Genomic DNA, 43416 nt, shown 5'->3' on the forward strand with positions numbered 1-43416 from the left:
CGGCAGGTATTGGATCATCTCTGCGTGCTTTTCCTCCGGCGTCATCTCCTCGAACCGGATGTCGCGACCGATCTGGTCCGCGATGGTGCGTACCTGCTCGACCTGGGTGATCGCCTCCGGCCCGGTGATGGTGTACCGGCCGCCGGCGTGCCCGTCCTCCAGCAGGGCGGTGACGGCGACGGCGGCGATGTCCGCTTCGTGGACAAGGGCCTGCGCCGCATTCGGATACGCGGCCCTGACCACCCCCTCGGTCGTGATGGAATGCGCCCAGAACAACGTGTTACTCGCGAACGCGACGGGTCGCAGGAACGTCCATTCGACGTCGCTCTCCGCCACGGCGTTCTCCACCGCCAGGTGGTCGTCGATGCTGTCTCCGGCGATCTCGTACCGCGTGTTGACCGCGTCGGAAGACAGCACGACGATCCTCCGTACCCCGGCACGCACCGCGATGTCGACGCACTCCTTGGCAGTGTCGGGCACCGGGAACAGATACATCCGGTCCACGCCGGTCAGTGCGGGCCGCAGCGAGTCCGGCCTCAGCAGATCACCGTTGACCACCTCGACGTCGGCCGGAAGACTGGCTGCGGGATTCCGGGACAGCGCCCGGACATTCGCGCCTCTGGCCAGCAACTGGTCGACGACGTGCCGGCCAACCGTTCCGGTCGCCCCGGTCACCAGGATCGTCACTTCATGCCCTCCTCGGAAGTGGCCGGCGGGTACATCCATGTCATCGGATGGATGTCACGGGGAATCCAGGCTGCAGAGGCCTGCTCGGCGTTCACGCTCTTCTCGACGAAGGCGATGTTGTGGTAGAAGTGCAGGCCGCCGATCATCCTGTCCTTTGCGGATGAGGTGCCGCCGGTGTACTCCTGGTGATGCAGCGAGTCCACCAGCGTCTTGAGGAATCCCAGCGACGTGCCGGGATCGTCGAGGTCGGTGGTGCCGCCGTTCCAGCCCGGCCAGTACGAGGTCTGCAGGTCTTCGATCACGTACAGGCCCCCGGGACGCAACAGCGGGAACAGGGTCTGAAAGGAGAGGATCACGTCGGCGCTGAGGTGGCTGCCGTCGTCGATGACGATGTCGAGTGGGCCGATCCGGCCGGCGAGCTCGGTGAGGAACCCCGCGTCCGCCTGGGATCCCTTGATCGTCCGTAATCGCGGCTCGTCAAGGCTCGACTTGTCGAAGAGGTCGAGGCCGTGGATCAGGCCACGGCGGAAGTAGTACTTCCACATCCGCAGCGACTCGCCGCCCTGGTCCGGGGCGTCGTACCCGCCGACACCGATTTCAAGCAGCCGTACCCTGCGGTTTCGGTACTGCTCGAAATGCCGGCCGTAGTGCGGGGTGTACCAGTGATCGGCCCACTTGTCCGACCCAAAGCGCAGGGCCAACGTGTCCAGGTCTAGCCGTTCCGGCGAGCACGCCTTGAGCATTTGGTGCAGGGCCACGGCCGCTGCCCGCCGCTCCGCCAGCACGGCACCCGGGTCGATGGTCTGCGGCGCTGGGCCTTCCATCAGCTCGACCTCACGGGTGGCGTGTTCACCGCCGTCCGGTCCGAACACGGCCCTGACGAGCTCGCTGAGTTCCTGACGTACCGTGGCGGGAGGGTCCGGTAACCACCCTGGTTCCACTGTGGGAATGCCGGGGCCGAGGGTGACCAGGTAGCCGAGCCGCTCGTCCGCCATTCCGAGGTCGAACTGGACGGTGACCGGGGAGTCCGGACCGTCGAACAGCGCAGCTCGCGACACCACCTCGGTCAGCACGGACAGGGCGTCCGCGGCGCTGACCGCAGCCCTCGTGTCCTCCTCGACCCCGTCCGCGAACCTCAGCAGCTTCTCCACCGTTCTCCCCTCCGAGGTCGTACGGCCGATGTTTGCCGGGTTGACTCGGAAACCATTTGAGAACCGGTAGGTGCGGCTGTTGCGAGCGGGATTCGATCCGGGCGGAGAAGGGTGGGGTGCCGACGGTGTTCGACCAGTGGCAAGCAATCAGGAGGAAAAATGACGATCTTGGTGACCGGTGCGACCGGGAGCGTCGGCCGCAAGGTAATCGACCAGCTGATGGCGGCGAACGAACACGTGCGGGCTTCCAGCCGTAACCCCGCCACCGCGGGACTGCCTGCCGGCGTCGAGGTGATTGCGGGTGATCTCGGCCGGCTGGAGACGTTGCCCGCCCTGTTCGACGGCGTCGAGAAGATGTACCTGATCTCGATCAACGGTGACCGCGTGCTGGACGCTCCCGATGAGGTGATCGACCTCGCCAAGCAGGCAGGGGTGCGGCGGGTCGTGTCGCTGTCGTCCTCCGGCCGGCCGTACTTTTCGGTGGAGCAGGCGATCGAGGCATCCGGTCTGGAGTGGACCCATGTGCGGCCCGGTGAGTTCGCCACGACAAAGATCGACGTGTGGGCGCCGACCATTCGTGCGGAAGGCGTTGCGCGCAGTGCCTACCTCGACGTGCCCACCGTCCCCATCCACGAGGCGGACATCGCCAGCGTGGTGGTCACCTCGCTGATCGAGGACGGCCACGCCGGCCGGATCTACGAGCTGACGGGCCCGGTGCAGATCACGCAGCGCGAACAGATCCAGGCCATCGGCGAGGCGATTGGCAAGCGGATTGTCATCGAGGAGCTCAGCCCGGCCGAGGCCCGAGCGAACATGATCCGGGAAGGCTGGCCGGAGATTATCGCTGACCACATCCTCGGCTACTTCGTCGAGTGGGAGCTGGAGCCACCGGTGGCCACCACGACCGTCCTCGACGTCACCGGCAGGCCGGGCCGCACGTTCGCCGAGTGGGCGGTCGACCACGCGGACGACTTCCGCTGATCTTGTTTTTTCGTCAGCAGTCGATCACGGGACGGCGTGTCTTTGATCGTCCGGGTGATGGTTTCGGGTGGCGAGCATGATGATGTCCCGACGCGTTGGTCGGGGTCCACAGCAGCCCGGCGACGCCCCAACCATCAGCAGTGGTATCGATCTTCGGACGTGACCCGGTGGCCTTCACCCTGAAAAGTGCCCTCCGTGACGGGATGGAACAGGACCCTCGACAAGTCCTACCTTCCCAGACCAGAGGGCACATTCACGTTCTCGGCGCGCCGCCTCCAGTCACCCTTCAAGAAGGCGCGAGGCCAACAAGCTCGGCAAGGACCTCTTCGGGACGCCGGCAAACGGTCCTACAATCGAATTCGACCGGGCAAGGCGAATGTCGCTGTCGCTGACATTCGATGCAGCGATCCCAGTTCCGACCTCGTACGCAGACCATTCGACCGGGTCTACCGGCATACGCACAGGATGCCTCTGACCTGCATGTATACCGAGGTCCTGATAGTATTTTTCCGGCGTTGTCAAGCCCATCCCCACATAAATTTCTATGTGCGAGCCGCTAAGGTTCCGGTGTACGGTGTAGGCACTTTGAGCCCTTGCCGAATATTCGGATCCCGGGCCAGGGAGACCCGCTGGTAGCCGCCACGCTGGCAGCTGCCCGGATATTCGAGTTGACGACCACCTTTATGAGGAGTGAACGTGGAATCGCAGTCAGCTTTGGCAATAGAGACCGAAGAGCTGACCAAGCTCTTCGGCAAGGTCCGCGCGGTGGACGGGGTGAACCTGGCCGTGCCGCCCGGCATGGTCTACGGCTTCCTCGGCCCCAACGGCGCCGGCAAGACCACCACGATCCGCACCCTCGCCACCCTGCTCAAGCCGGACGGCGGTAGGGCACGGGTGTTCGGGCGCGACGTGATGAAGGAGGCCGAGGAAGTTCGTAAGCTGATCAGCCTGACCGGCCAGTTCGCCTCGGTCGACGACGCACTTACCGGCGCCGAGAACCTCGTGATGGTGGCCCGCCTACTCGGCCACTCATGGTCGGGGTCCCGCAAGCGGGCAGCCGAGCTACTCGAGGCATTCGGGATCGAGTACGCCGCCGACCGGCTGGTGAAGACATATTCAGGCGGCATGCGGCGCCGGCTGGACATCGCGGCGAGCATCATCGTCTCACCCAAGCTGCTGTTCCTCGACGAACCGAGCGCAGGGCTCGATCCCCACGCACGCAACCAGGTCTGGGAGGCCGTCCGGGCGCTGGTGACGGTCGGCACCACGGTCCTGCTGACCACGCAGCAGCTGGATGAGGCCGACTCGCTAGCCGACCGGATCGCGGTCATCGACCACGGCAAGATCATCGCTGAGGGCAGCCCGAGCGAGCTGAAGGCCTCGGTCGGCAACGGCGCGGTGCACGTGCGGTTGTTCGACGCCGAAGAACGGACCCGCGCCGGCGAACTGCTCGGCAAGGCGTTCGACGCGCCGGTCGAGTTCGACCGCGACCCGGTGGTTCTTTCGGTCCGGGCGAACGACCCGGAGCAGGTCGCACATGCGCTGATCGGTCTGTCGAGGGCCGGCATCCGGATCACCGAGTACTCACTCGGCCAGCCGAGCCTCGACGAGGTTTTCCTGGCCCTCACCGGCCACAAGGTCGACGCCGACCACAGCCCGGCCGCTGACCCAACCTCGTCCGAGGACGGCAAGGAGAAGGAGCACGTCGGATGAGTGCTCCCGCCAAGCACAGCGCAGCCAGCACGTTCAGCCCGTCCGAGGACGGCAGAAAGAAAGGGTACCTAGCATGAGCGCCGCCACGGACGAAACCATCACCGAGCCCCGGCCCATCGCCGAGAATGTTCTGCGTGGGGCACTGGCGGTCCAGCGCAGGCCGTCGCGTCCCGGCCCGCTGTCCGCCTCTCTCACCTTCCTGTGGCGGGCTGCCGCCACCTTCCGGCACCATCCGGCGCAGCTGGTCGACATGATCCTGTTCCCGTTCATCTTCCTGCTGGTGTTCACCAACCTGTTCGGCGGCGCGATCGGCGGCTCGACCAGGGACTACCTGCAGTTCTTCCTGCCGGGCATCCTGGTCCAGACCGTGGTGATGATGTCGGTGTACACGGGGACCGCCCTGAACACCGACATCACCAAGGGAATCTTCGACCGGTTCCGCACCCTGCCGTTCTGGCAGCCGGCCACCATCGTCGGCAGCCTGCTGGCGGACATGGGGCGCTACCTCGTCGCGCTGACCCTGACGATCACGTGCGGCGTCCTGCTGGGCTTCCGGCCGGAGAGCGTGCTCGGCTCGATTGCGGCGGTGGGGATGCTGATCGTCTTCGCCTTCGGCGTAAGCTGGATCTTCACTACCATCGGCGTGGTTGCCAAGGCGCCGGAAACGGTCGCCTCGACCAGCATGATCGTGGTGTACCCCTTGGTCTTCGCCAGCAACATCTTCGTGCCGACCGAGTCGATGCCGGGCTGGATGCAGGCGGTCGCGAATGCCAACCCGATGAGCCACGCGGCCACCGCCGCCCGCGGCCTGATGCACGGCACCGTCACCGCTGAGCAGCTCGCCTGGGCATTCGGGCTCTCCGCGGCGCTGATCGCGATCTTCGCTCCACTGACCATGCTGGCCTACCGCAAGCGCAAGGACCGCTAAAACACGGCTTCGCCGCATCGATGAGGGCATCGGTACGGCGAGAGTCCGTTCAGCCCCCTACCGGGCGCTGTCCTTGTAGATGACGTTGGTCAAAACCTTCTTCAACAGGTCCCAGATACGGGTTGACGTGCTTGAAAGCCAGCATGCCCTGAGAGGCGCGCTTGGGTCACTGGATGTCCCAAGCGCGCCTTTTCAGCGGAACGCGGGCAAGCCGGTGACCGCGTGGCCGATGCTGAGCGTGTGAACCTCCTCGGTGCCCTCGACGGTGGTAACAGCCTCCAGGTTGGCCATGTGCCGCATCACCGGGTAGTCGAGAGTGATCCCGTTGGCGCCAAGCATGCCGCGTGCGATGCGGGCGACCTCGATCGCCGACCGCGCGTTGGCGAGCTTGCCGAGGCTGATCTGCACAGGCGTCAGTCGTCCCGCCTGCTTGAGGCTGGTCAGCCGCAGCGCCGTCATCCCGGCGTGGGTGACCGCGACCGCCATATCCGCGAGCTTGCGCTGGGAGAGCTGGTAGGAGGCCAGCGGCCGGCCGAACTGCTCGCGACCGCCCACGTAGTCGAGCGCGCTGGCGTAGCAGGAGCGGGCGGCGCCGACCACGCCCCACACGATGCCGAAGCGGGCCTCGTTCAGGCACGACAGCACACTTTTCAGTCCGCGTGCTCCGGGAAGCAGCGCGGAGGACGGCACCCGGACGTCGTCGAGCACGATGGTAGCCGTGTTCGAGGCACGCAACGACAGCTTGCCGGTGATCTCGCGTGCGGTGAACCCCGGCGCGTCGGTGGGCACCAGGAACCCGAGGATGCCCTCCTCCGCACGCGCCCAGATCACCGCGACGTCGGCGATGGCACCGTTGTTGATCCACGTCTTGGTGCCGGACAGCACCCAGTCGACGCCGTCGCGGCGGGCGGACGTGCGCATCGACCCCGGGTCGGAGCCGGCTTCCGGCTCGGTGAGGCCGAAACACCCGAGCACCTCGCCCGTGGCCATCGCCGGCAGCCATGCCTGCCGCTGCTCTTCGCTACCGTAGCGGTGGATCGCGAACATGGCGAGGCAGCCCTGGACCGACACGAAGCTGCGCAGCCCCGAGTCCACCGCCTCGAGCTCGCGGCAGGCGACGCCGTAGGCGCCTGCCGAGAGCCCGGGGCACCCGTACCCGTTCAGTTGCATGCCGAACAGGCCGAGCGCGCCGAGCCCCTTCGCCACGTCGCGGGGCAGCGTCCCGCGTTCGTACCAGTCGGCGATCCGCGGTCCCAGTTCGGTCGTGGCATAGGCGCGCACGGTGTCACGCGTGTTCCGTGCCTCGTCGCCCAACTCGTCGTCGAGATCGAGCAGATCGTGCTTTTCGAACCTCGCCCCTGTGTTCGCCATTGAAGTCATCTCACGATCACCACTCCATGCATGGGTTCTCTCGGTCGGCCGTCGGCCAGGTCCCGTGCTCGTGTGCCCCGGCAGCCTCCGCCCACCGGCTCGCCAACTGCACGTGGTCCGGCGCCCCGCACTCGTCGTGCATCGCCCGCCTGGCGGTCTCGAGTCCGGACAGACGGGTTCCCCCGATGACTTGGCCTAGCACCGCGTCACGCCGCGGTGCTGGGCCGTCAGGTGTTCCAGCTTCTCGACGGTCTCAACCGGGCTTGGGGTACTCGCCATCGCATCTCGCAGGTTGGCCGCTCCCGTGGCGAACGACGGCTCGGTCAGGACGCGCACGAGTTTCTCCCGCAAGCCTGCCACCGTCAGCTGGAACGACGGGATGTGCAGTCCCGCGCCCAGTTCCTCGAGCCGCTGGGCGCGGTAGATGGCGTCCCACATCCAACCCATCGCGACCTGGGGGACGCCGTAGGCCGCCGCTGTCGCCCACGTTCCCGCGCCGCCGTGGTGGACGATCGCCGAGCAGCTCGGCATGAGCGCGGCCAGGGGGACCCGGTCCACGACCCTGGTGTTGTCCGGGATCTTCCGGACGCCGTCGAGTTCCTTCTCGCCGAGCAGGGCCACCACCTCGATGTCGAGGTCCTCGATTGCGTCGAACAGGTCAGCCACCTTCACCGCGTTGGGGAACTCCGTCTGGCGAATCGTCTCTCCCAGGGTGAAGCACACCCTGGGTCGGTCAGGTGCCTGCCACAGCCATTCGGGGACCACTGCTGGTGTCGGACCGTTGTAGGGCAGATAACGCATCTCGACCGTGGGCAGGCCGAGGGGCAGCCGCACGCCGGCGGGCATCTGGTCGATGGTCCACTGGCCGGTCACGACCTCCTCGTCGAACTCGCAGCCGTGCTGCTCCAGCACGAGCGTCAGCCATTCCGCGAGCGAGTCGTCGTGGCGATCTGGTGACTTCGTCAGATGTTCCAGGAACACCTTGCGCACGCCGTAAAAAATGTCCGGAAAGGACAGGATACGGGCGTGTGCGGCACCGGTCACCCTGGCCGCGACCGCGCCGGCGAAGGTGAACAGCTCCCAGATGACCAGGTCCGGCTTCCAGTGCCTGGCGTATTCCACCAGGTCGTCCACCATGGACTCGTTGTTGATCTGCATGTAGTAGGTCGCGTTCAGCATCGAGTTGGACGCGATGTGGAAGTCGAGGTTCAGCAGCTCCGGTCGGTGTTCGAGGAAGTCGGGGTTGGAATGGAGTGCGTACATGGCGGGGCCCACGTTCTGCAGGACCTCGCGCATCATGGGGTTCGTACCGACCGGTACCGCGGTCAGGCCAGCCGAGGTGATGCTGTTGGTCAAGGCCGGCTGACTCGCCACCCGCACGTCGTGCCCGGCAGTCCGCAGTGCCCAGGCAAGTGGCACCACACCATTGAAATGTGCGTCCATCGCGAAGCATGTGACCAGGACTCGCATTGCCTTCCCCCTCTACCGGTTCGCGACCGGGAACCGCAGGACCCCACGCGTGACCGGGGAACGCATCCGGCGCAGCATTCGTTCGCGTTGCCGCAGGGCCGGCAGGCGGGACGCCAGCGCCTCCACCGCGACCCGGGCCTGCGCCACGGCCATCGGTGCCACGAACGTGTCATAGAGACCACCGGACAGGGCGAGTTGGTCTGCGTCGGACTTCCGCGTGATGTCGAAACGATCCGGGTCCGGGAAGGCCGAGGGATCCCGGTTCGCCGCACCGACGGCCACGACCAGTTGGGTGTCCGCGGGGATCTGGTGCCCGGCAATCTCGACGTCCGTCGTGGCGATCCGGTTCTCCAACTGGATCGGCGGGTCGAACCGGAGAGTCTCCTCGATCGCGCCGCCGGCGAGCCCCGCTTCCCCACGCAACGCCTGCCACTGGTCCGGATGCGCCAGCAGTGCCGCCACCGCGTTGCACGTCAAGGTCACCGCCACCTCGACCCCGGCGACCGCGATCAGCACGGCGGCCGCGAGAACGTCATCCGGGCCGGCGGCCGGCCGGCGGTCGCCGAAGAGCCCTGGTGTACCAAGCAGTTCGCGGACCTCGGCCACTCCGGTCAGCAACGCACGAGCCGTTTTGTACTGCGGCGGGCACAACCCCGCGTCCAGCGCAACCCCAAGACCGGCAACCACACCGGCAAACCGGTCGCGGGTGGCCTCCGCGAGGCCGAGGAGATCGGCGGCCACCGCCACCGCGACTGGCCGGGCGAAGTCCGCCACCAGGTCGAACTCGTCGGGCAGACCGGAGATGACCCGGTGGACAGTCCCCTCTACGGCCAGGTCGCCCAGCACCGGCTGGAACAGGGTGCCGAGCCGCTCATAGTCCGCACGCGGCAGGTTGAGAAAGGCGCCGTCGAGCGGGACGATATGGCATATCTTCGGGTTGTCCCAGATGTCCTGGAACATGTGCTGCTGCGAGGACTCGTCGCCGTTGTGGCGCAACGAGAGTCGCGGGTCGCGGAGGATCTCCCCTGCGAGCGCGTGATGCCCAGTCACCCACGCGCCGGCTTCGCTTCTGTACAGCGGGCCACGGTCGCGCACCTGGGCGCCCAGCACCGCGGGGTCGTCGGTGCCCGCTCGCAGAAGCATCGCGTATGGGTCGCCCTGCGCGCCGAAGACGAACTGGAAACCCCGAACGGTCAGCAGGTGGCGGCCAAAATCACTGTTGGAGACGGTTTTCGCCCCGTTCCCGGGCGCGCCTGCGGTCAGCGTGTACACGGTGTCGGTCGTCGCGGCGGCGTCTGTCCTCGTGGACATTGGTTTCCCTCCCCCTCAGGCGGTGAGTGTGTGCGCGATGATCAGTTCAGCAAGTGGCCCATGCACAGAGGAGGGCAGCGCGTGGCCCATGCCGGGAATCTCCGCGAGCCGGGCACCCGGGATCAGGTCCGCGAGATGCCTGCCGTGCGGCGGTGGTGCGGCCGGGTCGTACGGCGCCTGGATCACCAGGGTCGGCACCTTGACGTCACGCAGTTCCGCGCCGCGACTCAGCGGCGGCAGCCCGACCTGGTAGTGCGTGACCGGTTCCTCCCACGTCCCGGCGTGGTCCATAGCGCGCTCCTCCCAGCGCCGGTACTCCTGCTCGTCGAAGGGAATCCCGTCGCCATTGAGCAGGCGCCACTTGCCGACCTGCTTGGCCAGCATCGACTCCCGGTCCTTTGCTGGTTGCTGCACTGCGGCCAGCATCTCCAGGAAACGTGGCGTCGGCACAGGCAGGCCGTTCACGAGCGGCTCGCCACGGAACGCGGCCTCGATTGCGGCGTCGAAGTCGGTGTCCAGTGCTCCGCCCAGCATCAACGTCAGGCTGCGGACACGGTCGGGGTGGTTGAGCACCATCACCTGCGCCAGCGACATGCCCATCGACATACCGACGACATGCGCGGCCGCGATATCCCAGCCGTCGAGCACCGCGGTCGCGTCGGCGGCCATGTCGTCGTAGGTGTAGGGATACTTCTGATAGTCCCGGCAGGTGGACCGACCGGTGTCCCGGTGGTCGTACCGGATCACGAACAGACCAGCTGCGGCCAACCGCTGAACGAACTCGTCCGGCCAGCCGTACGCGGACAGGTTGCCGCCCGCGATCATCAACAGTGCGGGGTCGGCCGGGTCACCGAAGCCCTGGCTCCACAGCTTCACATCGCCTGCGGAAATGACGCGTTCGGTCATGACTGTTCCGCCTCTGAGGTGCGGTTGAGGAACCCGTGGCTTGACTTCGATCCCGAGGTCGACGCAGGGAATGTCATGTCGTTGCTCCGGTGGGCACGAGAACCAGCAGGGACAGGTCGAACGGAACCGAAGGCGAGGCCACCTTCAGGGCCGACTCGACGGTGAAGCCGGCGGAAGCGGCGAACGTCGCCCACTCCTCCCTGGTGCGCAACCGGCCGCCGAGGAAGACGAGCATTCGCAGGTCCAGCAAGGTGAACTGCTCGTTGGACGCGTCCTGCGCCAGGTCGTCCCGCTCGAGCACAACGACCCGTCCACCGGGTGTCAAGGCTTCGGCGCAGCGAGCCAGAATCCGCCGTGCGTCGTCGTCCGACCAGTTGAGCAGCACGAACGACAGCGTGATCACATCCGCCTTGACCGGCAGCGGCTGGAAGAAGTCACCGGCCACCGCGTCCAGCCGGTCGTCGAGCCCGGCCGTCTTGAACTGCGCGCGTCCCCGTTCTGCGGGGAGCGGAAGCTCCAGCAGCGTCCCTCGAACGTGTGGCGCGGCCTTAGCGATGGCGGTGAGGAACCCGCCGATGCCACCGCCGACGTCCATCACATGCCTGGCGCGGCTCCAGTCGTACGCTGCGGCCGGGGCCTCGTAGACCACGTCCTGGTCGCAGGCCATCAACGCGTCGAACGACTCGGCGAGCCGAGGGTTCGCGGTCAGGTCATCGTAGAAGGGCTTGCCGTACACCGACTCGTAGGACGGCCGGCCCGTCCGGACGGCCTCCAGCAACTGGAAGAACGCGAGATCCGCGCGGGAGACGGCGTTGTTCAGGTCGAACCAGGCACGCTGCTGGGCCGGATGATCGTCGGCCAGCAGCATGCCGGTCGCGGTTGGCGTCAACCGGTTCGGCTCGGTCTCGGCCAGTACGCCGACCGCCACGAGGTGCCGGATCACACGCAGCAGTGCGTTCGCGTTCGTGCCGGTCACCTTCGCCAGCTCCGCCGGGTTGGTCGTCCCCCCGATGATGTGGTCGACAAGTCTCAGCGTGGCGGCCACTCGCACCGCCATCGGGGTGTGCAGGCTGCCGAGCCGCAGCAGGACGTTCAGTTCGCGCATTTCCTGCTCGGCAGGATCCTCACTTTCCATCGACGAAGCTCCTTCAACGTAGTGACGGGAAATATCAGGGACGCCAGCCTTCGCCCTGCGGCCACGGCTCGGCGAGCTGCCGGTAGGTGCCGATGAAGTCGGGCCAGTCCCGGTGGTCGCGAATTTTGCCGTCAACGATCCGGATAAGGTGGATCTGCTCGCCGGAGAATCGCCGGCCGGTCGCGGGCATACTCAGCATGTCGCCCACCTGGCGGCCATAGAGAACCAACTTGGCACGCACCCAGTCGCCATTCTCCTCGTAGCCGATCTCCTCGAGGTAAACCTCCTCGGAGAACGTCGCCTTCAGCCATTTCACGGCCATGACGAAGGTCTGCGGCCCGATCTGGTCCTTGAAATGTTCCATGGCACCCGGATTGAGGTACTCCGGATGGATGAATTCCTCGACGTCGTCGGTGTTCCCCGTGTTGTAGGCATTCACCATACGCTTGACGAGGTCGATGTTCTTGCTCATGAGAACTCCCCTGTTGACTCGGCCGACTGCGGCGGACCCCGCAAGTATTGGCCGATCCCCGGCACGGGAACAAGTGGCCAACAGCCCGCTCCGATTATTTTCCTAGTCAGCTCAGAGCGCCAGATTCGCCGTATAGCGAAATGCGAGGTCACTGGTGAAAACTCGGTACCACCATTCGTGGGAAGAGGGGAAAGAACGTGGACCCGGCGGCTTACAAGGCAACTGTGACCGCGGCCTTCGACCGTGCCGCGGCTTCATATGACCAGCTCGGCGTCGAGTTCTTCACACCGATGGGCAGGCGGCTGGTCGAACATGCCGCCCCCGGAGAAGGACACCGCGTGCTCGACATCGGGTGCGGCCGGGGAGCCAGCCTTTTCCCATCCGCGGAACTCGTCGGTCCGACCGGTCATGTACTGGGAATCGACATCGCACCGGCGATGGTCGACGCGGCCCGCGCGGAGGCCGAGCGGCAGGGTGCCAAGAACGTCGAGATCCGTGTGCTGGACGGGGAGAACCCCGACCTGCCGGCCCGGTCGTTCGACCTCATCACCGGCAGCTACAGCGTGATCTTCATTCCGGACGCCCCATCGGCGATGGCCCGGTACGCGCGACTGCTCACCGAGCACGGGCGAATCGCCTTCACCAGCCCCGTGTTCACCGACGACACCTTCCCGTTCCTGCCACCGATGTTCACCGAACTGATCCCGAGGTCCCTGCTGCGCAACCTGCCGGCCGAATGGCAGCCGGAAGCGTTGCAGCACCGGTTCAACAGCTGGCTCGGTAGGGTGGATGACCTTGAGAAAACCATGCGGACGGCCGGTTTCCAGGATGTGGTGGTGGTCGACGAGCCGGTGCACGTGGTCGTCCAGTCCGGGGAGGCCTGGGTTGACTGGTCGCACACTCAGGGTATGCGCCTGCTGTGGCAGCACCTTACCGCGGCCGACTCACAACAGTTGCGCACCCGCCTGATCACCGCACTGGACGACCTGCGTGACGGCGACGGTCCGCTGTTCCTCGATGTCCCGGTCCGCTATGTCACCGCGACCGTCGCAGGGCGGTAACAGCTCGCGGGTCCGCAGTGAGGCTCTGCGCAACAGCACCGCCACCGTGCAGTGCGCCAAGGCGTACGCGAAACCCGCTGCGGTGTGCGCGGGCCACCCGGGGTGAACCTGGAGGCCCGCCCGGCACTCAGGTGATGGACAGTGCGCCGTCCACCGCGAGCACGGTGCCGTTGACGTACCTAGCCTCCGGCCGTGCGAGCTGCACGATCCACCACGCTACGTCCTCGGGTGTACCGACACGACGCGGATGCCCCGTGGCGCGAGCTCAACGGCCCAGGATCGTGTCAGGAAGTCGAGTGCCGCCTTGCTGGCACCGTAGATGGCGTTGTCGGCCCACGGCCGCAATCCCAGCGAACCCGCCGTGCCGACGTTCACCACCGTTGCGCTGCTCTCCGCCAGGGCGTCCAGCGCGCGTTGGGTGAGGAAGACCGGTGCCAGCAGGTTGGTGTCGATCTGCGCGCCGACCATCGCGGGTCCGACATCGGCCAGCCCACCGAACTCGCCCACCGCGGCGTTGTTGACCAGGACGTCCACCCGGCCGAACGCACCGAGCGCAGTGTCGACTACAGAATTCGGTGCGTTCGGTCTGGTGATGTCGACGGCCAGGGTCACGATGGTGTCGTGGCCGGCCGCGGTCTGGGCAAGGGTCTCCTCGGACCGGCCGACCACCAGCACCCCGGCCCCGTGCTCGCGAACGCGTGCGCGGCCGCCCGGCCGGTCCCGGTCCCGCCACCGGTGATGATCACCGCCTGTGCTGTGCTCATGGGAAGAGCTCCCATCGGGCCGGGCGTCATGGTCGGTCGTCGCGGGTGACCCGGCGCTCCCGGACCCTGAGCTCACCGTCCTGCCGCACCAGGATGTCCACACACACGCACATCATGTGCAGCCGTGGCTGGCCGTCGCGCGGAGTGGCGATCACCTGCGTGTAGCTCCGCGCGTAGATCGTGCCGTCGTCGCGACGTCTGAGGTAGGTCATGAGCATGCAGTGCCGGTGCACCTCGCCGGCTTCGGCCAGTGCCGCCGCGGCCCTGCGCACTCCGGCGACGATGACGTCCCGGCCACGAGCCGGCTCCGGCATCGACGGTGAGAAGAAGGATCCGTCCTCGGTGAACGTGTCCGCCCACCCCTCCGCGTTGCCCGCGTCGAGAAGCTGCATGTGGCGGGCATAGAAATTCTGGACCTCCGGGTACAACAGATCCAGGTCCGCTTCGGTCCCCACTGTCACGGCGTTCTCCTTGTCGATCGGCGGTTTCTCATCACTCATCCTTCAGTGGCGACTTTGATGCGTCCTCGAGCGAGGCTCCAGGAATCCTCGGAAAGCATCGGAAGCCCCGAACCCGGAGACCCGACGTACGGCCCCGCGCCGGCGGAGGTCTACGAGACCGCAACCGCAGCCGAGGCAGGGACTGGGCCGCGGACGCGCGCGGCACAGCAGCTGCCCGGTGTGCCCGTGCACGACGGCGACATGCGCAGGTCGATCTCGGCCGCACCTGTGTCAGCTCCGGTGCGCGGCCGTGAGCTGCTCGAGTATGGGCACGACCTCGTTGGGACTCGGCATGGCGATCATTTCCTGCCGCAGCCGGTTGGCGTTCGCCGAGTAGGACAGGTCCGTCAGCAGCAGCTCCAGGTTGGCGCGCAACGACGTCACGGTCGACTCCGGCATGCATATACCGGCACCACGGCTCGCCAGCCGCCGGGCCTTGTCGGCCGAGTCCCAGATCTTCGACGGCAGGATCAGCTGTGGCACACCGTGTACCAGTGCGGTGGCCATCGTGCCGGATCCGCCGTGGCTGATGATCGCTGAGCAGGTCGGCAGCAACGCGTTGAGCGGCACGAAGTCCACCACGCGTACGTTGTCCGGGACGGAGGGCAGCGCCTTGATCTGGCTGGCATCCAGGGTCGCGATCACCTCGATGTCCAGGTCCGCCACCGACTCCAGCACGTCCCCGATCGACACCTCGTCGCCCCCCTGCACCTCCCGATGCGAAAGACCGAGTGTCAGGCACACCCGCTTGCGCTTCGGCGGTTCACGCAACCACTCGGGCATCTTCGCCGGCCCGTTGTAGGGGATGTACCGCATCGGCACGTACGGCAGGTCCAGGGGAAAACGCATCCAGGCGGGCGTCGGGTCGACGGTCCACTGCCCGAGCATCATCTCCTCGGTGAACCCCCCAGGGCAGTCGTACCGTTCCAGCAGCCTGCTCAGCCAGTCCTCAAGCGGGTCGTCGCGCAACTCGGGTGGCAGCTGGGACAGCTGGTCCACGAGGACACCACGCATTCTGGCCACGTGGTCCATGCCGAACAGCAAACGGGCATGTGCCGCACCGCAGGCACGCGCGGCCACCGGGCCCGCAAACGTCATGGTGTCCCACACCACCAGGTCCGGCCGCCACGAACGAGCAAACGCCACCAGGTCATCGGTCATCGACTCGGGACACTGGTTTTGGAACACGAAGGACGTCATTGCGGTGAACATGCCCAGCATGTACTCCGGCGTCAGACGATCCGTACGGGTCTCGGTGATATCCATGCCGCCGTCATCCGAGTCCGGTGCTTCCTCGTCTCCCGCGAGGTTCTCCTCGGTTTCCCTGATGCCCTCCTCGAGGTTGAGCGCCTCGCCGACCGCGACCGCGGGCAGACCGGTCTTGGTGACCTCGTCGACCAGGTCGGGCTGGGTGGCGATCCGGACCTCGTGTCCGCCGGTGTGCAGTGCCCACGCCAACGGCACCTGAGAGTACATGTGCACCTTCGCGGCAAAAGTGGTGAACAGGATCTTCATCGGACCCTCCGGTACTCGGCGGCCAGTTTCTCCAGCACCGGGACGAGATCGTTCGGACCAGGCGTGCCGACCATCTCCCGTCGCAGCCTGGCAGCGTTGTGCCGGACGGACGGTTCGGTCAGCAGCCGAACCAGCCGAGTGCGCAGTTCGTCGCCGGAGAGCCGCTCGATGTCCCGGACGTAGTCCCCCGCCCCGTAGTCCGCGAGGCGACGGGCTGTGTTGATCGAGTCCCAGACCATGTGCGGCACGATCAACTGGGGGACACCGTGCAGCATGGCCGTGGTCAGCGTGCCGGAGCCACCATGGTGGATGACCGCGTCACAGGTGGGCAGCAACACGTTGAGCGGCACGAATTCCACCACCCGCACGTTGCCAGGCAGCGACGGCAGTGACTCGGTCTGGCGGGCGTTCAGGGTGGCCACCACCTCGACGTCCAGGTCCGCGAGCGACGCCAGGATGTCGCCGATCGAAGCCCGGTCGCCGCCTCGCTCGTCTCGGTGTGACAACCCAAGCGTGAGACAGACCCGTTTCGGCTTTGGCCGGTCGTGGAGCCAGTCGGGCACCAGGGCAGGACCGTTGTAGGGCGTGTACCGCACGGGCACGGTGGGCACGTCGAGAGGAAACCGCATCGACTGGGGGAACTGGTCGATACTGAAGTCGCCGACCACCATGTCCTCGCCGAACCCGGTGTCGCAGCCGTACCGCTCTAGGGAGAAGCCCAGCCACTCGGCCATCGGGTCGTCACGTAACTCAACCGGCAGTCCGGCGAGGTGCCGGTTGAACGCGGCACGGGTGTTGCCGACGAGGTCGAGGCCGTACAGCAGGCGGGCATGCGCCGCGCCGCAGGCGCGCGCGGCCACCGCACCGGCAAAGGTCATGGTGTCCCACACCACCAGGTCCGGCTGCCACGAACGAGCAAACGCCACCAGGTCGTCCATCATGGGCTCTGAGCTTGCGTTCTGGAAGACCATCGAGGTCATCGCCGTGAAGATCGTCAGGGTGCGATCCCAGGTGAGCTTCGCCGGATCCTCCTCGCTCATGTCCAGGCCGACGTCCGACTCCTCCACGGTTCTGTTCGCGTCGTCACCGACGTTTTCGTTGACCACCTCGAACTGCGCTTCCAGGTTCAGCGGATCCCCGACGGGCACAGCGGTCAACCCGGTGCGCGAGATCAGGTCGGCCAGGTCCGGTTGGCTGGCGAGATAGACCTCGTGCCCCGCGGTGTGCAGTGCCCACGCCATCGGCACCTGCGCGAACATGTGGGTCTTCGCGGCGAACGTGGTGAACAGGACACGCATCAGCTTCTCCCCCGGTGCTCGGCGGTCAGCCTCTCCAGTACGGGGACCGCGTCGTTTGGGCTCGGCATGCCGAGCATCTCGCGGCGGACTCGCGTGGCTCCGGCCGTGAACGATGGCTCGTCGAGCAGCCGGGCCAGTTGGCTACGCAGCTCCCCGCCGGACAACCGGTCAACGTCACGGATGTAGAGCCCGGCTCCGCTCGCCTCCAGCGCCTGTGCCTTGTCCATGCTGTCCCACATCAGGTTCGGCACGATCAGCTGTGGGACACCGTGCGCGAGCGCGGTCGCGAACGTCCCGGACCCGCTGTGGTGCACCACGGCGGAGCACGTGGGAAGCAACGAGTTCAGCGGCACGAAATCCACTACCCGGACGTTGTCGGGCACGACCGGCAGTGACTTCAGCTGACCTTCGTCGAGCGTGGCGACGATCTCGACGTCGAGATCGGCCACCGCGTCGAGCATGTCACCGATCGACGCCTGGTCGCCGAGCGCCACCTCCCGGAATGACGCGCCGAGCGTGAGGCAGACCCGTTTGCGTCCCGGTGGTTCACGCAGCCAGTCCGGGACCACAGCCGGGCCGTTGTAGGGCACGTAACGGACTGGGACGTACTGCGCGTCAACGGCGAGGCGCATGGAGGGCGGCAGCTGGTCGATCGTCCACTGGCCGAGCACCATGTCCTCGGTGAATCCCGTCGCGCACCCCAGCCGATCGAGTGTCCACCCCAGCCACTCGGCGAGCGGGTCGTCACGCAGCTCCGCCGGCAGCCGGCCGGCCAGGTCGAGAAAGGTGGCCCGCATCCGGCCGACGAGATCGGGTCCGAACAGCATGCGGGCGTGCGCAGCACCGCACGCTCTGGCCACAGCCGGCCCGGCGAACGTCAGTGGGTCCCACAGGACCAAATCCGGCCGCCAGTCCATGGCGAACGCGGCCAGGTCGTCGACCATGTCGGCCGGGCAGTGGTTCTGGAAGGTCACCGGCGTCATCGCGCTGAATACGTGGAGCACGTACTCCCAGGTCAGCTTCTCCGGCCTCGCCTCGCTCATGTCCAGGCCGACCTGCGCTCCGGTCAACCGTCCGCTCGCGACGTCGCCGAGAATCCCGTCCAGCGTCTGCATCCCGGTCTCGAGGTCGAACACCTCACCGACGGGCACCGCGGTCAGGCCGGTACTGGTGATGTCGGCAACGAGATCCGGCTGGCTGGCGACCACGACGTCGTGCCCTGCTGTGCGCAACGCCCACGCCATCGGCACCTGGGTGTAGAGATGAGCCTTCGCGGCAAAAGTGGTCAACAGGACTCGCATCAGACCCTCCCGCGATGCTCGGCGGTCAACTGCTCGATGAGCGGTACGACCGCGTTCGGCGGCGGCTGGGCGAGCACCTCATCGCGCAACCGGGCGGCCGCCATGGCGAATGACGGCTCGGTCAGTACTCGAACGAGTCTTTCCCGCAACGCGGCACTGGTGAGCTCTTCGATCGGCATCCACAGGCCCGCGCCAAACTCCTCGATTCCCTCGCCCATCACTGCGGTGTCCATTCCGAACGCGAGGATCACCTGCGGCACGCCGTGCAGCTCCGCGTTGGCCTTGGTGCCGATGCCGCCGTGGTGGACCACAGCGGCGCACGTCGGCATGAGATCGTTGAGCGGGACGAACTCCATCAGCCTCACGTTCGCCGGGACGTCGGTGACCGACGCGCGTTGGGCTTCGGTCAGCGTCGCGACGATCTCGATGTCGAGGTCCGCCAAGGTACGCAAAAGATCGGTGAGCACGGTGCCGCTGAGAAACTCGGCGACCCACTCCGACAGGCCGAAAGTCAGGCACACTCTCGGCCGGCTGACCGGTACCCGCAGCCAGTCGGGCACCACGGCAGGCCCGTTGTGCGGCACGTGCCGCACACTGACTGCTTCCCCATCAGGGTCCAGTCGGGTACTCGCGGCTGTCGAGTCGATCGTCCACTGGCCGGTCACCATGTCCTCGGTGAAGCCGCCGTCTACGCTCAGCCTCTCGAGTGTCCACTCCAGCCACTCGGCAGTTGGGTCTTCCTGGTGCTCCGGCGGCTGTTTCTCCTTCAGTCGCAGGAACTCCTTGCGGACCCGCATCCCGACGTCGGGTCCCGCGACGAACCGGGCGTGGGCGGCGCCGACCGCTCGGGCGACGATCGCCCCCGCGATCGTGTACGTCTCCCACACCACGAGATCGGGCCGCCAGTCGCGGGCGAAGGTGACCAGTCGGTCGATCATCCGATCGTTGTTCATCACCGAGTCGTGCGACGGCACGAGGATGTTCTGCAGACCGAGCAGGTGCTCCCAGGTCCACTTGGCATGGTCGTGTCCGGCGAAGTCGAAGTCACGCAGGTAGACGAACCCGTCCTCGTGGAACTGTTTGAGCAACTGGAGATCCGTAGGGTCGTCGATGGACCACTCCGGCGCGTCCACCGGGACCGAGGTCAGGCCGGTCTGGGTGATGTCGCGGGTCAACGCCGGCTCGCTGGCCACCCTGACCTCGTGCCCAGCGCCACGCAGTGCCCACGCCAGTGGGACGAGCGGGTAGAAGTGCGTGCGGTGAGCAAGTGTGGTGAACAGAACCTTCATCGCGCCTCATCTCGGACGTCGGTGCTCGCCGGGAGTCGTAGCAGTGCTCTGGTGACCGGCGCCCTGCGCTTGCGCAGCGCGGGCCTCGTGCGACGGAGCGAGGAGAACCTCTCGGTCAGCACGGACAGCGCGGTCTCGGTGACCACACGAGCGAACGGGAACACCGCGGCGTAAGGCGGGCCAAGCAGCAGCGGCATCCCTGCCCCGTCCCGGTTGACAGCGCCGACGAGAACAACGACCTGATCACCGGCCCTCACCCTGGTGCCGCCGAAGTCGAGATCGGATCGTGCGATCAGGGGGTGCAGGTGCACCGGCGGCTGGAGACTCAGGGTTTCATCGACCACCCGCGGCGCCCGGGACGGCTCCTCGAGCAACACGTCGAGCGCGTTCCCGAGCAGGGTGGTGGCCAGTTGGGCGCCCACGACGGTGAGCAGAACCGCCCCTGGGTCGCCGAGCCGGTCGCGCAGGTCGTCGAGAGCGGAGAGCATCCGGCGTGTGACCGCGAGAGGCTGCGGGCACAGGGCGGCGTCGAAGGCGACACCGGTACTCGCGATCCGCTCGGCGAGCCAGGGCAGCGGCACGTCGAAGGTCTCTGCCAGCGCCTCGGCGCAGATCCGGGCGACGAACCCGCTGACAAGGTCGACCTCACCGGTCAGGCTCTCGACGACCCTGGTAACCGGCTCGACCAGGGCAGCGGTCGGGTGAGGTGCGGCGTGGACGATGTCCTCGTCGAGCGGCACGACGTTGTACGGCGCGTACGGACTGCTCGCAGTCATCGGACCGAATCCTGGGTGGGCCATGACCTCGGTCGCCAGCCCTCGGCTGGCGGTGACCCAGACGCCGGCCCTGCTCGACACCATGGGGCCGGCGCGACCGAGCCGTTCGTACAACGGATACGGGTCGTCGTCGAATCCGCGAAGGACCCGGGCGTAGGGATCATCGTTGATCGCGGAAAGCCACTGCGTGCCCTGAATGAGCTGGAGTCGCCTACCGAGCTCTGCTGGCGCACGTTGACTCCAGTAGCGTTGCGTAATCACGGCATCGATGCTATCGATCTCGCCCCGTATTTCCTTCGAAGACCGCTAGGAGGAAATCCCGGCCACCTGTTTTCGACGGAGTTCGCGTCATATACGGCACGTCAGTAGGGTCTAGCATTTCCCCACACGGACGTACGCACGATATCGCCGAGCGGCCGATCGATACGTAAATGCTCTTGGACGTTGTCCTCGGCGTTCAGAATCGCCTGATGCAACCGCTGGACCGGTGGCCCCGGCTCCAGCCCCAGCTCACGGACCAGACTGGTCCGCAACCCGTGGAACACCTCGAGCGCCTGCGCGCGACGACCGCTGAGGTACAACGCACGCATATACTGTCCCTGCATACCTTCGTGCAGCGGGTTTTCCACGGTGAGCGCGGCCAGCTCGGTGAGCACCTCGCGGTACATCCCCAGCCGCAGCTTCGCGTCGACGAGATAGTCCAGCACCACGAGCCTGGATTCCTCGTACTGCCTGCGCTTCGACTCCAACACCGGCCCGACCTGCACGTCCACAAGTGCTGGTCCACGCCACAGCCGGAGCGCGTCGGTCATCCGGCGGACCCCGATCCCGTCATGGCCGTCCGAGAGCGCCTCCCGGCCACTGCCGACCAGCGCGTGGTACCGGCGCACGTCAAGCGCGTCGACACCGGTGTGTAGGACGTAACCACCCGACTTGGTCACCAGCACTTCCCTCGACACCTCGGCTGGTGTCAGGCCAGTGACCTCACTCAGCAGCTTGCGCACGTTCAGCACGTAGGTCTGCAATGTCGGCAATCCGCTGATCGGCAGATCTTCGTTCCACAACTCCCGCATCATGGCCGACACAGGAACGACCTGACCGGAACACACCATCAAAATAGCGAGAATGCTCCGTAGTTTTGGCGCACTTGGCGCTCCGTTGATCCCCTTCGTAGTCGTGATTGACAGCGGCCCCAATACACCAAGTTCCACCAGTCCAAGCCCCCAATCTCCGTCGGCTCATCACGACGGCCCGGGTCACGGTTCACCGCGAGGTCTGCCGGCAGGTGTATAGATTCGGCTCGCTCGTGCTCACGGCCCGCAACGCCTCGGCGTGCGGTTTGAAGTCCGGGTGGGAGACCGCCCGGCGGAACGAAGCGGCGTCGCGCCAGTGTGCGACGTTGACGTAGCTGTTTCGGTCCTCGACATGACCGAGCAGGGTGAACTGCACAAAGCCGGGCTGCTTCGCCACGAATGCGCTCGTCTCGGCGAAGACCTTTTCGAAGACCTCAGGCGGGCAGCGCAGGGTGAACCTGTTGACAAACACGACCGGGCCGTCATTGGCGGTTTCGGCTTCGTCAGCCGTCATGTCGATCATCTCCTTGCCACGGCGTTCTGACCGCTCCTGGTTCAACTGCCCCTGAGCGTGGCGGCAACGTCTCGCAGGTGGCTCAACAAGCGCTTGACGCGCCAGGGGGTCGAGCAAGCTTCTAGCAGTCACTGACACCGTCGACTCTGGTCACATGGACGGAGGGGTTTGCATGACGGAAGAGGACCGGCGGGTCGCTGTGGTCACCGGCGCCACCAGCGGCATCGGCCTTGCCATCGCCGACTTGCTGGCCAGGCGGGGCATGCGGGTATTCATCTGCGCACGTGACGCCGGGCAGGTCGCGTTGACCGCGAAGCGGATGCGCGACGAGTCGCTGGACGTCGACGGCAGACAATGTGATGTCACCGATCCGGAGCAGATCAACACCTTGGTGGCGTCCGCTGTGAGCCGCTTCGGTCCGGTGGACGTCCTGGTGAACAACGCCGGCCGCAGCGGCGGCGGAGTGACCGCTCAGATCACCGACGAGCTGTGGCTGGACGTCGTCAACACGAATCTCACCAGCGTCTTCCGGGTAACCCGGGAGGTGCTCACCACTGGCGGAATGCTCGAACGCGGGACCGGTCGGGTGATCAATGTGGCATCGACGGCCGGCAAGCAGGGCGTGATGTACGGAGCGCCGTACTCCGCCACCAAGCACGGCGTCGTCGGCTTCACCAAAGCGCTCGGCCTGGAACTGGCCACAACGGGGATCACGGTCAACGCCGTCTGCCCCGGGTATGTGGAGACGCCGATGGCGCAGCGGATCCGGCAGGGTTACGCGGCCTTCTGGGAGACGAGCGAGGACGCCGTCCGCGAGAAGTTCGAGGCGAAGATCCCACTCGGCCGTTACAGCACCCCACAGGAGGTGGCCGGCCTGGTGGGCTACCTCGTGTCGGACACCGCGGCCTCGATCACGGCGCAGGCGATCAACGTCTGCGGCGGGCTCGGCAACTACTGAGGGAGGATCATGTCCCATCGAACAGAGCACGGGATCACCGTGGCGGCCCCGGCTCGGGTGGTCTACGACCTGATCGCTGACGTTGGACAGTGGCCGCGAATCTTTCCGCCGACCGTGCACGTCGACCACGTGCAACAGAACGGTACGGAGGAACGAATCCGCATCTGGGCCACGGCCAACGGCGCGCCGAAAGCCTGGACGTCGCGCCGGCAACTCGATCCGACAGGGCTGCGGGTGACCTTCCGCCAAGAGGTCTCCCAGGCACCGGTGGCGGCGATGGGCGGTGCGTGGATCCTCGATCCCGTGTCCGCCACGAGGACCGAGGTACGGCTACTGCATGACTTCGACGCGGTAGGCGACGATCCGGAGAGCGTCTCGTTGATTCTGCGGGCGATCGACCACAACAGCGCCGCGGAGCTGGCGGCGTTAAGATCGGCGGCCGAGCAACGCGAGGACGACCGGGACCTGCTGCTCACGTTCGATGACTCGGTGGTCGTCGACGGCGCGGCCAAGGACGTGTACGAGTTCCTGTACGCCGCGCAACACTGGCCGTCCCGGCTGCCGCACGTGGCCAAAGTCTCGCTTCAGGAGGACACCCCGAACCTCCAAGTGCTCGGCATGGACACCCGCAACCCGCAGGGTCAAGTGCATATCACATCCTCGGTGCGTGTGTGCTTTCCCTCTGATCGCATCGTCTACAAGCAACTCAGGATGCCGCCGTTGTTGGCCGTACACAACGGACAGTGGACGATCCGCGACGACGGCGGAAAGACCGTGGTCACGTCGACGCACACGGTCGTGATCGAGCCGAAGGCGATCCCGGCGGCCTTCGGCGGGCCGGCGACGGTCGCGCAGGCCCGGACGGCGATCCGGCAGGCGTTGGGCGGCAACAGCCTCGCGACCTTGCGGCACGCCAAGGCGTACGCAGAAAGCCGCTGAACGAACGGAGCCGCCCCGGCGAGGTGATCGCGGGGCGGCCCATCCGGGTTGCGTTCAGGTGATCGAGAGCGCTCCGTCGACCGCCAGGACCGTACCGTTGACATAGGCGGCCTCGGGCTGCGTGAGGCGGTGGATCCACCAGGCGATGTCGTCCGGCGTACCGACCCGTCCGGCTGGAATCCGCGTGCTCATGTGCTCCAGGAAGCCGTCGTATGCCTCCTGGGGCATGCCGGCCCGTACCCCGACGCCGGTGGCTATGACGCCGGGCGCGACGCCGACGACCCGGATTCCCTGCGGAGCCAGCTCCACCGCCCACGACCGCGTCAGGAAGTCGAGGGCGGCCTTGGTAGCACCGTATACAGAATTCTGCAGAAAGGACCGCAGCCCCAACGCCGCCGCCGTGCCGACGTTCACGACCGTGCCACCGGACTCTCCCAGTGCCTGCAGTGCGCATTGGGTGAGGAGGATCGGCGCCAACAGGTTGGTGTCCAACTGGGCCGTCACTGAGTCGGCATCGAGATCGGCGAGCGCGGCGAACGCACCCACCGCGGCGTTGTTGACGAGAACGTCAACCGCGCCGAACTCGAGCAGAGCCCGATCGACGATGATTCTCGGAGCATCCGGGGCCGTGACGTCAGCGGTCAGGGTCCTGATGTTGTGGTGGCCGCTGGCGGCCTCGGCAAGCGTGTCCGCGGAGCGGCCAACGATGAGAACGCCAGCGCCGCTGGCGGCGAACCTCCGCGCGGTCGCCCTGCCGATGCCGGTCCCGCCGCCGGTGATGATAACCGCTTGTGATGTGGTCATGCGTTCAAGCTAGGCGGGTCCGCTCAAGAAAACGTCTACCGACGGTCGTCGTGGGTGGCCCGGCGCTCCCGGACCGTCAGGTCACCGTCCCACGGCGGATCCACGAACGCCCGCAGCGGGGCTCCCGCTCTCGCGTGCCGGCTTCGACGCATCGTCCAGCCGTGCTCGAGGAACGGCGACGAACATCGAATCCCCAAGCAGTAGGAGGTCTCATGTACGGTGCGGAGCTCGCCGACGTCTACGAGGCGGTGTATCGCAGTCGTGGCAAGGACTGGCGTCAGGAGGCGGCGTATCTCACCGGGCTGATCCGCGACCGGCTCCCCGGGGCCGGCTCACTGCTGGACGTTGCCTGCGGTACGGGCGCACACCTGGCCGGTTTCGACGATTTGTTCGACCACACCGAGGGGCTTGAGCTCTCTGCCGCGATGCGCGCGGTCGCCGGCCGGCGGCTGCCCGGCGTGACCGTGCACGCCGGCGACATGCGCGAGTTCGACCTGGGTCGCACATTCGACGCGGTGACCTGCATGTTCACCGCCATCTCGTACGTCGGCGGCCTGGCCGACATGCGCGCGGCGGTCCGGTGTATGGCCAGTCACCTGGTGCCGGGCGGTGTTCTGGTGATCGAGCCGTGGTGGTTCCCAGAGAAGTTCATCGACGGCTACGTCTCCGGCGAGGTGATCCGTGACGGCGACCGCACGATCGCCCGAGTGTCCCGTTCCACCGCGGCGAACAACGTCACCCGGCTAGAGGTGCGGTACCTGATCGCCTCGCCAGCCGAGATCACCCAGTTCACCGAGGTCGATTACCTCTCGCTGTTCACCCTGCAGGAGTATCTCGGCGCCTTCACCGACGCGGGCTGCACTGCCGAGTTCCTGCCCCCCAACCCGGCCGGCCCGGAGCCAATCGTCCCGGCCGGCCGTGGCCTGTTCATCGGTACCCGTAGCGCCTGAGGCGTTCAGCGGCACCCCGCGCACCAGTGCCGTGGCCAGAGTGCCCGATCGACTGTGGCTGAGGAGCGCGGCGCAGGTTGGCAGCAGCGCGTTCACCAGCACCGGGACATCGTCCGGGACCGACGGCAGCGCCGACCACGGTCAGCCCGACCCGGCCGGAATCGCCGTACAACCTGGCGGCGGGGACCCGACTTAGCGGAATGCTCGGCACCCGATCAATACTGACGGGCGTTGCCCCAGGCGGAGGTGCCAACAATGTCGCCGAGCGACCGGCTGACGGACAGCTGGTCCTCGACGACGACTTCGGCATTCAGCACCGCACGATGCAGACGCTGCACTGACGGCCCAGGCTCGAGACCGAGTTCGTTGACCAGATCCCCGCGCAACCGGTGGAAGACCTGCAGCGCCTGAGCGCGCCGGCCGCTGTGGTAAAGCGCGAGCATGTACTGCGCGTGTATGCCCTCGTGGAGCGGATTTTCCACAGTGAGCGCGGCCAACTCAGTGAGCACTTCGCGGTACATCCCCAACCGCAGTTCGGCGTCGACCAGGTACTCCAGGACGACCAGCCGAGACTCCTCGAACTGTCGGCGCTTGGACTCGAGCACCGGTCCTATCGGCACGTCCACCAGCGCGGGGCCCCGCCAGAGCCGCAGGCCGTCGGTCATCTTCCGGACGCCGGTCTCGTCGTCCCCGGCGGAGAGTGCCTCTCGGGCCGCCGTCACGAGGGAGTGGTACTGATGCACGTCGAGGATTCCGGAGTCGACTTGCAGAACGTAACCACCGGCCTTGGTTACCAGCACGTTCTTCGATATCTCAGCGGCCGATATACCGGTTACCCTCGCCAACAGTTTCCGCAAGTTCAAGATATACGTCTGCAATGTCGTCAATCCACTTGCCGGCGGATCTTCGTCCCACAACTCGCGAATGAGTGATGACACCGGCACCGCCTGACCAGCATGAACCAGCAGCACTGCCAGAATGCTACGGAGCTTCGGCGCGCTCGGTGCATGGTTTATGCCATTCACCGTCAAGGACAACGGACCCAGGATGCCGAACTCGACAATATTCTTAAGCACGCGAACACCCCCGCAGTCAGACGAAACTCGCCCGGCACATCGACCCTACACGACCGTTCGACCCGAGAACAAGATTTACAATGACGTGTGTGAGTAGATAATAGGCACCTCCAACTCTGACCAACCATGGCTCACCGACGCCAGTCGGCCGCCATTACGCCCTGACCAGCTAAGTCGCGGTCAATGTGCACACTGCGGCGCAGCAGCCGCAGTGTCGAATTGGGAATCCCACATAGTCCGTCCGCATCGCCAGCAACGACGGCGACAATGGGCGCAGCCAGGCCGATTGTAGTGACCAGCGTGCATGTCGCCTCAATGTCGCGGTACGCAAGGCGTCGCATTTCGACCGCCGCAGCGATCGGATCCTCGCGCAGCTGATGTGGGCGCAGCTAGTGGTGGATAGACACCTCCGATGAGCGAACCTGCTCGGCCTGGATTCCGGCCTCCAGCAATGCCTTTGCACCGGCTTTGACCGCCATGTCCAACAGGGTCTCGTCCGCACCTGCGAACCGCCGGCTACGGATGCCCGACCGGTTCTCGATCCACTTCTCGGTCGAGCCGATCTGGTGAAAGTTCTACGTTAGACACTATCGGCTCCGACCGGTGAGCGTCCACTGTCAGCATTCGGCATCGCCCGCGAGTGATCGTCCCGAGCGCCTTGGTCACCCGATCAGGTTCGTTTGATCGGCTCGAAGACTGGTCAAGAACTGCCCTAGAGCTACGCCACAGCACGCCTCGACCGCCGCTCTAGGGCGCGGTACCAGGATGCCGCCATGCGCCGATTCACCATCGCGGACCTACGGGAGATCATCGATGAGTGCCTCGGCTCGGACAACGCGACGGCGGTGAACGACATGAATCACGCACGAACAGTTCGGCGACCTGGGCTATGACTCGCTCGTGGCCTACGAGCTCGTCACCCGCCTACAGGACGGTCTGCGGATCAGCGTCCCGGACGAGGCAACCGACCGAAAAAAAACTCCACAGGCGGTTGTGAACTACATCAATGTGCAGCTGGCCGGCGTCTGACGCCGACGGCTTCGAAACGCGGGAGGCGCAGCGAAGTTATGACCACCTACGTCTGGGACTACCTCGAGGAATACGAGAAGGAACGCGACGACATCCTTGACGCGGTCGACTCGGTCTTTCGCTCCGGCCAGCTCGTCCTGGGCCGGAGCGTACGCGGCTTCGAAGAGGAGTTCGCCGCCTACCACGGCGTCGCACACTGCATCAGTGTGGACAACGGGACCAACGCCATCAAGCTCGGTCTGCAGGCCCTCGGTGTCGGGCGCGGAGACGAGGTGATAACGGTGTCCAACACTGCGGCACCCACGGTGGTGGCCATCGACGCCGTAGGCGCCAAGCCGGTGTTCGTGGACGTCGATCCTGAGACCTACCTGATGGACACCGACCAGGTGGCCGCCGCAGTCACCAAGTTCACCGCCTGCCTACTGCCGGTCCATCTCTACGGCCAGTGTGTGGACATGAATCCGCTCGCGCGACTCGCCGCCCGACACGGCCTGGCCATCCTCGAGGACTGCGCCCAGTCGCACGGCGCCCGCCGCGCCGGCCGGCTCGCCGGGACCATGGGTGACGCGGCCGCCTTCTCGTTCTACCCCACGAAGGTGCTGGGGGCGTACGGTGACGGCGGCGCCGTGATCACCTCAAGCGACGAGACCGAGCGCAGCCTGAAGCGCCTGCGCTATTACGGCATGGAGGAGCGCTACTACGTCGTGCAGACACCCGGTCACAATGCCCGGCTGGACGAGGTCCACGCGGAAATCCTGCGCCGCAAGCTACGCCGGCTGGACGCCTACATCGAGGGCCGGCGGGCGATCGCCGCACGGTATGTCGACGGGCTCGCCGGCACCGGGATCGTGCTGCCGAAGGTGGCACCCGGCAATGACCACGTCTACTACGTGTACGTGGTGCGGCATCCAAAACGCGATGCCATCCTCGACGCGCTACGCGCGTACGACATTCAGCTGAACATCAGCTATCCCTGGCCGGTGCACACCATGTCGGGCTTTGCGCATCTTGGTTACGCCACGGGTTCATTGCCTGTGACCGAGGCCGCGGCCAAGGAGATCTTCTCGCTGCCGATGTATCCGTCGATGTCCCTCGACACCCAGAACCGGGTGATCGAGGTTCTCCGCAAAGTCGTCGCGGAGTTCTGACCCGTCGGTCCACGTACCCGGCGCCGATGCGGCGCCGGGTATGTGACGTTGTCAGCCCACAGACAGGCTGTGCAGGCAGGCGACCAGGCTGCGAGCCTGGACGTTGAGGTAGTGGCTGTGCCGCAGCAGATCCACCAACTGGTGCAAGGTCAGCCAACGGAAGTCCGGCGCGTCCGCGTCGAGGTCCGTCTCGATGATGAGGTAGCGGTTACGGGCGTGGTAAAAACGCCCGCCCTCCTCCGACAACTCGGTGTCGAACCGGATCTGGCCGGGATCGGCCCGCAACACGTAGTCAAGGAACCGAGGACGCGCCACCTCGGGCAGCGGGTCGAAGTTGTCGGGAATGCACTGCACCGTGGGCGCTAGCTCGATGGCGTCTACGAAGCCGGGTTCGGCCCGGGCGTGCACGAGAACGTGCAACACTCCGCCGATCACCCGCACCAGGAAGGCGACCACACCCACCCCGTGCGGCACGATCGCCGGTTGCGTCCAGCGCGCCACCTCGCGGCCACTGGCGCGCACGTCGAGCCCGATGACGTCGAAGTACAGGCCGCGCTCGTGCGAGATCTTCTCCTTCGTGCGGTGCCAGGACTCTACGGCGTTCAGCGGTATTCGACGGGTGTAGACATCCCGGCGGGTCCGGCTGTCGGTGATCCAGCTCAGGATGTCGTTAGAGCTGTACATGCTGCCCTCGTCCTGGCTACACGAACGGATCAGCGCCGATCGGAACCCGTCGACGCCCGGCGGAAACAGCTCGATCAGGCTGGGAGCCGCGAACGGTAGGCAGGACAGGACCGTGCGAGCGTCCATGGTGACCACGTTGTCGATCCGGAACAGCCGGTGAATCTCGCCAAGCGTCATCCACCGGAAGCCGTCGAGCAGCTCGACGTCCCCGGTCACCTCCACCACCATGTTGCGGTTGCGTTTGTGTTGGAACCATGAGCCCTGCTCCGACTGCCGTACGTCGGCGAGGACGTGGTGGCCCGCCGCGCCCTGGAAGTACTCCAGGTACGGCACTGGCTTGCCGAGATGCACCCGGGTGTAGTTACTGCGGGTGGCCTGGACGGTCGGCGAAAGCTGCAGACCGTTGCAGTTTCCCGGTTCCGCCTTGGCCTGCATCAGGCAGTGCAGCACGCCGTCGATCTGCTTGACCAGGATGCCGAGGATACCGATCTCCGGCTGGTTGATGATCGGCTGACTCCAACGGGTGACCGGCCCTTCGGGCATGTGGATGTCGAGGCCCTCGACGGTGAAGAACTTCCCGCTGTCGTGCCGCAGGTCTCCGGTCGCGGGATCGGTGTGCCAGCCGGTCAACGCGTCCAGCGGGATGCGTTCGGCGCGGGTGAACGAGCGCTCCCCCAGCTCAGCCAGCCAGCGGTGGAAGTCGACCATCGCGCCCGGGCCGCCGGTCGGTGCCAGCACCGACTCGGCGATCCGCGCCGGCATGAGATCGTCGCGCTTCAGCAGCAAGCGGTGCTCCGTCACGTGCTCTCCGATTCCCACATGGCCCCCATAGACTCCGCCAGGCTGATCCGTGGACGCCAGCCCAGAACCTGCTGGGCGAGGCGAATGTCGGCCCGCGTCCAGTCGCCGCCCTTGCTGAGCACCTGCCGGTCCAGCACTCGCAGCCGATCCTGCGGAAAGCCCGCCGCCGCGATGAAGAGCGCCACAAGCTCACGCAGGTCAACCGCCTCGTTGCGACCGATGTTGATCACCTGGCCGGTCACCGGCGCCGTCGCGGCCAGAACCACAGCCTCCGCCGCATCCCGGACGTCGAGGTAGTCGCGTCTGGCGTCCGCGATCGACAGCTCCAGCGTGGCTCCGTCGGTCGCTTCCCGCAGCCGCCGATGTAGATAGCCGAGGAAACTCGGCGGCGCCGGGTGCGGACCGCACAAATTCACCGCGCGCAGTACGACACCGTCGATCCGGCCATCCCGGGCCGCGTGCAGGACCGCCTCCGAGCCAGCCAGTTTCGTACGGGCGTACGGCGTCTGTGGAGCCGGCTCGATCTTCTCGTCGATCAGCGTCCCCTCGGGCACCGGGCCGTACTCGTGGATGGTCCCGACGTGCACGAGCCGTGGCCGCCGCGGCACGAGTGCCACGGCCTCGACCAGGCGGCCGGTCAAAACGACGTGCGCGTACTCCATTTCCTGCTCGGTGGTCCCCCAGCCGCCGGTGGCGTTGACCACCACGTCTGCCGACTCGGCAACGAGGATCTCGGCAATGTGCTCCGGCGTCTCGGCACCGAGATCCACCGATCGGAACCGGTACGCAGACAGGTGATCGGCCGGCCGCCGGGCTACCGCCAGGACGCTCTGGCCCGAGCGGGAGAAAGCGGCGCATACCTGCCGGCCGACGCTGCCGCTGGCTCCCATCACCGCGACACGGTTCACACCGGCCACAACGCCTTCTCGACCCGCAGGCAGGTTTCGTAGTCAGGCAGCAGGCCCTGCTGTCTGGCCTCGTCCAGCGTCATCGCGGCAGAGTCGCGGTCGGACTGCACCGGGACCAGTTCCGGCGGTAGGGGCAACCCCAGGGCCGGGTCGAGCGCCGAGACGGACAACTCGTACTCGGCGACGTATGGACTGGTCAGCAGGTACGACATGACGGTCTCGTCCTCGAGCGCGACGAACGCGTGCCCGACGCCGACCGGCAGGTACAGTGACCGGAAGTCGATCTGGTCAAGCACCACCGCGTCCCACTTGCCGTACGTGGGTGACCCGACCCGGATGTCGACCACGATGTCCAGCGAGCGGCCACGCGGACAGTACACGTACTTGGCGGTTCCCGGCGGCGTCACGGTGTAGTGGACGCCCCGGACCACGCCTCGGCGCGAGCGGCTGTGGTTGGACTGCGCCACCGGGATGCCGGCACGCCCGGTCGCTTCCCCGAAAGCCGCCTGCTGGAACGGTGACACGAACAAACCGCGATCATCGGGGAATATCTTCGGCGTGAATTCGAATGCCCCATGCACGGACAAGTGACGTGTCTGCATGCCGGTTTGTCTCCTTGTCAGTAGTCGAGCGCCTGAGAGCTCAGGAAGTCGACCGCGTCCGCGTAGGTGTACGGGTGCATGAACGAGCCCGCCCGGACGTCCCGGTAGAGCCGGGACATCGGATGCCCCGCGTCGTACGACGCCCCGCCGATCAACGTGAGACAGTCGCCCACGACCTCCGGGGCGACACGGTTCACGAACAGCTTTGCCCGCTGAAAGGACGTCATCAGTCGGCGGCCACGGTCACCCGCGTCCCCGGTCGCCGGTGCGTCGGCCACTGACAGGGCAACGCTGACGGTGGCCCGCATCGCCTGTAGCCGCGCATCCACCTCGGCCACGAGGGTGCGCGCGCCCGCCTGCCCGGCGCCGCGCCGGCGAACCGTCTCGACAGCGAGTTCGCGTGCCGCGCGGGCGATCCCGATGTAAATGCCGAGCATCGTGATCGAGCTGACCGTCTGGCCGGCGAGCGCCGCGTCGTCGTGCTGGCCTACGGGTCCACGAAAGAAGATGTCCTCCTCCTTGACCACGCATCCGTCCATCACCACGTCCACGCTGCCGGACGCCCGCATACCGAGGCCGTTCCAGCTGTCCAGCACGGTCAGGCCGGCGGCGTCGCGGGCGACGACCGCGGCGGCTTGCGCCGGCACGCCCCCGCCGACGGCCGCCTGCGCGGAGATGACGAACACCGTCGCGATGGGGGCCATGCTGGCCAGCATCTTGCGCCCCTGGAGCAACCACGTGCCGTCCGGCTGGGGAGTCAGCGTGCTGACGCTGCGATGCGCGACGGCGTCCTTCACCGTCGTGCATACGACGGCCTCGCCGGAACCCATCGGGCGCAGCAGCCGTTCGGCGAGCGATCGCGCCGCCGGCGAGCCGTGCCGCCACTCGTAGCTGAGGGTCAGGCCGCGGCTGAGCTGCATATGCAGCGCGAGGGCCGAGGAGGCGTCGGCCTCCGCCACCTCGCGCAACGCGAGCGCGACGTCGTGCAGGGAATCGACGCCAAGGCCGCCGAGCTCCACCGGCACGGTCGCGCCGAGAACGCCGTCCTTGCGCAGGTTCTCGAACACCTCGGCCGGGAACGTGCCGCTGCGATCGTTCGCCGCCGCGCCTGCCTGGAGATGCGGTACGTGCGCGGACAGCAGGTCGAGCAGGTCGGCACCCTGCTGGGTCACCGGCTGGACGAGGTCTCCCGTCACGCGGTGACGTGCGGTCTCTGTCGACATGGCTTGCGCCGCCTCCAATCGGGCTGGTTCCGCACCGATGGTGTCCCGGGTCGTTCGAGTTCGGCTCGAAAGCCGCTGCCACGCCGTCGCGCTGGAGCGAAGCTCCGCCGCTTTTCGAGCCGAGCGGCCGACCATCTGGACGTTGCCGGTAGCCGGAGGTGGCTATGCGATTCATCGATTTGTCCTCACCGGTGGACGCCTCGTCGTTCGAACCTGACCCGGTCGGGCACGAGGTGCTCACCCCACGCGAGGGTGCTGCGCACATGAGCGCGGAGATGCGCGAGCATTTCGGCGTCGAGTTCGACCCGGACGAGTTGCCGGACGGCGAGTTCCTGTCGCTGGACCGGATGACGTTGACCACCCATACCGGTACGCACGTGGATGCGCCGTCGCACTACGGTTCGCGAGCTTCCTATGGCACCGGGACCCCCCGGCACATCGACGAGATGCCGCTGGACTGGTTCTTCCGCCCAGCCGTGGTGCTGGACCTGACCGGCCACGGCACCGGCGCGGTGGGCGCCGACGAGCTCAACAAGGAATTCGCCCGGATCGGTCACCGGCCTGAGCCGCTGGACATCGTCCTGCTTCATACCGGCGCGCCGCGTCGGGCGGGTACGCGGGAGTACTTCACCGACTTCGTCGGCCTGGACGGCCCGGCCGTGCACCTGCTGCTGGATCTGGGCGTGCGGGTGATTGGCACGGACGCGTTCAGCCTGGACGCACCGTTCGGCGACATCCTCGCGCGGTACCGCCGGACGAACGACCGCTCGGTGCTCTGGCCCGCGCATTTCGCCGGCCGGGACCGGGAGTACTGCCAGATCGAACGGTTGGCCAACCTCGACGCGCTGCCGGGCCCGCACGGGTTCCGGGTGGCGTGCTTCCCAGTCAAGATCACCGGGGGCGGCGCAGGATGGGCGAGGGCGGTGGCGATGGTCGATGACTGACGCCCCGGCGGAGATCGTCACTGGACGGCGAGCAGCGTGAGATTCAGCCCGACCACGAGGAGAGCACATGTGTCGTATCTGCGGCGGAGCCGTTAGCGAGTTCTTCGACTTCGGACGCCAACCCCTGTCCGATACCTTTTTGCGCGCTGACGAGGTATCCAACGAGTTCTTCTTCCGGCTCGCCGTCGGCGTCTGCGAGGACTGTTCCATGGTCCAGCTTCTGGACGAGGTGCCGCGCGACCGCATGTTCCACGCGGACTACCCGTACCATTCGTCGGGCTCGGCGCGCATGCGTGAACATTTTGAGCAGACCGCGCGTGACTTCCTCGACACCGAACTGACCGGTACGGATCCGTTCATCGTCGAGATCGGCTGCAACGACGGTGTGATGCTGCGGACGTTTCGCGAGGCGGGCATCAGACACCTGGGCTTTGAGCCGTCCCTCGGGGTCGCCGAACTGGCCCGAGCCGACGGGATACGGGTGCTGACGGACTACTTCGAGGAGTCTTCGGCGGTCCGGATCCGCGAGTCGGACGGGCCTGCCGACGTCATCTTCGCGGCGAATACCATCTGCCACATCCCCTACCTGGACTCGATCTTCCGAGGTGTGGAGGCTTTGCTGGCGCCTGAGGGCGTGTTCGTGTTCGAAGACCCGTATCTGGGCGACATCATCGAACTCAACACGTTCGACCAGATCTACGACGAGCACTTCTTCCTCTTCTCGGTCAACTCGGTACGCACCGCCGCCCGCCGCTTCGGCTTCGAACTGGTGGACGTACGACGGCTGCCAGTACACGGTGGTGAGGTGCGGTACACCATCGCCCGGACCGGCGCGCGGCCGGTCAGCCCGGCGGTGGACGCGCTGGCCGACGAGGAACGCGACCGCGGTCTCACCGATCCGGCGACCTTCGAGCGTTTCGGCGCGGACGTGAAGCGGATCTGCGGCGAACTGGTGGAGTTGCTGCGCAAGCTGCGCGCGGAGGGCAAGCGGGTGGCCGGATATGGCGCCACCGCGAAGAGCGCCACGGTCACCAACTACTGCGGCATCGGTCCAGACCTGGTGGACGTCGTCTACGACACGACGCCGGCCAAGCACGGCCGGCTCATGCCTGGGTCGCACATTCCCGTTCGGCCGGCGTCCGAACTGGCCGAGACCCGGCCCGACTTCGCGGTGCTGTTCGCGTGGAACCACGCGGAGGAGATCCAGGTCAAGGAAGAGGCATTCCACAAAGCCGGCGGTCGCTGGATCACCTACGTTCCGGACGTACGAATCACCTGACGGCGTCCGCTCAGGCCGCATGCCACATGGCGCTCAACGATTCCTGGACCGTGAAACGGGGACGCCAGTCCATCAGTTGCCGGGCCGCACGGATGTCCACCTGGATCCATTCACCGCCGTGACTCGGAACCTCCCGCTGGGCAATTCGCAACCGCTCTGTCGGGAACCGGGCCTCGGCCACGAACGACGTGACCAGGTCCCGCATGTCGGCGGCTCGGCCGCTGCCGATGTTGATCGCACATCCGGACAGCGACGCCGAGGCGGCGGCCAGGGCTGCGCTCGCGACGTCCCGAACATCGACGAAGTCTCGTCGCGCGTCGGCGACGGACAGCTCTACGATCTCGTCGGTGTCCATAGCAGCCCGCAGCCGCCGGAGGAGAACGGCGAAGAAGGTCTCCTCCGGCGGGTGCGGGCCGTACATGTTGGTGGCGCGCAGCACGACGCCGCCGAGGGCCATCACGGCCGTCGAGCAGGCCAGCTTGATCTGCGCGTAGGCGGTGCGCGGCCGCGGTACGGCGGACTCGTCGAGGGACGTCCCGACAGGCAGCGGGCCATACTCGTGCACCGAACCGATGTGCACAAGGCGGGGCGCCCGCTCCATCAGCGCAACCGCTTCGACCAGACGCTGGACCACGCCCAGGTGCGAGTGCACCATTTCCGCCCGCGTCGGACCCCACCGGCCAGCCGCGTTGACCACGACATCGACGTGCCGCTCGGCGAACAGCACCCCGATGGTCGCGGCGTCGGTGGCGGCGACATCCAGCTCGACGAACTCGAGGCCGGCGGCGTGCGGAACACCAGCCTTCCGTGCGACGGCGAGAATGTCGTGCCCGGCAGCGGAGAATGTCGCGCAAATCTGCCGGCCCACACAACCTGTCGCGCCAATCACGGCAACGCGCGGCATATCGACTCCCAGGGGCATAGGTAATTCCGGAGTTCCTGCGCTCCGACCGTACTGAGTTGATGTGTTTCCGACAAGCAACGCCGATCAACCCCTAGCCCGCTTCGACCGACCTACTAGCTCGCGTCGATAGCGTGGACCAATATCGGATATGGGAGGAGATCCAATGCGGATTGAGCCGTTGGGTTTGGAGGGTGCTTATCTCATCCGACCACAGATCTTTCCGGATAGCCGAGGCGTCTTTCTCGAGATATTCAACCAACCGGATTTCGAGGAGACGATCGGCCATCCGTTGGAGGTGGCTCAGGTCAACTGCTCATCGTCGCGCCTCGGCACGGTCCGCGGCCTGCACGGCGTCGCGATACCGCCGGGCCAGGCCCGGTACGCCACGTGCGTGCGCGGAGCGATCATCGACATTGTCGTCGACACCCGCATCGGTTCCCCGACGTTCGGCGACCACGTCCCGGTGCGGCTGGACGACGAACGGCGCGAAGCGCTCTACCTGGCCGAGGGGTTGGTCCACGGATTTGCTCCGCTCGGTGACGAGGCCACCGTGGTCTACCTGTGCTCCAGCATCTACAGCCCGGCAGCCTCGTTCCAGATCAATCCATTCGACCCGGCCCTGTCCCTGCCGTGGCCGCAGCATGGCGAACCGATCTTGTCTGACAAGGACCGGGCCGCGCCGACCCTGCGGCAGGCCCTCGACCTGGGGATGCTGCCCACGTATGCCGAATGTTTGGCGCTCGGCGAGGCGCGCCGGCTGCGGGCCGGCGGCGGCAGCCGGGAAGCGCTGCGATGATTCCGCTGTTCCGGGTACCGATGTCGGCGCAGGCCCCGGACGCCATCGCCGCTGTCGTGGCGAGCGGACAGATCGGCCAAGGCGCGAAGGTCGAGCAGTTCGAGCGCGAGCTGGCCGATCGGATCGGCAACCCGCACGTAGCGACGCTGAACAGCGCGACTGCGGGTCTGCATCTGGCGCTGCGTCTGGTCACGGGATCGACCCCCGGCGGTGAGGTTCTCTCCACGCCACTGACCATGGAGGCCACCAACTGGACGATCCTGGCCAACGGCCTGGACATCCGGTGGGTCGACGTCGACCCGGCCACGCTGAACGTCGATTTGGACGACCTGGCCCGAAAGATCACCGCGAACACCCGGGCAATCATGATCGTGCACTTCGCCGGTTACCCGGTGGACCTGGACCGGCTGCGCGGGATCCTCGACCGGGCCGAAGCGATCCACGGCCACCGGCCGATGGTGATCGAGGACTGCGCGCACGCCTGGGGCGCCACCTACCGAGACGTCCCGCTCGGCAATCACGGCAACATCTCGGTCTTCAGCTTCCAGGCCATCAAGCATCTGACCTGCGGCGACGGCGGCCTGATCGTACTGCCGAACGAGGAACTGCACCGCCGGGCCAAGCTGCTGCGGTGGTTCGGCATCGACCGAGAGGGTCCGGACCGGCTTCGAAACCCGCCCGACGTCCAGGAGTGGGGCTACAAGTTCCACATGAGCGACATCAACGCGGCGATCGGCCTCGCCAATCTCTCGCACTCCGACGAGGTGCTGCGGCGGCACCGAGATAACGCCGCGTACTACGACAGCCGGCTCGCGGGCGTACCCGGGTTGACGCTCACCCAGCGCGCCCCGGACCGGCAGTCCTCGTTCTGGATCTATCCACTGCAGGTGGACGACCGGGACGCGTTCATCAAGCGGATGGACGCGGCGGGCGTGATGGTGAGCCAGGTGCACATGCGCAACGACGTGCACACCTGTGTACGCGACTACGTCGACCAGCTGCCCGCCCTGGACGTGGTTGACAAGCGCTTGGTCTGCATCCCGGTCGGCTGGTGGGTTTCGGACGACCAGCGCGAGTACATCGCCGACACGGTCGACTCGGGGTGGTGACGTGAAGGGCATCATCCTGGCCGGCGGCTCCGGCACCCGACTACACCCGATCACGTTGGCCATCTCCAAGCAGCTTCTGCCGGTCGGCGACAAGCCGATGATCTACTACCCGCTGTCGGTTCTCATGCTCGCCGGGATCCGGGACATCCTGGTCATCTCCACCCCGGCCGACCTGCCGCAGTTCCGCCGGCTCCTCGGCGACGGCGCCCACCTGGGGCTCCAGGTGGGCTACGCCGGCCAGGCCGAGCCCAACGGCCTGGCGGAGGCCTTCATCATCGGGGCCGACCACATCGGCGACGACGACGCGGCCCTGGTGCTCGGCGACAACATCTTTCACGGGCCGGCGTTCTCCGAGGTGCTCGCGGCACGTACCCGCGAGGTGCGCGGATGCGTATTGTTCGGTTACCCGGTCACCGACCCCGAACGGTACGGTGTCGGCGAGATCGACGCCGACGGCCGGCTGATATCGATCGAGGAGAAGCCGGCCCGTCCCCGATCCAACCGGGCGATCACCGGCCTTTATCTCTACGACAACACGGTGGTCGACATCGCGAAAAACCTCCGGCCGTCGGCCCGGGGCGAACTGGAGATCACCGACATCAACCAGACCTACATCGAGCGCGGCACCGCGACGCTCGTGGATCTGGGCCGCGGGTTCGCCTGGCTGGACACCGGCACGCCGGACTCACTCATGCTGGCCAGCCAGTACGTGCAGACCCTGGAGCAGCGTCAGGGGGTGCGGATCGCCTGTGTGGAGGAGGTGGCGCTGCGGATGGGCTTCATCGACGCCGCCGCCTGCCACTCGCTGGGCGCCCGGATGAGCAACTCCAGCTACGGCCAGTACGTCATGGCGATCGCGCGCGAACTCGCCGAAGCGCACTGACCGGGACCCATTCAACCCCGCCTCTTAAATGGCGCGCCGGAAAGCAGAAGACTTGACAGATCTGAATTCATGCTATCAAGCCCCTCATGGAGAGAAATACAATCCGGGAGATCCGGAAAGGGTTGCCGCATTGCTGCGGACTCGGTTACAGTCGGCTCCTGTCACCCCGCGACAAGCCGATAGGGGATCCTCAGAGTGGTTTCGTACCCGGGCACAACTGTGCCCGAGAGTAAGTCGGCAGAGCTTCCGAGTCAGCTCACCGTGCGCGGCGCGCGGGTCCACAATCTACGCAACGTGGACCTCGATTTGCCGCACCGTCAGTTGATCGTCTTCACCGGGGTCTCGGGCTCCGGTAAATCGTCTCTAGCCTTCGACACCGTGTATGCCGAGGCCCAGCGCCGCCAGGTGCAGTCGATGTCCACCTACGCGCGGCAGTTCATCACGGAAATGGACAAGCCTGATGTGGACCGCATCGAGGGCCTGTGCAACGCGGTCGCCGTCGACCAGCGGACCTCCGCGTCGCGGAGCCCGCGCTCCACCGTCGGCACCGTCACCGAGGTCTACGACCTGGTCCGGGTGGTCTACGGCCAGGCGGGCCGCGCCCACTGCACGGTGTGCGACCAGCCGCTGCGCGCCGACGGTGAGCAGTTGGTTTGCCCCGACGGTCACAGCACCGCGACGCCGGATCTGGCGAGCCGCTCCTTCTCCTTCAATCTGCCCTTCGGCCAGTGCCCGGACTGCACCGGTCTGGGCACCCGGCTGGAGGTCCAGGAGGACCTGATCGTGCCGGATGAGGGCCGAGCACTGGCGGACGGTGCGATCGCCCCGTGGAAGGCGCCGGCCAACAAGACCGCGGAGAGCAAGCTCAGCAAGGCGGTCCGCGCCGACGCGGAACGCCGGATGCTGGCCGCGTTCATGGAGGCCGAGGGCCGCAGCATGCTGTCACCCTGGCGCACCCTGCCGGAGGAGTTGCGTCAACGGCTGCTGCACGCCGAGAGTATTCCGGTCGGCGACTCGGTCCTGCTCGGCGTCATTCCCTGGATCCACCAACGGTACGAACGCACCCGGCTCGAGGGCGGCGGCCTGGTCCTGCAGGCGTTCATGCGTGACGTCGTGTGCCCCGGCTGCGGCGGCGGCCGGCTGCGCCCCGAGCAACTAGCGGTCAAGGTCGACGGCGTGGGTATCGCCGAGCTCACCTCGATGCCGGTCAGCTCGGTCCGCCGGTTCTTCGAGAACCTGGTGGTCGGCGACCGGGACCGCAAGGTGATCGCGCAGGCGGTAGACGAGATCGTGGACCGGCTGCGGTCGCTCGCGGACGTCGGCCTGGGCTACCTCACGCTGGACCGCCCGGCCCGGACGCTCTCCGGCGGCGAGGCACAACGCATCCGGTTGGCGAGCCAGTTCGGCAGCCGGCTGTTCGGCCTGCTCTACGTGCTGGACGAGCCGACGGCCGGGCTGCACCCCAAGGACACCGAGGAACTGATCGCCACCCTGCGTCGGCTGCGCGACCACGGCAATACCCTGATCGTGGTCGAGCACGACCACCACATGATCGAGGCGGCCGACCACGTCGTCGAGATGGGACCGGGTGCGGGTGAGCTGGGCGGGCAGTTGATCTTCGCCGGGCCGGTCAGCGAGCTGCTCACCGACCACAAGTCACTCACCGGCGGGTACGTGAGCGGAGAGCGCGGAATCACGGTGCCCAAGCGGCGCCGGCCACCCCGCGCCGGGCAGGAGATCGTGGTCCGCAACGCCCGCGGCAACAACCTCACGGGCGTCGACGTCGCGTTCCCGCTCGGCTGTTTCGTCGCGGTCTGCGGTGTGTCGGGGGCTGGGAAGTCGACGCTCGTCGACCACACCCTCTGGCGCGCGGCGGAACGGTCGCTGGGCGGTACCGCGCCGGAACCGGCACCGCACGACGGCATCGACGGGCTTTCCCTGATCGACCGGGTAATCCGGGTAGACCAGTCACCGATCGGCCGGTCAGGCCGGTCGACACCGGCGACGTACACCGGGATCTTCGACGCCATCCGCAAGGCGTTCGCGGCGACCGAGGAGTCACGGCGGCGTGGCTTCAAGCCCGGCCAGTTCTCCTTCAACTCGCCCGGCGGGCGCTGCGAGGCCTGCTCCGGCGACGGCACCGTGCAGATCGAGATGCACTTCCTGCCGGACGTCTACCTCCCCTGCGAGGTGTGCCTCGGCAAGCGCTACAAGGAGGAGACCCTGCGGGCGCGCTACCGCGGCAAGACCATCGCCGAAGTGCTGGAGATGCCGATTGACGAGGCCGCAGAGTTCTTCATCGGAGAGCCGGCGATCACCGGTCCACTCCGAACGCTGCGCGAGGTCGGGCTCGGTTACATCCGGATCGGCCAGCCCGCGAACACCCTCTCGGGTGGCGAGGCCCAGCGGATCAAGCTCTCCAGCGAGCTGCAGCGCCGCGCCGGACGTCACACGCTCTATCTGCTCGACGAGCCGACCACAGGGCTGCACTCCAGCGACATCGACCGGCTGCTGAAGGTCATGCACGACCTGGTGAGCAAGGGCCACACCGTCGTCACCGTCACCCACAACCTCGATGTGGCCAAGGTGGCCGACTGGATCATTGACCTGGGGCCGGAGGGCGGCGACGACGGCGGCCGGCTGATCGGCACCGGCACGCCCGAGCAGATCGCCGCCGGGAACGGTCACACCGCCCACTATTTACGGCGCTCTCTGCGCCTCTGACCCGATCCCCCGTTCGGATGAACCGTGCCCGGCCCGGATTCCCAGGCCGGGCACGGTGGCGTTCACCGGGGGCGTCCACGTGGGCGACCGCCCACTCGGCAAACGTACGCGGGCGTGCCGGCCGGTCGCGAGGGACGCGTTCATGCGCACCGGCCTGCCGATCGCCGCCCTCCACCACTCGACCTTTGGGGAACGGGCAACTTCGCCTCTCATCAGTGCTTGGTCTTCGCTGGCCAGCGGCTGACCGGTGCTGCACTGTTCCGGAAGGGCCTGCGGCAGCGGAGACCGGCCGCCGCCGGACCGCGGTACTCCAGAGAGCGCCGAGTGAGCCTCTAGCCACGCCGTCCAAGGTGAACTCGTAAACGGCGAGTGGGGAGGACCGATGGCCGCATCCACCGTGCCGGCGACGCGGGCGTACCGATCTGTCCTGAGCAGTTTCGCCACAGGAGTCGTGGTCGTGACCGGCATGAGCGGCACGCCCGCACGTCCGGCGGGAATGTCCATCAGCTCGTTCACCTCCGTGTCGCTTGATCCGCCGCTGGTGTCGTTCTGCGTGGCGGTCACCAGCACGACATGGCCGCTGCTACGCACGGCGAATCGCTGGTGCGTCAACGTGTTGGGCGCGGACCAGCGCGCGGTGTGCGATCGCTTCGCCGTCCGCGGTGTTGACCGGTTCGCCGGATGCGACTGGCGTCCGGCACCCGGCGGCTCGCCGATCATCGGCGGGGCCATCGCCTGGTTCGAGGTGCGGCAGCAGGCCGAGCACGTGGCCGGCGATCACGTGATCGTAGTGGGCCGGGTGGAACACTGTGCACGGCGCGCGGACCGCACCCCACTGATCCTCTTCGGTGGCGCGGCCGGAACCTTCCGGTCCTTGGCATCAAGCGACTGAAGGTTCTGCCATGACTAAACGCACCCTGGTAACCGGCGGTACCGGCTTCATATGCTCGCACTACGTACGCCGCCTGCTCAGTCCGGACGTTCCGGGCGACGTCTCCGTCACGGCGAGGGCCGGCCGGACCGCACGCACCCAGGACGCGGCGGCGGGCAGCACGGCGCTTCACCACGGCTCCTCGACGGCGGCCTGTAACGGCGACGCCGCAAATGCCCAGTACGCATTGGGACTGCTGAAGTGAGGTTCCCCCGGTTTGCCGGAGGGTTGGTTACCTGGCGCCGGTGGGCTCAGGCTGAACGATAGTTGCCTCGTCGTGCTGTGTCTGGTCGGAGTGCCAGGCGGTTTCGTACTCGTCTGGTGATCGCCAGCCGAGGTCCTTTTGGATGCGGCGGGTGTTGTACCACCCGTCGATGTAGGTGAAGATCGCGTTCTCGGCCTCGTCGCGGGTGCGCCATGAGGTGCGGTAGACGAGTTCGATCTTCAACGTCGACCAGAAGTTCTCCATGAGGGCGTCGTAGCTGTCGCCGACGGACCCCATCGAGGG

Annotated in this window: 41 protein-coding genes and 1 pseudogene (1 of these 42 running past the window's edge); 17 read left to right on the plus strand and 25 right to left on the minus strand. The window is 66.8% G+C overall.

The features are described 5' to 3' along the window. Both ABZ795_RS22775 and ABZ795_RS22780 read right to left on the minus strand, forming a co-directional pair. Positions 1-687, minus strand: partial view of an NAD(P)H-binding protein gene (locus ABZ795_RS22775; protein WP_327026580.1) — the 5' portion only. The gene continues 147 nt to the left of window position 1, outside the view; only the first 687 of its 834 coding nucleotides appear in the window; it begins with the start codon at positions 685-687; the stop codon falls past the left edge of the window. Further along, a complete protein-coding gene (locus ABZ795_RS22780) occupies positions 684-1838 on the minus strand; it encodes a class I SAM-dependent methyltransferase (protein ID WP_357531795.1) in 1155 nt (384 codons plus the stop codon). The genes ABZ795_RS22775 and ABZ795_RS22780 overlap by 4 nt, the downstream gene beginning before the upstream one ends. Before the next feature lie 159 nt (positions 1839-1997). Here ABZ795_RS22780 and ABZ795_RS22785 point away from each other — a divergent pair, with 159 nt between their 5' ends. From ABZ795_RS22785 to ABZ795_RS22795, 3 genes are all read left to right on the plus strand, one after another. Then, positions 1998-2819 (plus strand): NAD(P)H-binding protein, encoded by an 822-nt coding sequence (locus ABZ795_RS22785; protein ID WP_357531796.1) that lies wholly within the window; start codon positions 1998-2000, stop codon positions 2817-2819. Positions 2820-3509: 690 nt separating this feature from the next. Continuing rightward, on the plus strand, positions 3510-4532 hold the full coding sequence (locus tag ABZ795_RS22790; protein ID WP_357531797.1) for an ATP-binding cassette domain-containing protein: 1023 nt from the start codon (positions 3510-3512) through the stop codon (positions 4530-4532). Positions 4533-4605: 73 nt separating this feature from the next. Continuing rightward, complete coding sequence (locus ABZ795_RS22795) at positions 4606-5460, plus strand: ABC transporter permease (RefSeq protein WP_327026584.1); 855 nt, start codon at positions 4606-4608, stop codon at positions 5458-5460. 192 nt (positions 5461-5652) lie between these two features. On the opposite strand, the gene ABZ795_RS22800 is transcribed toward ABZ795_RS22795, so the two are convergent. The 6 genes from ABZ795_RS22800 to ABZ795_RS22825 all read right to left on the minus strand — a co-directional run bounded on the left by ABZ795_RS22800 (position 5653) and on the right by ABZ795_RS22825 (position 12125). Beyond that, the gene (locus tag ABZ795_RS22800; protein ID WP_327026585.1) at positions 5653-6840 is read right to left on the minus strand and encodes an acyl-CoA dehydrogenase family protein; all 1188 of its coding nucleotides are present in this window, start codon (positions 6838-6840) and stop codon (positions 5653-5655) included. A gap of 186 nt (positions 6841-7026) precedes the next feature. Further along, complete coding sequence (locus tag ABZ795_RS22805; RefSeq protein WP_357531798.1) at positions 7027-8301, minus strand: activator-dependent family glycosyltransferase; 1275 nt, start codon at positions 8299-8301, stop codon at positions 7027-7029. A 12-nt stretch (positions 8302-8313) separates the two neighbouring features. Beyond that, positions 8314-9612 carry a P450-derived glycosyltransferase activator gene (locus ABZ795_RS22810; protein ID WP_357531799.1) on the minus strand — a complete coding sequence of 433 codons (1299 nt, stop codon included), beginning with the start codon at positions 9610-9612 and terminating at the stop codon, positions 8314-8316. A gap of 15 nt (positions 9613-9627) precedes the next feature. After that, positions 9628-10518: an alpha/beta fold hydrolase gene (locus ABZ795_RS22815; protein WP_357531800.1), complete on the minus strand. Its 891-nt coding sequence runs from the start codon at positions 10516-10518 to the stop codon at positions 9628-9630. A 73-nt stretch (positions 10519-10591) separates the two neighbouring features. Then, a complete protein-coding gene (locus tag ABZ795_RS22820) occupies positions 10592-11788 on the minus strand; it encodes a methyltransferase (RefSeq protein WP_357531801.1) in 1197 nt (398 codons plus the stop codon). Continuing rightward, on the minus strand, positions 11688-12125 hold the full coding sequence (locus ABZ795_RS22825; RefSeq protein ID WP_327026590.1) for an ester cyclase: 438 nt from the start codon (positions 12123-12125) through the stop codon (positions 11688-11690). Before ABZ795_RS22825 ends, ABZ795_RS22820 begins: the two co-directional genes overlap by 101 nt. A 224-nt stretch (positions 12126-12349) precedes the next feature. Here ABZ795_RS22825 and ABZ795_RS22830 point away from each other — a divergent pair, with 224 nt between their 5' ends. Next, positions 12350-13186, plus strand: a complete 837-nt coding sequence (locus tag ABZ795_RS22830) for a methyltransferase domain-containing protein (RefSeq protein ID WP_357531812.1) — start codon at positions 12350-12352, stop codon at positions 13184-13186. A gap of 127 nt (positions 13187-13313) precedes the next feature. Here ABZ795_RS22830 and ABZ795_RS22835 read toward each other — a convergent pair. From ABZ795_RS22835 to ABZ795_RS22875, 9 genes and pseudogenes are all read right to left on the minus strand, one after another. Next, positions 13314-14053 (minus strand): annotated as a pseudogene (locus tag ABZ795_RS22835) (SDR family oxidoreductase). Then, positions 13977-14411: a nuclear transport factor 2 family protein gene (locus ABZ795_RS22840; protein WP_327026591.1), complete on the minus strand. Its 435-nt coding sequence runs from the start codon at positions 14409-14411 to the stop codon at positions 13977-13979. The pseudogene ABZ795_RS22835 and the gene ABZ795_RS22840 overlap by 77 nt, the downstream one beginning before the upstream one ends. 270 nt (positions 14412-14681) lie before the next feature. Then, positions 14682-15965, minus strand: a complete 1284-nt coding sequence (locus tag ABZ795_RS22845) for an activator-dependent family glycosyltransferase (RefSeq protein WP_357531802.1) — start codon at positions 15963-15965, stop codon at positions 14682-14684. Beyond that, positions 15962-17263 carry an activator-dependent family glycosyltransferase gene (locus tag ABZ795_RS22850; RefSeq protein WP_327026593.1) on the minus strand — a complete coding sequence of 434 codons (1302 nt, stop codon included), beginning with the start codon at positions 17261-17263 and terminating at the stop codon, positions 15962-15964. The genes ABZ795_RS22845 and ABZ795_RS22850 overlap by 4 nt, the downstream gene beginning before the upstream one ends. Then, positions 17263-18564: an activator-dependent family glycosyltransferase gene (locus ABZ795_RS22855; RefSeq protein ID WP_327026594.1), complete on the minus strand. Its 1302-nt coding sequence runs from the start codon at positions 18562-18564 to the stop codon at positions 17263-17265. The genes ABZ795_RS22850 and ABZ795_RS22855 overlap by 1 nt, the downstream gene beginning before the upstream one ends. Then, the gene (locus ABZ795_RS22860) at positions 18564-19853 is read right to left on the minus strand and encodes an activator-dependent family glycosyltransferase (RefSeq protein WP_327026595.1); all 1290 of its coding nucleotides are present in this window, start codon (positions 19851-19853) and stop codon (positions 18564-18566) included. Before ABZ795_RS22860 ends, ABZ795_RS22855 begins: the two co-directional genes overlap by 1 nt. Further along, complete coding sequence (locus tag ABZ795_RS22865) at positions 19850-20629, minus strand: hypothetical protein (protein WP_357531803.1); 780 nt, start codon at positions 20627-20629, stop codon at positions 19850-19852. The genes ABZ795_RS22860 and ABZ795_RS22865 overlap by 4 nt, the downstream gene beginning before the upstream one ends. A 362-nt stretch (positions 20630-20991) precedes the next feature. Beyond that, on the minus strand, positions 20992-21705 hold the full coding sequence (locus tag ABZ795_RS22870) for an AfsR/SARP family transcriptional regulator (protein ID WP_327026597.1): 714 nt from the start codon (positions 21703-21705) through the stop codon (positions 20992-20994). Between the two features lie 187 nt (positions 21706-21892). Beyond that, a complete protein-coding gene (locus ABZ795_RS22875) occupies positions 21893-22225 on the minus strand; it encodes an antibiotic biosynthesis monooxygenase family protein (RefSeq protein WP_327026598.1) in 333 nt (110 codons plus the stop codon). Between the two features lie 163 nt (positions 22226-22388). Here ABZ795_RS22875 and fabG point away from each other — a divergent pair, with 163 nt between their 5' ends. Next, positions 22389-23174 (plus strand): 3-oxoacyl-ACP reductase FabG, encoded by a 786-nt coding sequence (fabG, locus tag ABZ795_RS22880; protein ID WP_327026599.1) that lies wholly within the window; start codon positions 22389-22391, stop codon positions 23172-23174. 9 nt (positions 23175-23183) lie between these two features. Further along, positions 23184-24113, plus strand: a complete 930-nt coding sequence (locus ABZ795_RS22885) for an aromatase/cyclase (RefSeq protein WP_357531804.1) — start codon at positions 23184-23186, stop codon at positions 24111-24113. Positions 24114-24167: 54 nt separating this feature from the next. Here the strand turns inward: ABZ795_RS22885 and ABZ795_RS22890 are convergent, their stop codons facing one another. Beyond that, positions 24168-24917, minus strand: a complete 750-nt coding sequence (locus ABZ795_RS22890) for an SDR family oxidoreductase (protein WP_357531805.1) — start codon at positions 24915-24917, stop codon at positions 24168-24170. Between the two features lie 212 nt (positions 24918-25129). Between ABZ795_RS22890 and ABZ795_RS22895 the strand changes: the two genes are divergently transcribed. Then, entirely contained in the window at positions 25130-25867 is a 738-nt protein-coding gene (locus ABZ795_RS22895; protein ID WP_327026602.1) for a class I SAM-dependent methyltransferase, read from the plus strand. Between the two features lie 215 nt (positions 25868-26082). Here ABZ795_RS22895 and ABZ795_RS22900 read toward each other — a convergent pair whose 3' ends face one another. After that, positions 26083-26943, minus strand: coding sequence for an AfsR/SARP family transcriptional regulator (locus tag ABZ795_RS22900; protein WP_327026603.1), 861 nt, complete (start codon positions 26941-26943; stop codon positions 26083-26085). 858 nt (positions 26944-27801) lie between these two features. On the opposite strand from ABZ795_RS22900, the gene ABZ795_RS22905 reads away from it, so the two are divergent. Together ABZ795_RS22905 and ABZ795_RS22910 are read left to right on the plus strand one after the other, a co-directional pair. Next, positions 27802-27972, plus strand: a complete 171-nt coding sequence (locus ABZ795_RS22905) for an acyl carrier protein (RefSeq protein ID WP_327027156.1) — start codon at positions 27802-27804, stop codon at positions 27970-27972. A gap of 38 nt (positions 27973-28010) precedes the next feature. Continuing rightward, positions 28011-29120: a DegT/DnrJ/EryC1/StrS family aminotransferase gene (locus ABZ795_RS22910; protein WP_357531806.1), complete on the plus strand. Its 1110-nt coding sequence runs from the start codon at positions 28011-28013 to the stop codon at positions 29118-29120. A gap of 51 nt (positions 29121-29171) precedes the next feature. Here the strand turns inward: ABZ795_RS22910 and ABZ795_RS22915 are convergent, their stop codons facing one another. Genes ABZ795_RS22915 through ABZ795_RS22930 form a run of 4 tightly spaced genes read right to left on the minus strand, consistent with a single transcriptional unit; the run spans position 29172 to position 33338 of the window. Further along, positions 29172-30605, minus strand: a complete 1434-nt coding sequence (locus ABZ795_RS22915) for an NDP-hexose 2,3-dehydratase family protein (RefSeq protein ID WP_327026605.1) — start codon at positions 30603-30605, stop codon at positions 29172-29174. After that, on the minus strand, positions 30602-31522 hold the full coding sequence (locus ABZ795_RS22920) for an NAD(P)-dependent oxidoreductase (RefSeq protein ID WP_357531807.1): 921 nt from the start codon (positions 31520-31522) through the stop codon (positions 30602-30604). The genes ABZ795_RS22915 and ABZ795_RS22920 overlap by 4 nt, the downstream gene beginning before the upstream one ends. Beyond that, positions 31510-32115, minus strand: a complete 606-nt coding sequence (gene rfbC, locus ABZ795_RS22925) for a dTDP-4-dehydrorhamnose 3,5-epimerase (RefSeq protein ID WP_327026607.1) — start codon at positions 32113-32115, stop codon at positions 31510-31512. The genes ABZ795_RS22920 and rfbC overlap by 13 nt, the downstream gene beginning before the upstream one ends. A 17-nt stretch (positions 32116-32132) precedes the next feature. After that, positions 32133-33338 (minus strand): acyl-CoA dehydrogenase family protein, encoded by a 1206-nt coding sequence (locus ABZ795_RS22930; protein ID WP_327026608.1) that lies wholly within the window; start codon positions 33336-33338, stop codon positions 32133-32135. Positions 33339-33502: 164 nt separating this feature from the next. On the opposite strand from ABZ795_RS22930, the gene ABZ795_RS22935 reads away from it, so the two are divergent. Together ABZ795_RS22935 and ABZ795_RS22940 are read left to right on the plus strand one after the other, a co-directional pair. Then, positions 33503-34282, plus strand: a complete 780-nt coding sequence (locus ABZ795_RS22935; RefSeq protein WP_327026609.1) for a cyclase family protein — start codon at positions 33503-33505, stop codon at positions 34280-34282. Positions 34283-34349: 67 nt separating this feature from the next. Beyond that, on the plus strand, positions 34350-35561 hold the full coding sequence (locus tag ABZ795_RS22940; RefSeq protein ID WP_327026610.1) for a class I SAM-dependent methyltransferase: 1212 nt from the start codon (positions 34350-34352) through the stop codon (positions 35559-35561). Positions 35562-35571: 10 nt separating this feature from the next. On the opposite strand, the gene ABZ795_RS22945 is transcribed toward ABZ795_RS22940, so the two are convergent. Beyond that, complete coding sequence (locus tag ABZ795_RS22945; RefSeq protein ID WP_357531808.1) at positions 35572-36465, minus strand: NAD-dependent epimerase/dehydratase family protein; 894 nt, start codon at positions 36463-36465, stop codon at positions 35572-35574. A 163-nt stretch (positions 36466-36628) separates the two neighbouring features. Between ABZ795_RS22945 and ABZ795_RS22950 the strand changes: the two genes are divergently transcribed. The 6 genes from ABZ795_RS22950 to ABZ795_RS22975 all read left to right on the plus strand — a co-directional run bounded on the left by ABZ795_RS22950 (position 36629) and on the right by ABZ795_RS22975 (position 43113). Then, a complete protein-coding gene (locus tag ABZ795_RS22950; RefSeq protein WP_357531809.1) occupies positions 36629-37261 on the plus strand; it encodes a dTDP-4-dehydrorhamnose 3,5-epimerase family protein in 633 nt (210 codons plus the stop codon). Beyond that, complete coding sequence (locus ABZ795_RS22955) at positions 37258-38370, plus strand: DegT/DnrJ/EryC1/StrS family aminotransferase (protein ID WP_327026613.1); 1113 nt, start codon at positions 37258-37260, stop codon at positions 38368-38370. Before ABZ795_RS22950 ends, ABZ795_RS22955 begins: the two co-directional genes overlap by 4 nt. Position 38371: 1 nt before the next feature. Beyond that, the gene (rfbA, locus tag ABZ795_RS22960) at positions 38372-39253 is read left to right on the plus strand and encodes a glucose-1-phosphate thymidylyltransferase RfbA (RefSeq protein ID WP_327026614.1); all 882 of its coding nucleotides are present in this window, start codon (positions 38372-38374) and stop codon (positions 39251-39253) included. A gap of 294 nt (positions 39254-39547) precedes the next feature. After that, the gene (gene uvrA, locus ABZ795_RS22965; RefSeq protein ID WP_357531810.1) at positions 39548-41977 is read left to right on the plus strand and encodes an excinuclease ABC subunit UvrA; all 2430 of its coding nucleotides are present in this window, start codon (positions 39548-39550) and stop codon (positions 41975-41977) included. A gap of 382 nt (positions 41978-42359) precedes the next feature. After that, positions 42360-42869 carry a flavin reductase family protein gene (locus tag ABZ795_RS22970; RefSeq protein WP_327026616.1) on the plus strand — a complete coding sequence of 170 codons (510 nt, stop codon included), beginning with the start codon at positions 42360-42362 and terminating at the stop codon, positions 42867-42869. Between the two features lie 10 nt (positions 42870-42879). Further along, the gene (locus tag ABZ795_RS22975; protein ID WP_327026617.1) at positions 42880-43113 is read left to right on the plus strand and encodes an NAD-dependent epimerase/dehydratase family protein; all 234 of its coding nucleotides are present in this window, start codon (positions 42880-42882) and stop codon (positions 43111-43113) included. Positions 43114-43140: 27 nt separating this feature from the next. On the opposite strand, the gene ABZ795_RS22980 is transcribed toward ABZ795_RS22975, so the two are convergent. After that, positions 43141-43416 (minus strand): IS3 family transposase (locus ABZ795_RS22980; RefSeq protein ID WP_357531811.1); only part of this gene is annotated, 276 nt, incomplete at its 5' end.

The sequence above is a fragment of the Micromonospora sp. NPDC047134 genome (genome assembly GCF_040643455.1).
Taxonomy (GTDB): Bacteria; Actinomycetota; Actinomycetes; order Mycobacteriales; family Micromonosporaceae; genus Micromonospora.

Coding starts and splice junctions, on each gene's coding strand:
- ABZ795_RS22970 (WP_327026616.1), top strand. CDS start 42,360: ATGGCCGCATCCACCGTGCCGGCGACGCGGGCGTACCGATCTGTCCTG.
- ABZ795_RS22890 (WP_357531805.1), bottom strand. CDS start 24,917: ATGACCACATCACAAGCGGTTATCATCACCGGCGGCGGGACCGGCATC.
- ABZ795_RS22845 (WP_357531802.1), bottom strand. CDS start 15,965: ATGAAGATCCTGTTCACCACTTTTGCCGCGAAGGTGCACATGTACTCT.
- ABZ795_RS22940 (WP_327026610.1), top strand. CDS start 34,350: ATGTGTCGTATCTGCGGCGGAGCCGTTAGCGAGTTCTTCGACTTCGGA.
- ABZ795_RS22860 (WP_327026595.1), bottom strand. CDS start 19,853: ATGAAGGTTCTGTTCACCACACTTGCTCACCGCACGCACTTCTACCCG.
- fabG (WP_327026599.1), top strand. CDS start 22,389: ATGACGGAAGAGGACCGGCGGGTCGCTGTGGTCACCGGCGCCACCAGC.
- ABZ795_RS22865 (WP_357531803.1), bottom strand. CDS start 20,629: ATGACTGCGAGCAGTCCGTACGCGCCGTACAACGTCGTGCCGCTCGAC.
- ABZ795_RS22875 (WP_327026598.1), bottom strand. CDS start 22,225: ATGATCGACATGACGGCTGACGAAGCCGAAACCGCCAATGACGGCCCG.
- ABZ795_RS22785 (WP_357531796.1), top strand. CDS start 1,998: ATGACGATCTTGGTGACCGGTGCGACCGGGAGCGTCGGCCGCAAGGTA.
- ABZ795_RS22825 (WP_327026590.1), bottom strand. CDS start 12,125: ATGAGCAAGAACATCGACCTCGTCAAGCGTATGGTGAATGCCTACAAC.
- ABZ795_RS22870 (WP_327026597.1), bottom strand. CDS start 21,705: ATGATGCGGGAGTTGTGGAACGAAGATCTGCCGATCAGCGGATTGCCG.
- ABZ795_RS22800 (WP_327026585.1), bottom strand. CDS start 6,840: ATGACTTCAATGGCGAACACAGGGGCGAGGTTCGAAAAGCACGATCTG.
- ABZ795_RS22930 (WP_327026608.1), bottom strand. CDS start 33,338: ATGTCGACAGAGACCGCACGTCACCGCGTGACGGGAGACCTCGTCCAG.
- ABZ795_RS22810 (WP_357531799.1), bottom strand. CDS start 9,612: ATGTCCACGAGGACAGACGCCGCCGCGACGACCGACACCGTGTACACG.
- ABZ795_RS22815 (WP_357531800.1), bottom strand. CDS start 10,518: ATGACCGAACGCGTCATTTCCGCAGGCGATGTGAAGCTGTGGAGCCAG.
- ABZ795_RS22945 (WP_357531808.1), bottom strand. CDS start 36,465: ATGCCGCGCGTTGCCGTGATTGGCGCGACAGGTTGTGTGGGCCGGCAG.
- ABZ795_RS22975 (WP_327026617.1), top strand. CDS start 42,880: ATGACTAAACGCACCCTGGTAACCGGCGGTACCGGCTTCATATGCTCG.
- rfbC (WP_327026607.1), bottom strand. CDS start 32,115: ATGCAGACACGTCACTTGTCCGTGCATGGGGCATTCGAATTCACGCCG.
- ABZ795_RS22805 (WP_357531798.1), bottom strand. CDS start 8,301: ATGCGAGTCCTGGTCACATGCTTCGCGATGGACGCACATTTCAATGGT.
- ABZ795_RS22855 (WP_327026594.1), bottom strand. CDS start 18,564: ATGCGAGTCCTGTTGACCACTTTTGCCGCGAAGGCTCATCTCTACACC.
- ABZ795_RS22795 (WP_327026584.1), top strand. CDS start 4,606: ATGAGCGCCGCCACGGACGAAACCATCACCGAGCCCCGGCCCATCGCC.
- ABZ795_RS22885 (WP_357531804.1), top strand. CDS start 23,184: ATGTCCCATCGAACAGAGCACGGGATCACCGTGGCGGCCCCGGCTCGG.
- ABZ795_RS22955 (WP_327026613.1), top strand. CDS start 37,258: ATGATTCCGCTGTTCCGGGTACCGATGTCGGCGCAGGCCCCGGACGCC.
- ABZ795_RS22935 (WP_327026609.1), top strand. CDS start 33,503: ATGCGATTCATCGATTTGTCCTCACCGGTGGACGCCTCGTCGTTCGAA.
- ABZ795_RS22895 (WP_327026602.1), top strand. CDS start 25,130: ATGTACGGTGCGGAGCTCGCCGACGTCTACGAGGCGGTGTATCGCAGT.
- ABZ795_RS22950 (WP_357531809.1), top strand. CDS start 36,629: ATGCGGATTGAGCCGTTGGGTTTGGAGGGTGCTTATCTCATCCGACCA.
- ABZ795_RS22850 (WP_327026593.1), bottom strand. CDS start 17,263: ATGCGTGTCCTGTTCACCACGTTCGCCGCGAAGACCCACATGTTCGCG.
- ABZ795_RS22910 (WP_357531806.1), top strand. CDS start 28,011: ATGACCACCTACGTCTGGGACTACCTCGAGGAATACGAGAAGGAACGC.